Genomic DNA, 55,330 nt, shown 5'->3' on the forward strand with positions numbered 1-55,330 from the left:
GCAGGGCGTCAAACGCGGCATCATGGAAATGGCCGACCTGATTATCGTCAACAAGGCCGATGGCGATCTTAAGGCCACCGCAACCCGCACCTGCGCCGATTATGCCGGTGCGCTGCGCCTTCTGCGCAAACGTCCACAAGATCCCGAAGGCTTCCCCAAGGCGTTGACCGTGTCGGCCATTCAGGAAAACGGGCTGGATCAGGCTTGGGCCGAGATGACCGCGCTGGCCGACTGGCGCCGCGACAGTGGCAACTGGGCCGGGCGGCGTGCTGCACAGGCGCGATACTGGTTCGAGGCCGAAGTGCGCGAAGGTCTGCTGGCCCGTCTGCGCCGCGAACCCGTGCGCGGGGCCATGTCGGCACTGGCCGTTCAGGTTGAGAACGGAGAGGTCGCGCCCACCGCCGCCGCCGAGCAGCTTCTGAGCATGTATTTGCAGACAACCGTGGCCGAGGCCAGCTGATCGCCGCTTCGGCACTTGACGCTTTGATGACAAGGCAATATGGAAGCCCGACGAGATTCCGGGCGCCCCTTTGGCGCCCTTTGATATTGGAGCGAGTCGCCGCTCGCCCGGACAAGATGAGGATAGATCCATGTCGCGAGTTTGCGAACTGACCGGTAAAGGCCCGATGACTGGCAACAACGTCAGCCATGCTAACAACAAGACCCGTCGCCGTTTTCTGCCGAACCTGAATGACGTGACGCTGCAGTCCGAAACGCTGGGCCGTGGCATCAAAATGCGCATTTCGGCATCCGCGCTGCGCAGCGTTGACCACCGTGGTGGTCTGGACAAGTTCCTGGCCAAAGCCAAGGATACCGAGCTGTCGTCGAACGCTCTCAAAGTCAAAAAAGAAATCGCGAAAGCTCAGGCCGCTAAGGCCTAATTAGATTTCGCTTTGTCTGGGTTAAATCAGCCGTCTCAGCTTGGGGCGGCTGATTTCCGTTTAAGGGCAGGGGTTTATGCCAATGGTGCGGCGGTTATGTCGCGTTGTTTGCTAGCCCAGACTGCCTAGATTTCCCCTATGACCTATCGTCTGAGCTTCCTTGGCAAATGGCTTTTGGCCGCTGTCGTGCTGATGACCAGCATGCAGATGGCCATTGCACGCGGCACGCCCGCGCCTGCCGGGGCGATGGTGATCTGTGCAGGGCAGGGCGTTGTTACGGTTTACGTCGATGAAAACGGCGAACCGGTCGCGACCCCGTATATCTGCCCCGATTGTGCGCTGACGCTGTTTCAGGCGATTGCGCCGGATGTGCCTGCCGCCGATCGCAGCGCCACTTGGGTTCGTATTGCCTTTGGCATTTCCGATATCGACGGCGTGTCATCCCCTGTGGCTGAGCCCCACGCGCGTGGCCCCCCTTGTGTTGTCTGAGCTTTGACCTGATTCTCTGACACATAAGGACCATACAAAATGATGACCAAATTCCTGGCCGGTATCGCCGCCGTGACCCTTGCTGCGCCCGCTTTTGCGGATATCGAAGTTCATGATGCCTATGCCCGCAGCGCATCGCCTAGCGCCAAAACCGGCGCGGCCTTTATGGCGATCATGAACACCTCTGATGCCGATGACCGCTTGATCGATGTCCGGTCGGATGCGGCGAAAAAGGTGGAACTGCACACCCATATCGCCAATGGCGAAGGCGTGATGCGCATGGTGCATGTCGCCGAAGGCTTTGCCATCCCAGCGGGGGAAACCCACATGCTGGCCCGTGGCGGCGATCACGTGATGTTCATGGGATTGACGGTGCCGTTTGAACAGGGCGCGATGGTACCCGTGACGCTGATCTTTGAACAGGCGGGCGAAATCACCATCGACGTGCCCGTTGATCTGGAGCGTAAGCCGGACGCGGCCATGCACAAGATGTCGCACTAACGGTGCGGCCTAGGCCAGCAGGCTGTCCACCCAGCGTGGCACAACCTGACTGGCCGGGCCGACCAGATGGTCGCGGAAGGCATGGGATGTATCACTGTCCCGCAGATTGATTTCCAGCGTATGCGCCCCGGCATAGTTGGCCTCTTGCACGAAGCCCGCCGCCGGATAGACCTGCCCCGAGGTGCCGATGGCCACGAACAGGTCGCACTCGGCGATGTGATCGGCGATTGTGTCCATGTGATAAGGCATTTCGCCAAACCACACGATGTCCGGGCGGCCTGTCGGTGCTTTGCAGGCTGGGCAAGGCTCGCCCACCGACATTTCCAGCGGCGCGGGCCAGCGGTGGTCACAGGCGGCGCAGAGCGCGCCTGACAGCTCTCCATGCATGTGGATCGCGGTGCTGCCCGCCATTTCGTGCAGCCCGTCCACGTTCTGCGTCACGATCGTCACGTCAAACCCATCGGCCTGTTGCAGCCGTGCCAGCGCGTGATGCGCAGCATTGGGCGTGGCGGCGGCGGCCTGCGCACGGCGGGCGTTGTAGAACCCGTGCACCAGCGCGGGGTTGCGGGCAAAGCCTTCGGGGGTGGCCACGTCCTCAATCCGGTGCTGCGCCCATAGCCCGCCTTCATCGCGGAAGGTGCCTAGCCCGCTTTCGGCGGAAATTCCTGCACCTGTCAGAAGGACGATCTTGGGCATTGGCCTAACGCTCCGTTCATGGGACAACCAGACGCAAGGAGCGCCGCATGACCCATCGTATTCTCTTCGTCTGTCTTGGCAATATCTGCCGGTCCCCAAGCGCCGAAGGCGTGGTGCACTATCTGGCGCAGGCGCGGGGCATGGATGTGGCGTTGGACAGCGCAGGCACAGGCGCGTGGCACGTCGGAGAGCCGCCCTACGGCCCTATGCAGACGGCAGCGCAGCGGCGGGGGTATGACCTGTCGGGCCTGCGGGCGCGGCAGGTCAAGCCTAAGGATTTCCACGACTTCGACCTGATTTTGGCGATGGACAGCGACAACTTGACCGATCTGCGTGCGATCCAGCCCAAAGATTGCCGGGCCGAGCTGCGCTTGTTCCTGGACTATGCGCCGGATTGCGGCCTGACCGATGTGCCGGACCCCTATTACACCCGCAGATTTGACGAAACGCTGGATTTGGCCGAACAGGCCGGGCGGGGCCTGTTGGATCAGCTTTCGCGGTAAAGCCTGCGGGCCAGAAGGTAGGACACCGGAATCGCCAGACCTGCGCCCGCTGCGGCGGCGGTCAATAAGGCTGCCAGCGATGTCGCGCCACTGACCAGCGCCACGACCACGGCCGTTCCTGCCAAGGTGGTTGAGAGCAGCGAAAAGATCAGGCTGGCCAGACGGAACATTCGGATTGCCTTTCGGTGGGGATAGGCCCCCTAGAAATGGGAGGGGCGGTGGAGTGAAGCACCCCTCTCGCTCCGCTCAACACCGCCCGGATTCCGGTTATGAACCGGAAACTTGATCTGCCAGTCGTGGTAGATCGGTTTCCGGCCCAGCACTTTGACCTGAGTCAAATTCTTGGCTTATGGGCGCACGTAGGCGTATCCGTTTTCCTGAAGTTCGATCAGGCGCACCACGCCGGATGGGGTGACCACTGCCTCGCTCATCAAGGCGACGTCGTGACCGGCCTTTTTCGACATGCCGCGCAGAGTGTTGCCACATGCGGCAAAGGTCAGGCTGTCGCCCATTTCAAGGCTCATGGCGCTGATACGGTCGGCAACCGGGCTTTTGCCCTCGACGAACATATTCAGGCCGGGGCCATAGGCGACCAATTCGATCACCACGGTATCGCCTTGGCTGTCGTAGTAGTTGCGGACGTTCTGAACATTGTTCAGCGCCATATTCATCACCTGCGGGTCGTTTTCATCGACATGCACAGCGACGCGATGGGTTTGCCCCTCTGCGAAGGCCGAGGTGGCCGCGACAAAGGCCGCGACCGTCAGTAGGTGTTTCATGGTATCCTCCCTGTTTTATAGAGAGATCGTACCATCACATATGAATATGACCAGAGATTTTAGCTGGCTCGTTTCATCCGGGCCATCAGATTGGTCTTCAGCACGAATTGATGAAACAGCGCCGCCGCGACGTGCAGGATAATAAGCAGCATCAGCAGTGACTTCAGCACGTCGTGCACGTCGCCTGCCGGGATGATCTGCCCGCCCCACGCGGCCATGCCTGAAACCGGCACCGCCAGCATCAAGGCATAGAGCAGGAAATGCGTCACATGCGCGGCTTTCTGCATCAAAGGCGGTTCTTCTGCAGGGAGGGGTGGCACGCCACGAGTGAAGCGCAGCACCAGCCGCCACACTACCAACGCGATGATCAGCAGACCGCTGATGACATGCTGCGCGGCCAGTGGCGTCATGGTTTTTTCGCCGCCGCGCACAAAGATGTTCCAAGCAGCGCTGATGCCATCGGGAAGAATGAATTGCAGGGCAATCAAAAGGACAACGGCCCAGTGCAGGATGATCTGGGTTCGGGAATAGTGGGTGGGCATGGGATTGGCTCCGGTTGAACACGCGCGCAGAAGTCACATGGGATGCCGGACAAACAGTTACAATGTTTGGAATATGTCTGAGTCCATAAAAGAAAAGGGCCGCTTGCGCGGCCCCGTTCCTTAATCGTCCATTTTGAGGGCCGAGATAAACGCCTCTTGCGGGATCTCGACCTTGCCGAACTGGCGCATCTTCTTCTTACCGGCCTTCTGCTTTTCCAGCAGTTTTTTCTTACGCGTGGCGTCGCCGCCGTAACACTTGGCCGTCACGTCTTTGCGCAGGGCCGACAGGGTTTCGCGCGCAATCACCTTGCCGCCGATCGCCGCCTGAATGGGGATCTTGAACATGTGACGCGGGATCAGATCCTTCAGCTTTTCGCACATGGCCCGGCCACGCATTTCTGCGCGGTCGCGGTGAACCATGGTGGACAACGCATCGACCGGTTCGTCGTTCACGAGGATCTGCATCTTGACCAGATGGTCTTCGCGGTAGCCGGTCATCTGATAGTCAAAGCTGGCGTAGCCTTTGGTTACTGACTTCAGGCGGTCGTAGAAGTCAAACACCACTTCGTTCAGCGGCAGGTCATAGACGACCATCGCGCGGCTGCCCGCATAGGTCAGGTCTTCTTGGATGCCGCGGCGGTCCTGACACAGCTTCAGCACGTCGCCAAGATATTCGTCGGGCACAAGGATGGTTGCCTTGATGCGCGGCTCTTCGAGGTGGTCCACCTTCGACAGGTCGGGCATGTCGGCGGGGTTGTGCAGCTCGACCTTGGTGCCGTCTTTCATGAAGATGTGATAGATCACGCTGGGCGCGGTGGTGATCAGATCAATATCGTATTCGCGTTCGATCCGGTCACGGATCACCTCAAGGTGCAGCAGACCAAGGAACCCGCAGCGGAAGCCAAAGCCAAGCGCGGCCGAGGTTTCCATCTCAAAGCTGAAGGACGCATCGTTCAGCGCCAGTTTTTCAATTGCGTCGCGCAGATCTTCGAATTCGGCGCTGTCCACAGGGAACAGGCCACAGAACACCACCGGAACCGAAGGCTTAAAGCCCGGAAGCGGCTTTTCGCAGCCCTTCTTTTCGTGGGTGATCGTGTCGCCGACCTTGGTGTCACGCACCTGTTTGATCGACCCGGTCAGAAAGCCAATCTCGCCGGGGCCGAGTTCATCGACCGGCTGCATGGCCGGGCGGAACACGCCGATGCGGTCGACGCCGTATTTCGCGCCGGTCTGCATCATCTTGATGTTGTCGCCCTTTTTCAGAACGCCATCCATGATGCGCACCAGAACCACGACGCCCAGATAGCTGTCGTACCAGCTGTCGACCAGCATCGCCTTGAGCGGCGCGTTGCGGTCGCCCGAATGCGGCGGGGGCAGACGTTTGACGATGGCTTCCAGCACATCGGGGATGCCGACGCCGGTCTTGGCGGAAATCAGGCAGGCATCCGACGCATCGATGCCGATCACGTCTTCGATTTGTTCGGCCACGCGCTCAGGCTCGGCGGCGGGCAGGTCTACCTTGTTCAGCACCGGCACGATTTCGTGGTCGGCCTCAATCGCGGTGTAGACGTTTGCCAGCGTCTGCGCCTCAACCCCTTGCGAGGCGTCGACCACCAGCAGCGAGCCTTCGACCGCGCGCATGGAGCGGCTGACCTCATAGGCAAAGTCTACGTGTCCGGGCGTGTCGATCAGGTTGAGCACGTAATGCTCGCCGTCCTTGGCGACATAGTCGATACGGACGGTGTTGGCCTTGATGGTAATGCCCCGCTCGCGCTCGATGTCCATCGAGTCGAGAAGTTGTGCCTTCATGTCGCGTTCAGACACCGTGTTGGTGGACTGAATCAGCCGGTCGGCCAGGGTCGATTTCCCGTGGTCGATATGGGCGACGATAGCGAAGTTCCGGATGTGCGCGAGATCTGTCATGGACGGGGATATGATGCGGAATCCTGCGCCGGTCAAGGTGGGATATACGCACGGCCCTCCCTTGCCCGCAGGGTTTTGAGTGGCTGCGGTTGTGCGCGGCGGCGCGGCGGCGCGGTGGGTTGAAACCCCACCCTACGGCGGCGGCGCGTAGGGTGATGCGGGCGGGCGTCAGGCGCTGGTATTTTCGGGGGAGCCAGTGGTAGGATTGCGCGGATTGGTTGAGGGCTTTGCCGAGGAGAGGGAATGGCACTTGAACAAGGAGCAATGAACGCGCACGCACTGGTCGAAACAATTGAAAAATCATCCGAGCCAGTCCGGCGAGTACTCCTATTGCGTGCTGCCTTAAGGGCCTTGGTCTATGTCATTCGTTACAACGATTGGCCGCCGATGGAGAGAGATTGGCTTCGTCAAACTCAGGCTGAGGCGGTGCTTGGGTGTTGTCGGCTGCTTTTGGGTATGCAATGCGAGCTTGTTTTTGAAATGGGCTCAAGGACGAGCAGCCATCTTGCTCTTCTAGATCTATCTCGACTGTATCGACGTTTTGTTGCTGAATCCCCTATCCACAGCGCCACCGGTTTCGGGCTCCAGAGCATAATCTCAGCTGCGCGAGAGGATGTGTCTGAAACAATCTCAGCAATTCAATACGCCTCAATGTCGGACAAGCGAATGCGTTCGATGGACTTGGATGGGGCTATTGAGACCGATCAATTCCTGAAACCTCGCTTTTGGCTGAGAGCACCTCTCTACAAAGGTGACGTTGAGGTAATCTCAGAAATGGTAGAGGTCAGTCTGAGTGGCTCAATTTTCCGGGACGATCCGCGTTTCGCGTTCTTCGCCAGTTGGTACCAAGGAATGCTAGCAGGCAAGCCGCTGGACTGGGAGCTTCAGCGCCGCATTGCGACTGAGATTCCTCCTGAAATTTGGGAAGCAGGAATCGACGCCGTTGCGCCGGAGATTGCTCGGATTGAGGCGGAGTGGGAAAGCGGTCGCGAGGCTCAGGAACCTCGTTCACCTGAGTATGAGCCCAACTCCGTTGCGCATTTGTTTGACTATCCGTTGAGCGTGTCGGGCAATCTGACGGTTGCGGCGAATTCGATATCTGTTGGTTTCGAACAATTTCGCGCCGAGACCGGCCTCAATGAAACGCCCGAATTTTTGCAGCCCCTAGAAGCGATGTCTGCCAATATGGAGCGGATCGCGGCAATCGTTGGCGAGCAAGTCCGATCATCAATGACGGAACAGGCCCTGCGCGAAGAGATCGGGCGGTTGATGGCCAAGGTTGCCCATCTTGAGGCTGAACTGGCCAAGGCGAAAACAGATTTGGACCTTAAGTCGAAGCCTTGGTTCGGCAAAGCGGCAATTTTGTGCTCAGCCGCGGCTGGGTTGGGAACGGCGGTTTGGACACTCTCTGGCGATGAGATTGGTGCAAAGAAGCGGATGGAAACGCTGGCGGAATACTGGGAGGTTGGTAAGGGGCTGTTCAACACAGCACCGGTCGAAGGTCCAGCCCCCAAGCCTCAGCTTCCGCCGGCGACTGACGTATAGGCCCCATCCCCCCAAAATCCCCCGATTGAAAAACCGGCCCCGCTCAGGCAAGTTGGGGGCGGGACAGAGTTTGGCCGGAAGATGCGGGAGAACCCGTGCGCAGGCCCAAAGCAGAGCAGGCAGAATGAGACTGATTACCATTTTCATCATGGTGGCCCTAGTGGCCAGTTGTGGCGGGGGCAAGCGGCGCGCGCCTCAGCCAACGGGGCAAGTGACGCGCTTTTCCTCGGGACCGATTTCGCAGGCGTGTATGGCCAGCGACCGCAAGGCGCGGAACCCGCAGCTGTGCGGCTGTATCCAGACGGTGGCGAATATGTCGCTCAGCCCGTCGGACCAGCGCCGCGCGACCAAGTTCTTTGCCGATCCGCATCAGGCGCAGGTGGTCCGGCAATCGGACAGTTCGATCAACGAAGCCTTCTGGCGTCGGTATGTCGAATTTGCCGACCGGGCCGAAAGCGGCTGTCAGGGGTACTGAGCGGGCGGGCTTCTTGCTTGAAGTCGCGCCGCGCACCGGGATAGACCCCTTAGCAGCGCTGCGGCGCGACTGAGGGGCTATCTGCCGGAGGACTGAGATGTCGGTTGACGCGGTTACCAAACTGTTTACCCGTTCCGACGGGGCCTATCACTTTGCCCGCTGGGGCCGCCCGATAGCGCCTATCGTGTTCGGCGTGCAGGATGAAACGCTGAGCGTGGTCAAAAGCGCGTTTGAGGCGGTGACGGGTATGGTGGGCCATCCGATGGCCGAAACCGACCCTGAGCTTGGCTCAAACCTGATGATGTTCTTTTTCCGCGACTGGTCAGAGTTGCTGGAGGTGCCGGACCTTGGTCAGATGATCGACGGGCTGGAGGGCATGGTGGCCCGGCTGTCTGCGGCGAAGGCCACGCAGTACCGCGTGTTCCGGTTTGACGATGACGGGGCGATCAAGGCCTGTTTCGTCTTTGTGCGGATGGACAAGTCGCTGGCCGATCTGCCCGCCGATGCGCTGGTGCTGTCGCAGGTGATTCAGGCCTTTGTACTGTGGTCCGACGCCGCTTTTGCAGACCGGTCGGTGCTGGGCGCGTTGCCCGATGGGCGGCTGGTGCTGCGCCCCGATATCGTCAATGTGGTCCGTGCGGCCTATGATCCGGTGATGCCCGCCGTGGCGCATGATGCCAGCCACGCGATGCGGCTTGCCGCGCGTCTGCCCGCCGGGGCCTGAGCCCGCAGATACAGGAGCCTGCCATGACACCGCACCGTTTTCCGATCCGGGTCTATTACGAAGACACCGATATGGCTGGGATCGTCTATCATGCCAATTACCTGAAATTCATCGAACGCGCCCGGTCTGACTGGGTTCGCGGGCTGGGCATTGACCAGCGCCAGATGAAGGAAGAAGACGGTCTGGTTTTTGTCGTGCGCCGGATTGAGGCCGACTACATCGCCTCGGCCCATTTTGATGACACGCTTGAGGTGGTGACCACGACGCGAACCGTTACCGCGGCGCGGCTGATCATGCACCAAGAGGTGATGCGCGGCAAAGATCTGGTGTTTCAGGCCGAAGTGACGGTGGTTTGCGTCAATGAAACCGGCCATCCCGCGCGGCTTCCGGCGAATATTCGCCTTTTGCTGCACTGATCGGCGCAAACATAGCAATTCTATAGCCTTTGCCTTTGGGATCGGATAGAGTCAGGCCCAACAGAGCCTGAAACAGGCCGATTAGCAAAGAGCAGGCTAATGGAAGCAGAAACACTAGCCCTGACGCAGCAGATTGATTTCTCGCTGTTCGGGCTGTTCGCACGTGCATCGCTGACCGTGAAACTGGTGATGATTCTTTTGATCCTCGCTTCGTTTTGGGCGTGGTCGATCATCGTGCAAAAGACGATCCTTTATAAACGTGCCCGTTGGGAAGCATCGCGGTTTGACCGGGCCTTTTGGTCGGGTGAGCCGCTGGATGAGCTGTATGACCAGATTGGCGCCGATCCCAGTGGCCGGGCGGAACAGGTCTTTGCCGCCGGCATGACAGAATGGCGCCGGTCGCATCGGGATGACGGCGGGCTGATCCCCAATGCCCATGCGCGGATAGATCGGTCGATGGATGTGGCCATTGCCAAGGCGGGCGAAGGTCTGAACAAGGGCCTGCCGGTGCTGGCAACGGTCGGATCGACCGCGCCGTTTATCGGCCTTTTTGGCACCGTCTGGGGCATCATGAGCGCCTTTATCGAAATCGCCGAAGCGCAGAACACCAACCTGGCCGTTGTGGCCCCCGGCATTGCCGAGGCGCTTTTGGCCACGGGTTTGGGTCTGCTTGCGGCCATTCCGGCGGTGATCTTCTATAACAAGCTAAGCGCCGATAGCGACCGGCTGGTTGCCGGCTACGAAGCCTTTGCCGATGAATTCTCGACCATCCTAAGCCGCCAGTTGGACAGCTGAACGATGGGTGCGCAGCTCGCCAAAAAACGCAGTGCCTCACGGCGGCGAAGCCGTCGTGGTGGCTTTCAGCCAATGGCCGAAATCAACGTCACGCCGTTTGTGGACGTGATGTTGGTGCTGCTGATCATCTTCATGGTGGCCGCCCCGTTGATGACGGTTGGCGTGCCGGTGGAATTGCCCAAAACCTCGGCGGCGTCCTTGCCGTCTGAGAATGAGGAACCATTGACCGTAACAGTGACTGCCGACGGTGTGGTGATGATCCAGACAACCGAAGTGACCCGCGAAGATCTGGTCAACCGGCTGCGGGCCATCGCGGCGGAACGGTCGGATGACCGGATTTTCCTGCGGGCCGATGGGTCGGTGCCGTATAATACGGTGGCTCAGATCATGGGCGCGCTGAATGCGGGCGGGTTTTCGTCAATCGGGCTGGTGACTGACACCGGCGGCCCGAAGCTTGACGGATCGGACGGCTGAGGCGGTCGCGTGCATATCGGGCACTATATCTCAGGCGCGGGGCACATCGGCCTGATTGGCTGGCTGTTGCTGGGCCCTTTGTTCACGGCAGAGCCTCTGCCGATGAATGTCACACCCGTGTCGATCGTCACGGCTGAAGAATTCGCGGCCATCGTGCAGCAGACCGAACCGCCGCAGGCCGAAACCGAAATCGCCGCGCCCACCGTGCCGGATGCGCCGGAAACCCCGGTCCAGCCAACGCCGGAACCTGAGCCTGCGCCAACACCTGTGCCCACGCCGCCAGAACCGGACCGGCCCGCCACGCCTGAACCCGAACCGCAGCCTGCGCCCGAGCCGGACCCAGAGCCTGTGCCGGAGGCTGAACCTGTTCCGGTTCCCGAACCGCAGCCCGAGCCGGAACCAGACCCTGTGCCAGAGCCGCCCGCGCCTGAACCGGTGCCGCAGGTGCTTGCGCCCAAAGATTCCCCACGTCCGCAGGCCCGCCCTGCGCCGCGTGTCGCGGCCCGCCCCGAAGAGGCCCCGGAACCCGACGCCGTGATCGCGCTTGAAAAGCAGGACGCGGCCCGCCCGGATGAAACCGCCGAGCAGGTGCAGGACAGCCCCGAGAAAACCGCCCCGCAAGAGGCCTCGACCCAGATCGCGACCGAACAAACCCCGGAAGGCCAGCAATTGGCCCCCGTGACCTCGGCCCGTCCCAAGGCGCGGCCCCCGTCGGCCCGCCCGACCGAAACGGCTGAGGCGTCCAAGGCTGATCCGGCAAAGGACGCGCTGAACGCTGCGTTGGAGAAAGCCATGAGCGGCAACGCCCCGCAGGCTGAAACCCGTACCGGCCCGCCGCTGACTGAAGGCGAACGCGATGTGCTGCGTCTGGCCGTTCAGGACTGCTGGACCGTCGATGTGGGCAGTCAGGCCGCCAGCGTGACCGTCACGCTGGGTATGAAAATGGACCGTGATGGCCGTGTGCAATCGGGGTCTTTGAAACTTCTGTCGTCGTCCGGTGGGTCTGGCGCGGCAGCCGAAACCGCCTTCCAGGCTGCCCGCCGTGCTGTGCTAAGATGTCAGCGCGACGGCTATGAATTGCCGATCGAGAAGTACGATCAGTGGAAGGACATTGAAATGACCTTCGATCCTGCGACAATGAGATTGAGATGAAACACATTGTTACTGCCTGCCTAATCGCACTGACTGCTGTGCTGGGGGCCGCTCAGGTCCAAGCGCAAGGCGGTCCGCTGCGGATCACCATCACCGAGGGCGTGGTTGAACCCATGCCCTTTGCGGTGCCGTCCTTTGTGCCGGAAAACGCCGCAGCCAACGGTGTTGCTGCGGATCTGTCGCGCGTCGTGGCCGAAGATCTGGTCGGAACGGGCCTGTTCAGGGAAATCCCGTCCAGCGCCCACATCAGCAAAGTCACCAGCTTTTCCAGCCCGATCCAGTTTCCTGATTGGAAAGCGATCAATTCCCAAGCGCTTATCACGGGTGCGGTGTCGGTGAACGGATCGCAACTGACGGTGAAATTCCGCGTCTATGACGTGTTCGCCGGGACAGAACTGGGCAAGGGCCTGCAATTTGCCGGAACGACCGATGGTTGGCGCCGGATGGCCCATAAAGTGGCCGATGCCGTCTATTCGCGCATCACCGGCGAGGGGGGCTATTTCGATAGCCGCGTCGTCTTCGTGTCGGAAACCGGCCCCAAGAACGACCGTAAGAAACGTCTGGCCATCATGGATTATGACGGCGCGAATCTTCAGTACCTGACGGACAGCAGTTCCATCGTGCTGGCCCCGCGCTTTTCGCCGACGGGCGACCGGGTGCTCTACACCAGCTATGCGACCGGTTTTCCCAAGATCTACGTCCTCAGCGTTGGCAATGTCCAAAGCCGCGCCTTGCAAGCGGGCGACGGCACCATGAGCTTTGCGCCGCGGTTTTCGCCCAATGGCAGCACCGTGGTCTATTCGCTGACCCAAGGGGCCAACACGGACATCTTCGCGATGGATCTGGGCAGCGGTCGCCAGTCGCGTCTGACCGATAGCCCTGCCATTGAAACAGCACCCAGCTTTTCGCCGGACGGCAGCCAGATCGTCTTTGAAAGCGACCGGTCTGGCACGCAGCAGCTTTATGTGATGTCCGCCAATGGCGGTGCAGCGCAGCGTATCAGCTTTGGGCAGGGGCGCTATGGCACGCCGGTTTGGTCGCCGCGCGGCGATATGATCGCCTTTACCAAACAGCACCAAGGCCGGTTCCACATCGGCGTGATGCGCACCGATGGCAGCGAGGAGCGTTTGCTCACAGCTTCTTTCCTTGACGAAGGCCCGACTTGGGCGCCCAATGGCCGTGTGCTAATGTTCACCCGCGAAAGTCAGGGCGCCGGTGGGCAGGCATCGCTTTATTCTGTGGACGTCTCGGGCCGGAACCTGAAGCGCGTTCGCACCCCCGGCGGGGCATCCGACCCGTCTTGGGGTCCGCTACAATAATATCGGTACATAACAACACGAGCAGGACAGAAACATCATGACCATGCTGAAAACACTAACACTATTGGGCGCTGCACTGGCCCTGACGGCTTGCGCGGATGCAGGCCGGTTCGGGCGCGGCAACGGCGACGACTTTGCCAACAATGGCGCAGGCGCTGGCTATAATGACACGCTGGGCGGCGGTCTTGGGGATCCGGCCTCGGCTGAATATTTCCAGCAGGCCATCGGCGACCGCGTGTTCTTTGTGGTCGATCAATCGTCCCTGACCCCTGAGGGCCGGGCAACGCTGGATGCGCAGGCATCGTGGCTCATGACCAACTCTGACTATCTGGCGGTGATCGAAGGCCACGCCGATGAACAGGGCACCCGCGAATACAACCTTGCACTTGGGGCGCGCCGCGCCAATGCTGTGATGGAATATCTGGTGTCGCGCGGTGTATCGTCGAACCGTCTGAAATTCGTCAGCTATGGCAAGGAACGCCCGGTTGAGGTCTGCTCGGACGAGTCGTGCTATTCCAAGAACCGCCGCGCCGTGACGATTATTTCGGCCAGCCTGAGCGGCTAAACTACAAAACGGGGGTGCCATGCGCATTCAAGCTGCCCTGATCGCCGGTCTTATCGGCATCTTGCCTATGTCGTCTGGGGCCGAAACCTTGGGCGACATCCGCCGTGATCTAGCAAGCCTGATGGATGAGGTTGCCAGCCTGAAGGCTGAACTGGATCCATCTGGCGCAGGCGGTGTTGCAGTTTCGGGGGCCGGGTATGACCGGGCCGTCGCGATTGAGGCAGAGCTTCAGCGCCTGACCGGCCTGACCGAAGAGATGGATTTCCGCATTCGTCAGGTCGTGAAGGATGGCACCAACCGTATCGGCGATCTTGAGTTCCGCATTTGTGAGCTTGAGCCGGGGTGCGACATCGGCAATCTGGGCAACCCGACGGCGCTTGGGGGCGGGTCTGTGCCCGCTGCCCCGTCAACGCCCGCAGCGACACGCCCGCCCCAAACAGACCGCCCGCAATTGGCCGTTGGTGAAGAAACAGACCTAAGGCGAGCCCAGGAGGCGCTCGCCAACGGTGACTTTCGCGGCGCCGCTGACCAGTTTACGGCCTTTCGCCAGACCTATCCGGGATCTCCGCTAGAACCCGAAGTCCTGATGGGGCTCGGGGCCGCGCTAGAGGGGCAGGGCGATGTGCGTGAAGCCGCCCGCGCCTATCTGGATGCGTTCTCGGGCTATCCCGACCATGAGGTCGCCCCGGCGGCCCTGACCAAGCTGGGTGCGTCGCTGGGTGCTTTGGGCAAAGTGGCCGAGGCTTGCGTCACTCTGGGCGAAGTCGGCGGGCGCTATCCCGACGCACCTGCCGTATCGGACGCTCAGGCGGAAATGGCACGCTTCGGCTGTTCATGACCTCGCTGGACGACCGCTTTGCAGCGGCGATGGGCCAGTTGCTTGGCCCGGATTTTCCCGATGATATCGCGCTGGCCGTGTCCGGCGGGGGCGACAGTATGGCGATGCTGTACCTTGCCCATAACTGGACGCGGGTCTGGGGCGTGCGCCTGCATGTCTGCACCGTCGATCATGGGTTTCGCCCTGAAGCGGCGGCAGAGGCGCAGTTGGTGGCCGATGAATGCGCGGTTCTGGGGTGGCCGCATGCCACGTTGCGCTGGCACTGGGATGGGCGCGGCAACAAAATGGATGCCGCGCGGCAAGGGCGGTTAGATGCAATCGGCCAATGGCGCGGGCAGGTCCGGCATGTTCTGGTCGCGCATACCAAGGACGATGTGGCCGAAACCTTTCTGATGCGCCTTGCGCGTGGGTCGGGGGTTGATGGGCTATCGGCGATGCAATCGCGCCGGACCGTGGCACAGGGGTTTGATGTGCTGCGCCCGTGCCTGGATATGCAGCGTGATGAACTGCGCCACTATTTGAAGGTTCTGCATGGCCGCTGGGTGGATGATCCGTCGAATGAAGATGACCATTACGACCGCGCCCGCATCCGGAAATTGCTGCCTGTATTGGCCGCCGAAGGACTGACGGTCGAGAACTTGGCGGCCACATCGGACCGCATGGGACGCGCGAAAGAAGCGCTGCGGCTGCGGGCGGCTGAGGCGTGGGACCAGATCGGAACCGCACCGCATCAGACCGGGGATTTGCTGTTTGCCCGCGACGGGTTCGAAGCGCTGGACCGCGACACGCAATTGCGCCTGTTGGCCGCCGCGCTGCAATTTGTCGCCAGCGCTGAATATCGCCCTCGGGCTGAACCGCTTGAGGCCTTGTTAGACCGGTTGCTTGGCGGTGGCGCGGGCACGTTGCACGGCTGCGAAGCCCGGTGCGAACGCGCCGCAATCCGGGTGTATCGCGAATTTGCGGCGCTTCAGGGCGCAACGCCCCACAAGTCGGGCGCATTGTGGGATAATCGCTGGCGTATTTGTTCCAGTTTGCAAGCTGACTTGCCGGACGTCACCGTCCGCGCCCTAGGCGAAGACGGTTGGCAACAAGTGGCGCAAAGGCCGCAAAACGCTCCGCCATTTCACGCCGCCCGCAGCCTGCCATCGCTTTGGCAGGGCGATAACCTGCTGGCCTGCGCTGCATTGGGGGTCGGCTCCGGCCATACCACCGATCTATGGCCCCTGGGCCGAGAGGCGTTTGGCTTCCGCCAATTCCTGCTTTCGCATTGAACATAGGCGGCGGATGTCTATGTTAACGGGCAACCCGACATGCGCGTGACATCACGCATCTATAGGAGCTTCCCCCTTGGGCAACGCAAGAAATATCGCTTTCTGGGTCGTTCTGTTCCTGCTGGTCATGGCCCTGTTCAATTTGTTCAGTGGCAGTGGAACCACGCTTCAGAGCCGAGAAATCAGCTATTCGGAGTTTATTCAGGCAGTTAACGACCGCACGGTCACATCTGTCACTCTGGACGGAGAGCAGATCCGCTATCGTGCGGCCGACGGCACCGATTACGTGACGGTTAAGCCGGAAGACGCTGAAATCACCCAACAGCTGATCGCCGATGGCATTCAGGTCCGCGCCGAACAGCAGGAACAGTCTGGTTTCCAGTCGTTCCTTGTGTCGCTTCTGCCGTTCCTGCTGCTGATTGGTGTGTGGATCTATTTCATGAACCGCATGCAGGGCGGCGGCAAAGGCGGGGCGATGGGCTTTGGCAAATCCAAGGCCAAACTGCTGACCGAAAAGCATGGCCGCGTGACCTTTGATGATGTCGCTGGCATCGATGAAGCCAAGGAAGAACTGCAAGAGATCGTCGAATTCCTGCGCAACCCGCAGAAATACAGCCGTCTTGGCGGCAAGATCCCTAAAGGCGCATTGCTTGTTGGCCCTCCGGGCACCGGTAAAACGTTGCTGGCACGCGCCATTGCGGGCGAAGCGGGCGTTCCGTTCTTCACCATCTCGGGTTCTGACTTTGTGGAAATGTTCGTGGGTGTCGGCGCAAGCCGTGTCCGTGACATGTTCGAACAGGCCAAGAAAAACGCGCCCTGTATTCTGTTCATCGACGAAATTGACGCCGTGGGCCGCGCCCGTGGGGCCGGTTATGGCGGTGGCAACGATGAGCGTGAGCAAACGCTGAACCAGTTGCTGGTTGAGATGGACGGCTTTGAAGCCAACGAAGGTATCATCATCGTTGCGGCCACCAACCGCCGCGACGTGCTTGACCCCGCCCTGCTGCGTCCGGGCCGTTTTGACCGTCAGGTCACGGTGCCGAACCCCGATATCAAAGGCCGCGAGAAGATCCTTGGCGTTCACGCCGCGAAAACGCCGCTTGGCCCGGATGTCGATCTGCGCATCATCGCGCGCGGCACGCCCGGTTTCTCGGGTGCCGATCTGGCGAACCTTGTGAACGAGGCCGCGCTGATGGCTGCCCGTGTGGGTCGCCGTTTCGTGACCATGATCGACTTTGAGAATGCGAAAGACAAAGTCATGATGGGCGCCGAGCGCCGCAGCATGGTTTTGACCGCCGATCAAAAGGAAAAGACCGCCTATCACGAAGCGGGCCACGCGATTGTGGGGCTGGAGTTGCCGCAGTGTGACCCGGTCTACAAAGCCACGATCATTCCGCGCGGTGGTGCGCTTGGTATGGTGGTTTCGCTGCCCGAGATTGACCGCCTGAACTGGCACAAGTCCGAGTGTGAGGAAAAGCTGGCCATGACCATGGCGGGCAAGGCGGCTGAGATCCTGAAATACGGGCCGGACAATGTGTCCAACGGTCCGGCAGGCGATATCCAACAGGCCTCGGCGCTGGCGCGTGCGATGGTGCTGCGTTGGGGCATGTCGGACAAGGTCGGCAACATCGACTATTCCGAAGCCCACGAAGGCTATCAAGGCAATACCGCGGGTCTGTCTGTGTCAGCCCATACGAAAGAGCTGATCGAGGAAGAGGTCAAACGCTTCATCGAAGATGCTTATCAGCGCGCCTACAAGATCCTGACGGACAAGAATGATGAGTGGGAGCGTCTGGCGCAGGGTCTGCTGGAATACGAAACGCTGACCGGCGAAGAGATCAAGCGCGTGGTCAAGGGCGAACCGCCCCATGCCAGCGACGACGACGGCGACAATGACGATACGCCGAGTGTCACGGCGATCCCCAAGACCAAGCCTAAGGCCAAGTCGAACGACGATGGCGGGCTGGAGCCAGAGCCGAGCGCCTGACACAAAACAAGCAATATTGACACAGGCCGGGCAAATGCCCGGCCTTTTCATTTTCGCACTTAATATTCTAAACTTCGCATGAGGTTTTTGGCATGAGGCATGAATGAGCGATTGGGATCCTGAGCTGTACAGCCGGTTCGCTGGCCCGCGCCTGCGCCCTGCGCTGGACTTGATCCGGGCGCTGCCTGCTTTGCCTGCGGGCGATGTGGTGGACCTTGGCTGCGGCAACGGCGCGGTCGGGCCAGCCCTAAGGCAACTGGGGCGGCGTCTGATCGGGGTCGATAACTCGGCCTCGATGCTTGGCGCGGCGCAGGATACGGGGGCTTATGATCGTTTGGAACTGGCCGATATCGCCACGTGGCAGCCCGAGGATAAGCCTGCGCTGATCTTCTCAAACGCGGCGCTGCATTGGCTGGGTGATCATGACGGCCTATTGCCGCGTTTGGCGGGTCTGCTGGCCCCCGGCGGGGTGTTGGCCGTGCAGGTGCCCAATCAGAACGACGCGCCATCCCATCAGCTGTGGTATGATCTGGCTACGGGCATGTTCCCCGGCCGCGTGTCGCAGGACGCCAGTCCCGGCATTCTGACGCCTGAGGCTTATCATACCTTGCTAACCCCGCTTGGGGCGCTGGATCTGTGGCAAACCCGGTATTTTCAGGTGCTTCCCGGCGGTGGCGATGGTCATCCTGTGCGCCGGTTCACGCAGTCGACCTTTGCCAAACCGGTGCTGGATCAACTGACGCCGACCGAAGAATCCGAGATCATCAGCGCCTATGAGGACCGGATCGAAGCCGAGTATAGCAAGGATGCCAAAGGGGCTGTGCTGTTTCCATTCAGGCGGCTTTTTTTCATCTTGAAATGTAGCGTGAAATGATCTTTTGAATGGCCAATGTTTGGGCAGGTGTCTGCCTCTTAGGATCGATTTTTTGAAAGGGACGGATTATGCCCGCACTGAAGCCAACAAACTTTCAGGCCCGGATCGTCTGGATGGGGACAGTGCCATTGGAAGGGCAGGGAATCCGCTCGTCCGCGTCTGGTGCTTTGGATCTGACCTTTGAAGGCATTCCCGGCGAACGCCATAGCGGGCTGACCCGTCCGTCCTGTAGCCGCGTGCTTTCGCAGCATCCGCGCCACACGCCGATCGCCAATGCGCGGCAGCTGTCCATTGTGTCGCGCGAAGAACTGGACCTGATCGCCCGCGATATGGGGTTGGATGACATCCGCCCCGAATGGGTCGGTGCGACGCTGGTGCTCGAAGGCATTCCAGATTTCACCTACATCCCGCCGTCGTCGCGATTGCAGGCCGAAAGCGGCGCGACTTTGGTGATTGATATGGAGAACCGGCCCTGCGTTTTGCCGGGCAAAGAGATTGAACAAGACGCGCCGGGCTTTGGTGCCAAATTCAAAGCCGCTGCCCGCAATCGGCGCGGCGTGACCGCCAGTGTTGAGCGGGAAGGGCGCATTCGTATGGGCGACACCCTGCGCCTGCACATCCCCGACCAACGCGCCTGGAGCCATGTGCTGCAAGCACGCTCTGAAAGCTAACTGATGTATACATTTGGCCGGCGGCTGAATTGGCCGCTCGCCCGTGCAATCCTGCGTTAGCGGGATCATCCCTTGGTTTTTGGGCGAAGGGCGCGAATTGCTGTTCGCAAAGGACGCGCCGGTTTCCGATCTTAGTCACGCGTATACAAGCGCGCCGCAACTACGTGCGGAAATGTCGGAAATGCTCTGCGTAAAGACTGGCCAGACCGATATGCATCTGGACATATCGCCACAGCTTTGCACAGGGATGAGGACCAATGGCATTTAAGACCGATATCGAGATCGCCCGCGAGGCATCGAAACAGCCGATCCAAGAGATCGGCGCGAAACTGGGCATCGCGACCGAACATCTTCTGCCCTACGGTCATGACAAGGCCAAGGTCAGCCAGGACTTCATCAACTCGGTTCAGGACCGCAAGAACGGCAAGCTGATCCTTGTGACGGCCATCAACCCGACACCGGCAGGCGAAGGCAAGACCACCACGACCGTTGGTCTGGGTGATGGTCTGAACGCCATTGGCAAGAAGGCCGCGATTTGTATCCGCGAAGCCTCGCTTGGGCCGAACTTCGGTATGAAAGGGGGCGCCGCGGGGGGCGGCTATGCCCAAGTCGTACCGATGGAGGATATGAACCTGCACTTCACCGGCGATTTCCACGCCATCACCAGTGCGCATAACCTGCTGTCGGCGATGATCGACAACCACATCTATTGGGGCAATGAGCTTGAGATCGACGAACGCCGCGTTGTGTGGCGCCGTGTGGTCGATATGAACGACCGGGCGCTGCGCGATATCGTGACCTCGCTTGGCGGTGTGGCAAACGGCTTCCCGCGCCAGACCGGGTTTGACATCACCGTGGCATCCGAAGTCATGGCGATCCTGTGCCTGTCCAAAGACCTTGCCGATCTGGAAAAGCGTCTGGGCGATATGATCGTGGCCTACCGCCGCGACAAAAGCCCGGTCTATTGCCGTGATATCAAGGCCGACGGGGCGATGACCGTCCTGCTGAAAGACGCGATGCAGCCGAACCTTGTGCAGACCTTGGAGAATAATCCGGCCTTTGTGCACGGCGGTCCGTTCGCCAATATCGCCCATGGCTGTAACTCGGTCATTGCGACCACGACGGCGCTGAAACTGGCTGATTACGTTGTGACCGAGGCAGGCTTTGGGGCCGATCTGGGCGCCGAGAAGTTCATGAACATCAAATGCCGCAAAGCAGGCCTTGCGCCTGATTGCGTGGTGCTGGTTGCCACTGTCCGCGCGATGAAGATGAACGGCGGTGTGGCCAAGGCCGATCTTGGGGCTGAGAATGTGGATGCGGTCAAGAAGGGCTGCGCCAACCTTGGGCGGCATATTTCCAACGTCAAAAGCTTTGGCGTGCCGGTGGTCGTGGCGATCAACCATTTTTCCGGCGATACCGAGGCCGAAGTTCAGGCGGTCAAGGACTACGTGGCCAGCCAAGGATCTGAGGCGATCCTGTCCAAGCATTGGGCCGATGGGTCGAAAGGATCTGAAGCGCTGGCGCGGCGCGTGGCTGAAATCGCCGATGCGGACCGGTCGCAATTCGCGCCGCTTTATCCCGATGACATGTCGTTGTTTGGTAAGATCGAGCGGATTGCCACCAAGATCTATCATGCGGGTGAGGTGATCGCTGATAAGAAGATCCGGGATCAATTGAAGGAATGGGAAGCGCAGGGCTATGGCAATCTGCCGGTCTGTATGGCCAAGACGCAGTATTCCTTCTCGACCGATCCGAACCTGCGCGGCGCACCCGAGGGGCATACCCTGCCCATTCGCGAAGTGCGCCTGAGCGCCGGTGCCGGGTTCGTGGTGGTGATCTGCGGTGAAATCATGACCATGCCCGGCCTGCCGCGTGTTCCGGCCTCGGAAACGATCCGCTTGAACGAAGGCGGCCAGATCGAAGGCCTGTTTTAAGACAAAAGCGCGGGCCTCGGCATCGAGCCAAGGCCCGCGCTGCATCCCAAAGGGGATGCGATGCCTCCGGCGGGGATATTTTTGGTCAGAAAGGGCATTGTCTGGATTGCTTGGGGCCAGGCTGCTTGGTAGGCGGCAGGCAAGGGAAAGATTGAGATGCGCTTAGAAGAGATGACAACCTTGGACGATGTGCGCGGCGCAATTGATGCGCTGGATCGCCAGATCATGCCGCTGTTGGCCCAAAGGCTGGCTTTGGCCGATCATATCGTCACGATCAAGGACCGTCTTGGCGTATCGGCGGCAGCCCCCAGCCGGGTCGAGGCCGTATTGGAGAATGTTCGCGAACTGGCTGAGGCGCATGGATTTGCGCCCGAGATCGCTGAAGAGATGTGGCGCGCAATGATTGCTGGAATCGTGGCGCGCGAAGAAAAGACGCTTGGCACGGAAGGACGGGACGAATGACAGCGACATTGATTGACGGGAAAGCCTTTGCGGCGACCGTGCGTGAAAAGGTGGCGGGCCATGTGGCGCGTCTGAAGGAAGAGCACGGGATCACCCCCGGTTTGGCGGTTGTTCTGGTGGGCGAAGACCCGGCCAGTCAGGTCTATGTGCGGTCCAAGGGCAAGCAGACCGTTGAGGTCGGCATGAATTCCTATGAGCACAAGTTGGATGCGGGCACTTCTGAGGCGGACCTGCTGGCGCTGATCGACACGCTGAACAACGATCCGGCGGTGCATGGCATTCTGGTGCAATTGCCGCTGCCCAAGCATCTGGACGAAGATCTGGTCATCAATGCGATTGATCCTGCCAAAGATGTGGACGGGTTCCATATTTCGAACGTTGGCCTTTTGGGCACTGGGCAGAAGTCCATGGTGCCTTGCACGCCGCTGGGCTGTCTGATGATGCTGCGCGACCATCATGGCAGCCTGTCGGGCATGGATGCGGTGGTGATTGGCCGGTCGAACATCGTGGGCAAGCCGATGGCGCAATTGCTGCTGGGCGATAGCTGCACTGTCACGATTGCCCATTCGCGAACCAAGGATCTGGCGGATGTGGTGCGCCGCGCCGATATCGTGGTGGCGGCGGTTGGCCGCCCCGAGATGGTGCCGGGCGATTGGATCAAGCCGGGGGCGACGGTGATTGACGTGGGCATCAACCGCATCGACGCGCCCGAAAAGGGCGAGGGCAAAACACGCCTTGTTGGCGATTGCCACTTTGACAGCTGCGCGGCGGTGGCCGGCGCGATTACGCCGGTTCCGGGTGGGGTCGGGCCGATGACGATTGCCTGTCTGCTGGCCAACACGGTGACGGCGTGCTGCCGGGCCAATGGGCTGACCGAGCCTGAGGGATTGACCGCTTAACGCATCCCAAAACATGAGAATTAAGGGCCGTGGCAAATTGCTGCGGCCTTTTGCATTTTATGTCGAATATGAGGACAGTCGCGGATATTTGAATTGAATAGTATTTGATTGAGCCATAAACCGGCCAGAGCAAATGGGAAAAAGACATAAAAATAGCATCTAAAAGCGTACTTTTATCAATAGTTTAATTTTTGCACGACGAAGACTGTATTTTAGGCAGGGCTAAGGCTGGCACGGTTTGAATTTTATCGCCTCATATTTGCGCTCTCGCAGAGTTCCATTGGTCTTGTTGGGAATTGCCTTGGTGATTTGCGCACTGGCAGGCCCATTTGGCACCTTTTCGAAGCTGAGCTTGGGAGAGCGGTTTTTCTACTTCGGCGCAATGATGTCGATGGTGTTTGTCCTGCGTGAGGTGCGGGACAACCTGTTGGCGATGGGCGGGGTGGCCGGGCGCTTGGCATGGCCTGCATTCATTCTGTGCCTGTCGGGCGGAATCACTGGAATGAACGAAACCGTGTTTGCGGATTGGTCGACTTGGGTCAGCGGCACGACGGTGCTGTTTTTGGTTCTGACGATTTCGGGGTTGGTTTGGGCGGCGCAGCAAATCGTTGCAGCCCCGTCTGACGGTGTTGAAGAGGCTTCAATCGATGCCGCGCCAGAACCTGAGGGTGCGGGTCTTGTCGAAAACTTGCTGATGCAGCGCCTGCCCGAAGATATGCGGGCCCCTGTTGTCCGGCTTGAGGCGCAGGACCACAGGTTGCGTGTCGTCACAGAGGCGGGAACGGCGACAATCCTGATGCGCATGTCCGATGCCGAGGCAATGATGCCTGGGCCAATGGGGCTGCGCATTCACCGGTCGCATTGGATTTCGGTTGATAAGGTCGTCGGCACGGTTCGGCGCGATGGGCGTGATTTGGTGCTGATGGCCGATGGGGTTGAGGTGCCGGTCAGCCGCAACACCAAGGATGCGGCCATCGCGGCAGGCATCCGGTTTGAAGCAGCCAATGAAGACCCGCCCGCAGCGCGGATCAGCTAGGGCCGTTCCCCCGGAACAACCGCCATCGTGCCAAGCAAGGTTGCGATGTGCTTTTCGCTGCCATCTTCGGCGATGCCAAACACATCTGACGCCACCACGGTCAGCCGCCGCCCCGGTTTCAATACGCGCCCGCGCGCCTGAAGGCGGGGGGCCGTGCCGGGGGACAGGTAGTTGATCTTTAGCTCAGCCGTCACAACCTCGGCCCCGTCGGGTTGCACCGAAAGCGCGGCGTACCCGGCCGCCACATCGCCCAGCGAAAACACCAACCCGCCATGGGCAAACCCCTGTTGCTGAAGTAGATGCGGGGCAAGCGCGGCGCCGATATGCACCTCGCCCTTTGAGACGAAATCAAGCGTTGCGCCGATGGTGGCCAGCATAGACTGATTGTCGAAACTGGTGCGGATGCGATGTGTCAGGTCCATGCGGCTACTCTGTGGCAGGTGGCTGTCGGTGTCTAGCGGGGCATCGGTATTTCGATCATGCGCGGGCCGGTCAGGATGGCGCGGGCGTTGGGCTCCATCAGGCCTGTAAACGCCGCCGCATTGCTGTGCAGCCCGCCGGTGTAGGTGCCATAGGCCGGAAGGATCAGCCGCCGACTGTCGTACAGAAAACAGGGCCGGGTGATCCGCCGCCCCCGTAGGGCCAGCGTTGCCTTGGGGTGATAATGGCCCGAGATTTCGGGCGCGTCGCAACCTTTGGCGATATGCCGGAACATCAGTGGCGGTAGGTGCAGATCCGCCAGATGCTGCCCGCCAAGCTCCACCGGCCCCGGATCGTGGTTGCCTTCCACCCAGATCCAGTCGCGCCCGGCCTGAAGCGCCAGAAACCGGGACCGATCCTCATCGGGCAGGGCGGTGTCCAACCCCGGCGCGTCAAAGCTATCACCAAGGCACAGCACTCGCCGCGCCCCGGTGCGGTCCAGATCGGTGGCCAGCCGGTCCAGCGTTTCGCGCCCCTCGTAGGGCGGCAGAACGGCCCCGCCGAACCGCGCCTGACGCACCGCTTTGCCCATATGCAGATCCGACACGACCAGCAGATCCTGCGCAGGCCAGAATAGCGCCCCGGTCGTCAAGGCGATCAGCGCCTCGCCGCCGAACTGGAATGGCAAACCAAGGCTCATTCCTGCGCCCCGCCCAGATCCAGTTGGGCCAATCCGCTGTCATCCATCAGGCGCGTGATCTCTTCCTCCAACAGGCGGTTATCCGCAGACCCGTGCACCGGCACCCGGCCATGTTCCAAGAACAGCGGCGCGGCAAGCGGCGTCACGCGGGACAGGCGCCGCAAGTCGATCCGGCCGCCGATCCGCGCGGCCAATTCGCGGACGCGGTCGAAATCGACCAAGCCGCGCATGGCCTCTTGCCGGGTGATGTCCAGCAGCAGATGTCCGGGGTCGTATTTCATCAACGTATCATACAGAATGTCCGAGGACATGGTCGCCTGCCGCCCACTTTTGCGCTGCCCGCCGATTTGCCGGTCAATCAGCCCGGCAATCGTGGCCGAGGCGCGGAAGGTGCGCTTCATCATCGCATTGCCCGCAAGCCACCCGTCTAACCCGGCCTCCAACGCGGCCAAATCGAACAGCGGCTCGGGGTCTGTCACGGCATCCAGCCCCCAGATCAATGTGGCGTAATCCGTGGCAACAAAGCCCATCGGGGCAAGGCCCGTCTCCTCCATCCGCTTGGTCAGCAATAGGCCCAAGGTCTGCTGCGCATTGCGCCCGGCAAACCCATACACAACCAGTTGTTCGCGCCCCTCATGCGGAAAACTCTCAATCAACAGCCGCCCGGGTTCGGGCAATTGGCTGACCTCGCGCTGCAACTGAAGCCAGTTGCGCGTGTGCTCCGGCAATTCGGGCCAGTCATCTTGTTGCAGCAGGCGCAGGATACGATGGCTCAGCTGGGTGGACGTGGCAAACTTGGTGCCGTTGAAGGTGGCAATCTTCGGCTTGCGCCCCGGATCGCGGGTCACTTCGACGGTCAGTTCCCGCAGCCCTTCGTAGCGGACGATCTGACCGCCGATCAAAAACGTGTCCCCCTGTGTCAGACTGGCGGCAAAGCCTTCCTCGATCTCGCCCAAAGGGGCGCCGCCGCGCCCGCGCCACCGGACTTTGAGCGTATCGGTGTCCTGAATGGTGCCGATGTTTTGCCGAATGCGCAGGGTCGAGCGCGGGTCGCGCAATTGCCATTGCCCGTCTGGCCGCTGCATCAGCCGCTGCCACTGGTCATAGGCCCGGAGCGCATAGCCCCCCGTTGCGCAAAATTGCAGACAGGCGTCAAATTCCTCGCGCGTCAGATCGCCATACGGCCCGGCACTGGCCAGTTCCGTAAACAGATCATCGGCATGGAATGGTCCCGAACAGGCGGCAATCAGAATGTGCTGGCACAGCACGTCGCGGGGGCCGGGACCGCGCGGATCGCCGTCCAGATCGTTGTCGCGCACAGCCTCAAGCGCGGCAAGGCATTCCACCACCTCAAACCGATTGGCAGGCACCAACAGCGCCTTGGATGGCGCGTTGTACCGGTGGTTCGCCCGGCCAATCCGTTGTACCAGACGCTTGACGTTCTTCGGCGCGCCGATCTGGATCACCAGATCCACATCGCCCCAGTCGATCCCCAGATCAAGGCTACCCGTACAGACCACCGCCCGCAGGCTGCCATTGGCCATGGCCGCCTCAACCCGTTCACGCTGAACCCGATCAAGCGAGCCATGGTGAATCGCGATGGGCAACCCATCTTCATTGGCCAGCCATAGATTGTGAAAGAAAATCTCGGCCTGGGCGCGGGTGTTGTGAAAAATCAGCGTGGTTTTATGCTGTCGCACCTGATCCAGCACCGCTGGAATGGCATAGGCCGCGCCGCCCCCCGACCATGGCGGGGCCGTGTCGGTGCGCAGCATGGCAATGTCGGGCGCGGGGCCGGGATCGGCCATTAGAATGGGGCAGGGCGCGGGACCGGCCAGAAACCGGGCAATTGCCGCCGGATCATCCACCGTTGCCGACAGCCCCACGCGCCGCAGCCCCGGTGCCAAGCCCTGCAATTGCGCCAGCGCCAGCATCAACTGATCGCCGCGTTTGCTCTCGGCGAGTGCATGGATCTCATCGACGATCACCCGTTGCACCCCCGCAAACGTCCGCGCCGCATCCTCGTATGACACCATCAGCGCCAGCGATTCCGGCGTCGTCAGAAGGATATGCGGCGGATCGGCCCGCTGCCGCCGCTTGGCGTGGTTTGACGTGTCGCCCGTGCGATCCTCAACCCGGATGGCCAGACCCGCCCCCTCAATGGGGCGGCGCAGGTTGCGCTTGATATCGGCGGCTAGGGCCTTCAGCGGACTGACATAGAGCGTATGAAGCCCCCCGCCCGGCGCGGCCCCCAGCTCGGCCAGACTTGGCAGAAACCCGGCCAGCGTCTTGCCGCCCCCTGTCGGCGCAATCAATAAATGCGCAGGCAAATCCTTGGCCGTCAGCATCTGGGCCTGATGCGGATGCAGCGCCCAGCCTTGGGCGTCAAACCAATGTTGCAAAGACTCGGGCAAATCTGTCATGCGGCTAGAACTAAACCGGAACATCTCTGACGCAAACCCCTTTGCATTTTCTGACCAAAAATATTCCTCGGGGGTGAATTGCGCCGCAGGCGCAAGAGGGGGCAGACAGCCCCCTCACCCGCCCTTGACGCAACGCAACGTCCCCCTTTCCCTGAACCACATTCCACGCTTTTCTGCTTGGCGGGAGGACAGCATGTTAAACGGCATCCGCATCATCGAATTTGAGGCATTGGGCCCCGCGCCCTTTGCCGGAATGCTTTTGGCCGATCTTGGGGCCGAGGTGATCGTCGTCCATCGCAAGACCGGCGGGGCGAACCCTGCCAAGGCGGCGGAAAATCTGCTGGACCGGGGCAAGCGGTCAATCGCGCTGGATCTCAAAGACGCGGGCGATATCGCAACCGCCAAGGCGCTTGTCCGCTCGGCGGACGCGCTGACCGAAGGCATGCGCCCCGGCGTGATGGAACGGTTGGGCCTTGGCCCCGAAGACGCCCATGCCCTCAATCCCCGTCTAGTCTATGGCCGCATGACCGGCTGGGGCCAGACCGGGCCACGGGCGCTTCAAGCGGGTCATGATCTCAACTACCTCGGCCTGACGGGGGCTCTGTTCTACGGAGGCTTGCCGGACCACACCCCCGGCGTGCCGCCGACCATGCTGGGCGATATCGGCGGCGGGGCGATGTATCTGGCGGTCGGCCTGTTGGCTGGCATCCTGAACGCCCGCGCCACCGGACAAGGTACAGTGGTCGACGCAGCGATTGTCGACGGGGCCACGCATATGATGGGCCTTTTGCTGTCGATGCAGGCGCAATTTTCCCAAAACCAGCGCGGCCAATCCCTGCTGGACGGCCCACATTGGAGCCGCTGCTACACCTGCGCCGACGGGCTGGCGATTTCGGTCCAATGTCTGGAGCCGAAGTTTTACGCGCAGTTTCTGGACATCTTGGGCCTCTCTGAGGACGCAGGCCTTCAACCCCAGTTCGACAAGGCGCTTTGGCCGGTCCAGACCGCTCGGCTTGAGGTGCTATTCGCGGCGCAGCCCCGTGCGCATTGGCTGGTTCTGTTCGATGGCTCTGACGCCTGCGTCGGCCCGGTGCTAACGCCACAGGACGCGCAGGCCGACCCGCATATTGCGGCGCGGGGCATTTGGCAGGATGGTGCGCCAGCCCCCGCGCCACGCTTCGGCCCTGAGGCGCGCACGCCTGGACCGATCCCCACGCGCGGCGAACATTCTGCCGCCATTCTGCATGACCTGAAAACCAAAGGCCTGATATGAGCTTTGACACCCTCGCCACCCTGTTGACATCACGCCAATCCTGCCGTGGCTATTTGCCGGACCCAGTGCCGCAGTCCGAGACTGAGGCGGTGCTGACAACCGCGCAGAACGTGCCAAGCTGGTGCAATTCCCAGCCTTGGCATGTGACTGCCTGCGGGTCCGAGGAAACCAATCGCCTGCGTGAGGCGCTATATGCCCATGCGGCGCAGGCCAAGCACAATTCCGATGTGCCCTTTCCCAGTGCTTATGAGGGGCTGTACAAAGATCGCCGCCGGGAATGCGGCTGGCAGCTATATGATGCCGTAGGCGTGCAAAAGGGCGACCGCGAGGGATCGGGCCGCCAGATGATGGAGAACTTCCGTCTGTTCGGCGCGCCGCATTTTCTGTTGATCACCACGCCCAAAGCGCTGGGGCCTTACGGCATTCTAGATTGCGGGGCCTTTGCGACGGCGGTCCTATTGGGGTTTGAGGCACGGGGGATTGGTGCAATTGCCATGGCCTCGGTTGCGGGGTTTGCTGGCTTCATGCGCGGCTGGTTTGACGTGCCCGATGACCGCGATATTCTGTGCGGCATTTCCTTTGGCTATGCGGACCAAAATCATCCCGCCAACGCCTTCCGCACCACGCGCGCGCCGCTGGCCGAGGTGGTGGACTGGCGTTAACGGAACCGGTCGGGCGCCAGCGCGGCGACCGAGGCGGGGGCCAATTCCGGCGGAAACCCCGCCAAAAGCGCGGCCGTCAGCGATGAAGCGGCGCAGCAGGTCAGAAATCCGTAGCCGCCTTGCCCGCCCAGCCAAAAGAACGATGGCACAGCCGGATCGCGCCCGATCACCAAGGACCGGTCGGGCGATTGCGTGCGCAGCCCCGCCCAGTTTGAGATCATCCGGGCGACGGGTTCGGTCACCATTTCCTCATACCGGGCCAGGCCTTCGGCCAGAACCATATCGTCGGCCCATGCATCGTGCGGTTCCACCAGATCTTCCTCGGCAGGGGACACCAACAGTGCTCCTGCATCGGGCTTGGCGTACCACTGTTCGCCAACGGATTCGATGAACGGCCAGCGAGTAGCGTCATACCGGTCCGGCAGGGCAATCCGTGCCATGGACCGGCGCAGCGGGCGAAACCCGATGGGCGGAATGCCGGCCATCGCGGCCACACGGTCGACCCAAGCGCCTGCGGCATTGATCACCGTGTCGGCCTGCCACGTGCGGTCGCCCGCCGTGATGACCCAGCGCTTGCCGTAGTGCGATATGGTGTCGACCCGTGCGTTTCTTACGATGTCGGTGTCGTTCATGCGGGCCAGCCGGATGAAATGTTGCATCAACAGATCGGTGTCGATGTCATGCACGCCGTCACGCAGCGCGACATGGGCACATGTGTCCGGGTTCAGGATCGGCACGATGCTGCGGGCCTCATCAAGGCTGAGCGTTTCCAGATGCAGATCGGCGGCTTCGGATCGGAACTGATCTTCCTGCCCGGCTTTGCCGACCAGCATCAGGGACCGGGGCGACAGAACATCGGGGATCGCTGCAAGGGGCGCATAGCTGGCGTAGTTCATTTCGCGCACGGCGGGGCTGCCATAGTCGGGCAGAAAGGCCGCGGCTGATCGGCCAGAGGAATGATAACCGGTTTGAGATTCGGCCTCGAGCACGGTGACGCGGGCGAAGGGGGATACGGATGCTGCAGCCGAAAGCCCGGCAATGCCGCCGCCGATGATGACGATATCTTCCATGGCGCCCCTTTCAATTTGTCAAAACGGTGCCACAGGGGCGGGGCACAGAAAAGGGGGGCTATACGTAAGGGTTCTTTGGCAACCGATCCGAGGACAAGGATTGCTGCCGCATTTCAACCAGATGTTCGATGGCATCGGCCAGATGGACCTCTTGGATGTGGTGGTCGCCAGCAGCCACGCGGCGGCGGTGGGCCTCAATCATCACGTCGGCATGGGTGCAACCCATGGGCGGTTCGAACTTGTAGCAGGCCAGTTCGATCAACAGCCCCAGCGGGTCTTTAAAATAGATCGAGTCCATAAACCCACGATCCTTTGGGCCGGAATGGCCAATGCCGCGTGCCTCTAGCCTTGCTTCGACCTGCAAGAACGTCGCGCGCGACACGTTGAACGCCAAGTGATGCACGCAGCCGGGATCGGTGGGGGTGCGGCGGCGGTCGGCTTTGCGGGTTTCGTTGGTGAAGATGGTGATCAACCGGCCATCGCCGGGATCAAAGTAGAGATGCCCTTCGTCGGGGTTGTCCAGATTGGGCTGGTCAAAGACGAACGGCATGCCCAACACGCCTTCCCAGAAGTCGATCGAGGTTTGGCGGTCGGCCCCTGTCAGGGTGATGTGGTGAACGCCTTGAACTTGCAGTTTACGCATCTGTGCCCCTCTGTTTGGCTTGTCAGCTAGTCTAGAGCCGGCGGCTGGAAATGCGAGGGGGGGAACGGAAAGGCCCCGATCTATCCAGACCGGGGCCCGCGACGCATCCTTATCCGTGAGTGGTAGCGCGGCGCTCACACGACAAATCGTGATAGCTGCATGTATCTTGAGATTGTGCGTTCAAATAAGGTTAAAAGCGCTTTGGATTTCCCAGTATGGTTTTCCATACTGCGCCAATTCTCGCGTTGCGTGTGTTTTGTTAAGCTTTTGTGACAATTAGACTTTCTGTCACTGCTGGTTTTCAGGCTGGGCCTTGATCACACCAGACACACGGTATTCAGGGGAAATTCCCCCGAATTTCGCGCCCAATTCCCCCTAAGCTGCATGGCGTTGACGTAAAGAGACGTTACGTCATGAAAAAGCCCCGGCCGATATGGCCGGGGCTAAACGTTGTTTCAGACCCGAATCCGGGTCGGACAGACAGAAGATTACTCTTCGTCGTCTTTCTTTTTCTTCTCGAGAACGATCTCTTCGCCGGTTTCCTGATCGACGACTTTCATCGACAGGCGCACCTTGCCGCGATCGTCAAAGCCCAGCAGCTTGACCTTCACGTCCTGACCTTCTTTCAGAACGTCCGACGGATGGTTCAGGCGGCGGTTTTCGATCTGGCTGACGTGCACAAGGCCGTCACGCTTGCCGAAGAAGTTCACGAAGGCGCCGAAGTCCACGATCTTGACGACTTTGCCGTCGTAGACCTGACCTTCTTCCGGCTCTGCCACGATCGAATAGATCATGTCATATGCCTTCTTGATCGACTCGCCATTCGGCGATGCGATCTTGATGACGCCGTCGTCGTTGATATCAACCTTGGCACCCGAGGTTTCCACGATTTCGCGGATGACCTTACCGCCCGAGCCGATCACTTCACGGATCTTGTCGGTCGGGATCTGCATGGTTTCAATGCGCGGCGCGTGAACCGAGAAATCCGACGCTTCGGTCAGAGCCTTGGCCATTTCGCCCAGGATGTGCATGCGGCCGTCCTTGGCTTGTGCCAGGGCTTGCTTCATGATTTCCGGGGTGATGCCAGCAACCTTGATGTCCATCTGCAACGAGGTGATGCCGTTCTCGGTGCCTGCGACTTTGAAGTCCATGTCGCCGAGGTGGTCTTCGTCGCCCAGAATGTCGGTCAGAACCGCGAACGAGCCATCGTCTTCCAGAACCAGACCCATGGCCACACCGGCAACCGGTGCTTTCAGCGGAACGCCTGCGTCCATCATGGACAGCGAGCCACCGCAGACCGATGCCATCGAGGACGAGCCGTTCGACTCGGTGATCTCGGACACTACGCGGACGGTGTAGGGGAAGTCGGTTGCGGCGGGCAGAACGGCCTGAAGGGCGCGCCATGCCAGTTTGCCGTGGCCGATTTCGCGGCGACCGGGCGAACCAACGCGGCCCACTTCGCCAACCGAATACGGCGGGAAGTTATAGTGCAGCAGGAAGTTCGAACGGAAGTTGCCGTGCAGGGCGTCGATGATCTGCTCATCGTCGCCGGTGCCCAGCGTGGTCACAACCAGACCTTGCGTTTCACCACGGGTGAACAGAGCCGAACCGTGGGTGCGCGGCAGCAGGCCGGTTTCGCACACGATGGAGCGAACCTGATCCAGTGCGCGACCGTCGATGCGCTTGCCTTCTTTAACCACGGTGCCACGCAGAACGCTGGATTCCAGCTTCTTCAGGGCCGAACCAAGGTTGCCGTCTGCCAGTTGCTCTTCGTTCAGGCCGGCCTTGATGGCCTCCTTCGCGGCGGCAACAGCGGCGACGCGCTCTTGCTTGTCGGTGATCGCATAGGCGGCGCGCATCTGCTCTTCGCCAGCGGCTTTGACCACGGCGAACAGATCCGAGTAATCCGGCGGGGTGAAGTTGAACGGCTCTTTCGCTGACTCTTCGGCCAGCGAAATGATCAGGTCAAGCACCGGCTGGATCTGTTCGTGCGCAAAGGTCACGGCGCCCAGCATTTCGTCTTCGGTCAGCTCATAGGCTTCCGACTCCACCATCATCACGGCGTCTTTGGTGCCTGCAACAACCAGGTCCAGACGCTGTTCGGGCTTGTTGCGCAGATCCTGCATGTCATCGACTTCAGGGTTCAGCACATAGTCGCCATCGACAAAGCCAACGCGGGCAGCGGCGATCGGGCCCATGAACGGAACGCCCGAAATGGTCAGCGCAGCCGAGGCGGCGATCATCGCAACGATATCGGGATCGTTGACCAGGTCGTGGCTCAGAACAGTACACATGACCAGAACTTCATGCTTGAAGCCGGACACAAACAGCGGGCGGATCGGACGGTCGATCAGGCGCGCCGTCAGCGTTTCCTTTTCGGTCGGACGGGCTTCGCGCTTGAAGAAGCCGCCAGGCACTTTGCCCGCGGCATAGTATTTTTCCTGATAATGGACGGTCAGCGGAAAGAAGTCTTGGCCTTCTTTCGCTTCCTTGGCAAACGTCACGTTTGCCATGACCGACGTTTCGCCCAGCGTGGCGATCACGGTACCGTCGGCCTGACGGGCAACCTTACCCGTTTCCAGTGTGAGCGTTTCTTCGCCCCACTGCATGGATTTCTTAACTACATTGAACATCTAGCTATCCTGTAAGGAGCTCTCCCGGGCCCTCCCGGGTCTCCTGTTTGCATGGCGGCCCCATTGCCGCCGACCCTTCGTATCATTCTTCTCGGGTGCCGGGGTCTGGGCACACGTCTCATGATGGGGCTGCCCTATACGAAAATTGCTGTTTTGGAAACCCCACCTGAAGTATGGGGCTGCGGCCTAACGGCTTACGATACGGATATCGTCTAGAAACAGGGTCGAGACCGATTTGTTCAAACGACCAGGGCGATAGATGCCCAGTTTGACCGTCGGCGTTGCGCAATCTTCGAAGAAGACCGGCTTTTCATTGACGATGGTTTGCCCGTTCAGACGCATCGACACGGTGGCCGGATCGCGGCGGGTGTCGAAGTCGACCTCAAACCGGGTGTCCTTGCCTTGCAGCTGGTTCAGGCGGGGCTGTTTGCGGATCGCGGTTTCCAGTTTGCCCCAGTTGGCAATGGTGCCGTTCTTGTTGTTGGTGCGTTTGGTGGGCACCAGCGCCTGACCTTGCATCTTTTTGCCGTGCCATTTCAGCATGAACAGCGGGGCAGAGTCGCATTTCGAATTCCAACCGTGGATTTGGAAAAACGTCTCCTCGCGTCCGGTAAACCCACCGGCGAAATTGGCGGTAAAGCTGATCTGGTGCAGCTTGCCCTTGCCCATCACGCCGCGTTGCTTCAGCTCGGCCCGTTCCCAATAGGGCGCGCCATGGCGCCATTTGCCATCCGAGGTGCAGCGCCCTTTGTCACCGGGGGCCAGCGTAACGGCCAGCTTTCGATCTCCGTTTCCGGCCCATTGAATGGACCGGGGCCGGTTTGCGGTGGCTGTTTCGACCGGCAATTTGCAGCTTTCGTAAAAGCTGGTGGTCCAGTCGCCGTCTTTGAATTCCAGCGCCGGGGCTGCCACGGCGGACAGGGCGACAAACAGGACGGACAACAGAATGCGCATAATGGACCTCTTTTCTAAACCTCACGCTGTGAATGCCAGAACAATGCAGCAGGAAATCGACATCGAAAGGGCATTCTGGCGCAACGTCTAGTTGCTGAGGCTGTTCGGATCCTGAAGGCGGTCCACGACGATGTCGTCATAGGTGACGACCGACGTGGCGGGGTTGATCTTGCCGGGGCGATAAATACCGATCTTCAGATGCGGTTCGGCACAGGCGGGAAAATGAACAGGTGTTTGGGCCATGATCGGCACGCCATCCATGGCAACGGCAACGGTTGCGGGGTCGGTCAGATCCAAGGCAATGCGAAACTTATGCTCTGTTCCGCGAAGTTTGCTTATGGCTGGGCCGCTTGCGATCATCAGGGCCTGTCGACCGCGCGCATTGGGGCTGTCGTCGTTGGCACTGGGCTTTTGAACCTTGATCTTCATGTTACGCCAGCCGAACTGCATCATCATCATCGGCGCGGCATCGCAGGTCTTGCTCCAACCGTGGATCTGGAAAAAGGTTTCGCGTTGACCCGTGAATCCTTCATCGAAATTCGCCGTGAAATCAATCGAGTACTTTTCGCCTACGATCAGGTTCTCGGACTGGCGCAGTTCGGCCCGCTCCCAATAGGGCGCTCCGTCGCGACGTTTGCTATCTGACCGACAGCCGCCCATGTCGTTGGGGTTCAGGACAAACCGCAGCTTGTTGTCGCCAGCAATGCGGATCGTTTCGACGGAAGGTGAGCGATCCGTTTCTTGCAAGTCAGATGGCAACCGGCAGTTGGCAAAGAACGATGTGTTCCAATCGCGGTCCGAATAGTTATCGGCCGCCGGAGAACGTTCCGCGACGAGGGTCAGAATGCCGAAACCAGCCGCCATCAGCAGCGCAGAAACGATCGTAGGCTTATGAAATGATGACATCATGCACCGGCGTAAAAGAGGGACATCCCTCTCAACGTCTGGTCGGGCAAAACTTGCGCCAATCCAAAGCACCTTGCCGTGTTCAAACGTTTTGGGCTGGCGCAAAGGGATAGGTTGCCCTGAAACGCAAAAGGCCGCGCTGATGCGCGGCCTCCGTATTCATCTTGGGGCGGTCGTCTTAGCGACGGATGCCCAAACGCTGGATCAGGTCCAGGTAACGCTGCTCTTCTTTGCCCTTCAGGTAGTCCAGCAGCTTACGGCGCTGAGCAACCAGTTTCAGAAGGCCACGACGCGAGTGGTTGTCCTTCTTGTGGGTTTTGAAGTGCTCGGTCAGGGTGGTGATACGGCTGGTCAGGATGGCCACCTGGACTTCCGGCGAGCCGGTGTCACCTTCTTTGGTGGCGAATTCTTTCATCAGACGGTTTTTTTCTTCTACAGTAATCGACATCGGGGTCTCCTTTCGAAGTTAAGGGTAATGGCACAGGCCGGGATGTCGTCCAGCAAAGCCCATGGAGATATCCGCCGCTTTGGCGGATGGGGGCGTATAGGGCAGATTCGGCGAAATTGGAAGTGTTTTGTCAGGCCAACTCAGACCACGTTCAGCATGTTCGCCTCAGACTCGGCCATGACGATGATGTCATGCAGCATGGGCGCGTCTTTGGCAGGGACCGTGCCGACGACATCGCCATTCAGGCGAATCTCGACGGTGTCCGGGTCGTCCGTGCTGGGGCCAATGCTGACCTCAGGGGCGCTGGGCATGTCCAGATCGTCATAGACCACAACCATTCGGTCGTCCTGCGGGCTGAAATCCGTCAGGGCGGCGGCGTCGGTGCGCAGCCAATCGCCCAGCAAGAAGGTATCGGACCCGTCGCCGCCTGACAGGACATCGCCCAAGCCCGCGATCAGCAGGTCGTCGCCATCGGCACCGTTCAGATAGTCGGTTTCGTCATCATCAAACCCGATCAAGGCGTCGTTGCCAGCCCCGCCTTGCAGCGTGTCATGACCCGTTCCGCCAATCAGGGTGTCGTCGCCTTCGCGCCCCAAAAGCGCGTCAGCCCCGGCCCCGCCGTTCAGAATGTCGGCACCCAGCCCGCCGTATAGCGCGTCATCGCCATCATCGCCGGTCAGGGTGTCATCACCGTCATGGCCATAAAGGTCATCTTGGCCCGCACCGCCAGCAATCGCATCGCCGCCGGATTCACCATGCAGGGTGTCATTTTGGTCGCCGCCCATAACGATGTCATCGCCTGCGCCGCCCCAGATCTGATCGTCGCCGCCGTCGCCGGACAGAAAGTCATCGCCGCCCATGCCATTGATCAAATCGGTGCCTAGCTCGCCACCCAGCGTATCACTATCGCCGGTGCCAAGCAGTTTCATGCCCGTCGGCGCATTGGCGGATTGCGCCCGGAAAATCGACGGCAGTTCAAAGTCGTTCGGGTCGGATACGGGGTCGGGCAGGGGCATGGTGCCCAGATCTTCGTCCTGCGCGGGGTCATCGGGCAAATCGATATCGTCTTCGGGCAGTCCGGTGGTGACCACCGCAACCGACCCAAGCACCATGATACCCATCAGACCTGCAAGCCACAGCATTCTGGCCCCCGCAAAAAACACAGATCCGATTATCTGCGCGAGGGCCCTTGCCGCAAGGATTCGCTGAAGTCTTAGTAAACCGTGGGTAAATCCTAGTTTGCTTGCTGGATTTCTTCGATGATCTGCGTCGCCCAAGATCCGAGGATCGGCACGAATTCGACCTGACTAAGCAGCAGGACCACCACCGACACCAAGGCCGAAGCGCCAATCACCGTGCCCAGACCCAAGGCCAAGCCGCGCACGAATTGATACCACATCAGCAGCCAGATCGAGTTGTGGATGCGAACGAAACGGTGGTTGGACAGGGTTTCCAGCGCACGCGACAACCGGGCCAGATCCTCATGCGATTTGCCGGTCAGATCCAGTTTCTCAGTCATTCGTGTTGCTCCCATAGGGTTGGTTTCGTGTCATATGGTACATACAGCGGATGGCGCGGATGCCCTGCCTTTGTCAAACCAAGGTGAAAAATTTTGCCCGGCAGCAAGCCGCGAAACTGATCGGCGCGCCCGAGATGTGCGCCATGCACGCCCCAAGCCGCAATCGTCATCGTCGCGTGATCGTGCCAAAGCCGGGTGACATCATCATTCAGATCGCCCACTGGATGATTGGCCGCCTTCAAATCGGCGGGCCGGGTGGCGCGAAAGCTGAACAGATTGGCGATCATCACCCCGCCATGGCCCAATTGCCTTGCGCGCCGTTCACACCGTTCGATGGTGGGATCATTGCGCAATTCGGTGGCGGTGGAAGGGTTCAGCATCACGAACAGCACATCGCCCGCGTCGCTCCATCGACGGGCCAGCCCATAGCGATAGGTTTCACACGACGAATAAAGCGCGATAGAGGCGATCCCGTCCCGGTTATGGCGGCGGCACAGCACATCGCCAGTGTCGGGAAGGGGCCAATCCGTCATCCGTCTACGAACACGCGCGAGGGGTGCAATTCGCCCGCTTTGAAGCGGCCAACCGCAACGGCGCGCCCATCCAGCGCGGCCCAGCATTCTTCGCCATAGTCTATGCCCGAGGCCAGAACCATCGCCGGGTTGCCATTGCGCAGACGCGTTGCGCTTTCGGCGGGGCAGACGGCCATGGGCAGATCGGCCAGCCCGATTTCCAGCGGTTTGATATGCTCGTCCAGCGCCGGGGATTGCGCCATTTCGTCGATCTGGTCGAGCGTTAGCCCGTCTTCGGCCTCAAATGGGCCGGACCAGATTCGGCGCAGGTGCAGCACATGGCCATGGCACCCCAGCGCCTCGCCCAGATCCCGCGCGATGGACCGCACATAGCCGCCCTTGCCGCAGGTCATTTCCAGTTCAACATGGTCGGCATCCAGCCGGTCGGTCATCACCAGTTCCTCGACCCAAAGAGGGCGGGCGGCGATCTCGAACTCTTCATCGTCACGGGCCAGTTTATAGGCGCGTTCGCCGTCGATTTTGACGGCTGAAAACTTGGGCGGCACCTGCATGATGTCGCCGACGAACTGGCCAAGCGCATCCTTGATCTGATCGTCCGTCGGGCGGGTGTCAGAGGCGGCGATCACTTCGCCCTCGGCGTCATCGGTGTTGGTGGCCTGACCCAGCCGCACGACAAAGCGATAGGCTTTCAGCGCGTCGGTGATATAGGGCACGGTCTTGGTCGCTTCGCCCAAGGCGACGGCCAGCACGCCTGTCGCTTCGGGGTCCAGCGTGCCCGCGTGGCCTGCCTTTTTCGCCTGCAACGCCCAGCGGACCTTGTTCACCACCGAAGTGGAAGTGATGCCCGCGGGTTTGTCCACGATCAGCCAGCCTGAAATATCGCGTCCCTTGCGTTTACGTCCCATAAGCGCCCTGTCTCGTCAGTGTCGTGAAAGCGGCGGGGTAGCGCAGCGCCGCTGGCCTGTCAATTCAAGGAGCCTGCCGGAACCACAACGCCCACAATCGGCCCCATCGGACGCCCCAAATCGGACCGGCCAAGCTGCGGCGCGTGCAGGCGCGATACACGCCCGTCGATGAACAGCGCCTGCTTCAGGCGCAAGTGGTCGCGAAAAAAGCTCGCGAAATCATGGAAGGTGACCGAGTTGTCGGAGACGACAAAGATCGCGCGGTCGCCCGCTTCGGTCGTGCCGACGCCGTTGCGGATAAAACGCGATGTGCTGTCGGGCAGGAATGCCGGATGAAGCGCGCCGTCGATCACCAGCATCGGCCCCGACTGGGACGCGTAGGCGCAACTGGGCGATTCTTCGACAAAGCGCAGGGTTTCGATCACATGGGCCGACCCGTCGCCAAAGCATAAAACGCCATTTGGCAGAAGGCCAAAGTTGCCGGGACCGGCATTCGGCACCACGCGCATCACTTGCACCCCGTCCTCGACGTAATGGCCAACCGGGGCGCGGTCTTCGTGGTACATCCCGCCATTCATGGCAAAAGACAATTGCAGACCATCGCGCGCCAGATCGGCGTCGATGGCGGCAAAGTTGCCATAGATCATCCCGCTTTCATCGCGCAGAAACAGGCGCATGTCGTCCTGTGCGGGGTCCACCTCGCACAGGGTATAGCGATTGCCTTGATACTGGACTTTGCTGCACTCTACCGCGTGGGCCTGCCCGGCGAACACGCCAAGGATCGCGGCCAAAGCTGCGGCAATCGCGCGGGGCATCGTCTCAGTCCTCGTCCTGATAATCGTCGTCGTCATCGTCGCTATGGGCGACGTCGCGTTTGACGGTCTCATCCGCGAAGAGGCGGCGCGTCTCATCAAGCTGATCAAAGGTTTCATCCAGCCGGAACCGCAGATCGGGCGAGAATTTCAGCGTCAGGTTCTTGGACACCGCCCGGCGCAGCTCGGACTTGTTGCGCGCCAGCAATTTCAGCACGTCCTCTTGCCCCTGTCCGCCCAAGGGCAACACATAGGCCGTGGCGACCTTGAGGTCGGGCGAGGTGCGCACCTCGCCGACGGTGATGGACAAACGGTTCAGATCCGGGTCGTGAATATCACCCCGGTTCAGCACGTCGGACAAGGTGCGGCGAATAAGTTCGCCCACCCGCAATTGGCGCTGGCTCGGGCCTGCGCCGTCATGGAATCTGTTCTTAGCCATAGGCCCATCTAATCCATGCACCCGGTCAACTGCAACGCCATGCACGCATCGGGCAGCGGTCTTTCGTCTGCCCCTTTGCCAAGCGGGCGCGTGCAGGCTATTCAGTCGGGCAAACCAATCTAAGGAACATTTGCAGATGACCGATTTGCCGGGCGTGGTGGTAACAGGGGTATCGGGCCGTATGGGCCAGATGCTGGTGCGCGAAATCCAAGCGGATGGCCGCCTGAAACTGGTCGGTGCTGTCGAACGGTCGGGGCATGACTGGGTGGGCCGTGATCTGGGCGCCTGCATGGGTGGCGCCGATCTGGGCGTGACCGTAACGGATGACCCGCTTGAGGCATTCGCCAAGGCGCAGGCGGTGATCGACTTTACCGCCCCTGCCGCCACGCTGGCCTTTGCCGAACTGGCAGCGCAAGCGCGTGCCGTACACGTCATCGGTACCACTGGCTTCAGCGACGAAGATCTGGCGCAGCTCAAGCACGCAGGCCACCACGCGGTGATCGTGCGCGCCGGGAATATGAGCCTTGGCGTCAACCTGCTGACGGTCCTGACCCGGCAAGTGGCCAAGGCGCTGGACGCCGATTTCGACATCGAGATCATCGAATCGCACCACAACCGTAAGGTCGACGCACCCTCTGGGACCGCGCTGATGCTGGGTGAAGCCGCCGCCGAAGGGCGCGGCGTCAATCTGTCGGAGGTTTCGGACCGGGGCCGTGATGGCATCACCGGTGCCCGCAAGCGCGGCGATATCGGGTTCCACGCTATCCGTGGCGGTGGCATCGTGGGCGAACATGACGTGATCTTTGCATCGCCCTCAGAACGGATCGTGCTGCGCCACATCGCCGAAGACCGGTCGCTCTTTGCCAAAGGTGCGATCAAGGCGGCGCTTTGGGGGCAGGATAAGGCCCCCGGCGAATATGATATGCTGGATGTTCTGGGCTTGCCCAAGGATTAACCGCGCAGCGGTGGGTTAGAAACCCACCCTACGGCGTCGCGCAAAGGGGCGGGGAGACCCGCCCTTGGATCAAAAGTCGATCGCGATGCCTTTCTTTTCCCAATCGCCATAGCGCACGGGTTCCGGCCCGTTGCGCCCGCCCAATTCCTTGGGCATGGCCTTGGCCTCTTCTTCGGCCTTGCGGCGGCGCTCTGCCGCCTCGGCCAAAGCCCGCTGCGCCGCTGGGGGCAAATCTTTCGCGCTTTCCTCGGTCATGGGCATATTCCTTTCCTGACCTGCATGATATACCCCGCGCTTTGACCCAGACAACCCGGACCTGCCATGCCCAAAGCCGCTTTGACCGCCCGCGATGCCGCGATTTCCTTGCTGGACCAAGTTCTGGGGCAGGGGCGCCTTTTGTCTGACCTGATCTCGGGGCCGGATTGGCAGGCCATGGCCCCCGCCGACCGGGCCGCCGCGCAGCGACTTGCCGCCGACACCCTGCGCGGGCTGGAACGGGCCGACCGGGTGTTGAAACCCTTCTTGAAAAAGGAACCGCCCCTGCACGTTCTGAACACCCTGCGCCTTGCGACGGTGGAACTCTGCCTTGGCGGCGCGGCCCATGGCGTGGTGAACGATGCGGTGAACCACATCGCAGGCGGCAATAAAAAGACCCAAGGCTTCAAGGGGCTGACCAACGCCGTGCTGCGCAAAGTGGCCGACAAAGGCCCCGATCAATGGGCGCTGCTGCGCACCCCGCGCCTGCCCAGTTGGCTACGCGAACCGCTGGTTATGGCCTGGGGGCGCGAAGCCGTCATGGCGATGGAAGACGCACATTGCGCCGGGGCGCCGCTTGACCTGACCGCCAAAACCGATCCCGAAGCCTTGGCTGCCGCCACCGGCGGCACCCTGCTGCCAACCGGCTCGGTCCGCCTGCATGGCTCGCAGCAAGTCACCCAGCTGCCGGGCTATGACGGTGGCGCGTTCTGGGTTCAGGACGCCGCCGCTGCCCTTCCGGTCAAGCTGCTGGGCGATGTGACGGGCCTGCGCGTGCTCGATATGTGCGCAGCCCCCGGCGGCAAAACCATGCAACTTGCCGCCGCAGGCGCAACAGTCACAGCACTCGACCTCAGCCACCAACGCCTGAAGCGGGTCGAACAGAACCTTGCCCGCACCGGCCTGATGGCCGAGATCGTTGCCGCCGACGCGCTGGAATATAGCGCTGCACCCTTTGACGCCATCGTGCTAGACGCCCCCTGCAGCGCCACAGGCACCATCCGCCGCCACCCCGATTTGCCCTATGCCAAAGGCGGCGACGGCATCGCCGAACTGATCGAGCTTCAGTCCGAACTGATCGACCACGCGCTTGGCCTGCTGAAACCCAGCGGCCGCCTTGTCTTCTGCACCTGCTCGCTGATCCCGGACGAAGGCGAATGCCAAGTAGACGAGGCGCTGGACCGCCATCCGGGCCTGACCGCCACACCGCCAAACTTGCCCGGCGTCGATACCACCTGGATCACCCAAGAAGGCGGCCTGCGCCTGCGCCCGGATTATTGGGCCGACCAAGGCGGCATGGATGGGTTCTATATGGCCTGCCTGACCAAACCGGCCTGATCCTTTCATCTTTCCAATAAATCCTCCGGGGTCCGGGGCAGCGCCCCGGTCCGGCCTTTCGCCAAAAGAAAACCCCGCCCAAGCGATGCTCGGACGGGGCCAAATCGCGGTTGAAACCGATCAGTTCGGGATTTCGCCCGTCAGACCTTCAACGTAGAAGTTCATGCCCAGCAGGGTGCCGTCATCGGCGGTTTCACCCTCTGCCAGCCAGTCCGAGCCGTCTTGCTTTTTCAGCGGGCCGGTGAACGGGTGGTAGCTGCCAGCGGCAATCGCATCTTTCAGCGCCAGCGCTTCGGCCTTCACGTCAGCGGGAACCGCGTCCGAGATTTCGCCGATGCCGACCATGCCTTTGCCGATGCCGTCCCAAGTGTCATCCGATTCCCAGGTGCCATCGATCACGGCTTGCACGCGGTCGATGTAATAGGGGCCCCAGTTGTCGATGATCGAGGAGACGCGCGGCAGCGGGCCATATTCGCCCATATCCGACGCCTGACCAAAGGTGATCACGCCGCCCGCTTCCTTGGCCGCGGCCTGAGGCGCGGTCGAGTCGGTGTGCTGAAGGATCACGTCCGCACCGTTTTCGATCAGGGCGCGGGCCGCGTCGGCCTCTTTCGCCGGGTCGAACCACGTATAGGCCCAGATGATCGAGAATTCGACATCCGGGTTCACCTTCTTGGCGTGGATATAGGCCGAGTTGATGCCGCGAATGACTTCGGGGATCGGGAAGGACGCGATGTAACCAATCTTGTTGGTCTTGGTCATCTTGCCCGCAATGTGGCCCTGAATGGCGCGGCCTTCATAGAAACGGGCCGAATAGACGCCCACGTTATCTGCGCGCTTATAGCCGGTGGCGTGCTCGAACTTCACGTTCGGGAACTTGGCAGCGACGGCAATGGTCGGGTCCATGTAGCCAAACGAGGTGGTGAAGATGATGTCAGCGCCGGACAGGGCCATCTGAGTGATGGCGCGTTCTGCGTCAGCACCTTCCGGCACGCTTTCCTGGAACACGGTTTTGACCTTGTCGCCGAAATGCTCTTCGACGGCCAGACGGCCTTTGTTGTGCTCATAGGTCCAGCCGCCATCGCCGACTGGGCCGACATAGATGAAGCCAGCGGTCACTTCGTCTGCGGCGAAGGCGCTGGTGCCCAGCGACAGCGCGAGCGCGGCGCTGGCAAGAAGGGTACGTCTTTTCATGGTGATCTCCCTGTTGTTTTGTTTGATCTCAGGTTGAAGTGTTTCGGGGTGTTCCAGCAAGGCCCAAGTGGCAGGCCCGGCAGGATTTCGTCGGGGCACTGGCCCCATAGGCAAAGCCGCGCCGATGGGGCTGCGACCTTGGGTTGTGGTTTGGCCCTTTGCGGGCCATGTGATCAGCGCGTCGCATGGAAGGACCGCCCAAGCGAGGCGGGCGCTGCATGGGCGCCGCGGGCTGAAATGATGACCAAGACAATGATCGTCACAAGGTAGGGCGATGCCGACAGCAGCGCGACAGGCACCTTGGCCCCCGCGGCTTGCAGGTTCAGTTGCAGCACCGTGACCCCGCCGAACAGGTAGGCCCCGATCATCACGCGGCCCGCCCGCCATGAGGCAAAGACAACGATCGCCAAGGCGATCCAGCCTGCGCCCGCCGTCATGCCTTCGGTCCATTGCGGCACCCGGACAAGGCTGATGTAGGCCCCGCCAAGCCCGGCGCAGGCCCCGCCAAAGACAATCGCCGCCACCCGGATACGAACGACTTTGTAGCCAAGCGCATGGGCGCTTTCATGGCTTTCGCCGACGGCTTTCAGGATCAGCCCCGCGCGGGTGAATTTCAGAAAGGCCCAGACCGCAAGAACCAGCACCATGCTAAGATAGACCATCATATCATGGCTAAACAGCATTCGGCCCACCACCGGCAGGTCGGACAGAACGGGGATATCCAGCTTGGGCAGGGTCGGGGATTTCATCCCCTCATAGGGTTTGCCAAGCAGGCTCGACAGGCCCAGCCCGGCCAGCGTCAGGCCAAGGCCGGTGGCGACTTGGTTCGACAGAAAGACCTGCGTCAGCAAGGCAAAGACAAGGCTCAGGGCGGCCCCGGCAACGGCTGCTGCGACAAACCCCACTTCGGGCGAGGAAGTGCCAACGGCGGCGGCAAAGCCGACCACCGCGCCGGTGATCATCATGCCTTCGACGCCAAGGTTCAGAACCCCGGATTTTTCGACCACCATTTCGCCAATGGCGGCCAAAAGGATCGGCGTGGCCGAGATCATGATCGATGCAACCAGCAGAACCGGGTTGATTGAGGACAGATCCATCAGACGGTCTCCTTCCCGGTCAGGGCGAGGCGGTAATTGGTAAAGACGTCAACGGCCAGCAGGAAGAACAACAGCATCCCCTGGAACAGCTGGATCGACGCGCCGGGCAGGCCAAGCATCAGCTGTGCCAATTCGCCCCCGATGTAGGTCAGCGCCATCAGCAGGCCCGCCAACAGAATGCCCACCGGGTGCAACCGGCCAAGGAAGGCCACGATGATCGCGGTAAAGCCGTATCCTGCGTTGAAGGTGGTGGTGATCTGACCGGCGGGGCCGGTGGCCTCAAACAGGCCAGCCGCCCCGGCCAAGGCCCCTGCAAGGCCAAGGCAGAACACGATGATACGCGATGGGTTCACGCCCGCAAAGCGTGCGGCGCGGGGGGCTTCGCCGCTCAGGCGAATCTGAAAGCCAAGGATGTGCTGGCTCATGAGGACATAAGCGCCCAGAACCGCGATGAAGGCCGCGACAACACCCCAGTGCATCCCGGTGTTCATCAACAATTCGCTATTGTGGGCCGCGTCCCATTGTTTGAAATTCCGCGATCCGGGAAAGCCCATGCCCTCGGGGTTGCGCAGCAGGCCAGAGGCGACCGAGTTCAGCACGTTCTGCGCCACATAGACCAGCATGAGCGAGACAAGGATTTCATTGGTGCCGAATTTGACCTTGAGCAGCGCCGGGATCATCGCCCAAACCCAACCGCCCAGAATGCCGCAAAGCACCATCAGCGGGAAAATCCAGATGCTGTCGGACGGGTAAAACGCAAGGCCTGCCGCCGCGCCGCAGACCGCGCCGATGATATATTGCCCTTCGGCCCCGATGTTCCAGATGCCTGCGCGGAACCCGATGCTAAGGCCGATGGCAATCAGGATCAAAGGCCCGGCTTTGACCAGCAGTTGCGGCCGCGAATAGGCGGCGAACTGTGGGTGGAACATCGGATCCCAGAAAATCGTGCGGATCGCTTCGAACGGGTCGCTGCCCAGGGCCATGAACATCAGCCCGCCAACGATCATGGTCAGCAGAACAGCGACGATCGGCGCGGACCAGATCCATGCCTTGGACGGCTGCGGGCGTTTTTCCAGTCGGATCATTGCGCCCCTCCTGCGGATATGACGCCCTTGGCAGGCGGTGTTTGTGCGTATTTGGAAAGAGAAGAAGCGCGCGGGGTGGCGCGGTACTGGCGGCGTGGGTCACGCATGGGCATGGGCCACCTCCATGTCATGTGCACCGCCCATCATCAGGCCGATTTGGTCAAGCGTCAGGGTCTCAACAGGGTGGATGACCGATAGGCGGCCTTCGTTCAACGCGCCGAACCGGTCCGAGACCTCCATCAATTCGTCCAGATCCTGACTGATGACGACGATGGCCGCGCCGCTGGCGGCAAGGTCCAGCAGCGCCTGACGAATGGCGGCGGCGGCGGCGGCATCGACGCCCCATGTGGGTTGGTTGACTACCAGAACGCGGGGGCGTTGCAGGATTTCGCGGCCGATGACGAATTTTTGCAGGTTGCCACCAGACAGGGCGCGGGCGGCGGTGGCGGCGCTTGGGGTGCGCACGTCGAAGGCCTTGATGATCTTATCGGCGAAATTGCGGGCCTCGCCCCAACGGATCAACCCGCGTTTCGTCAGGTCTTGGCGCTTGGCAGCGGTCAGAAAGGCGTTTTCGGTCAGGCTCAGATCCGGGGCGGCGGCATGGCCCAGCCGTTCTTCGGGGGCGCAAAGCAGGCCCAAGGCGCGGCGTTTGACCGGCCCCATGGCCCCAACTGCGGTTTCGGCAAGCCAGACGCTTTGCGCCATGCTGCGCCGTTCGCCGGACAGGGCGGCCAGCAATTCATCCTGACCATTGCCCGCAACACCGCCAATCCCGAGGATTTCGCCCGCATGGACCTGAAAGCTGATGTCGCGCAGGGGTGTGCCGAAGTTGCCGGGCGCGGCCAGGCTAAGGCCTTCGACCTGAAGCAGGACCGCACCTTTGTCGCGCGGTTTGGGTTCAGGCGTGTTGAAGCTGGCACCGACCATCATTTCCGCCAATTCGCGGGCGGTGGTGTCGGCGGGTGTGCAGGTGGCGACCTTTTTGCCAAGCCGCAAAATGGTGGCCGTGTCACAAAGCGCGCGGATTTCTTCGAGCTTGTGGCTGATGTACAGGATCGAGGTGCCTTCGGCGCGAAGCTGGCGCAGGGTCTGGAACAGGATGTCCACCTCTTGAGGAGTCAGAACCGAGGTCGGTTCATCCATAATCAGCAAGCGCGGGTTCTGCAAAAGGCAGCGGATGATTTCCACCCGCTGGCGTTCGCCCGCGGACAATGTGCCGACCACGCGGCCCGGTTCCAGCGGCAGGCCGTAGGCTTCGGATACGTCGCGGATCTGGCGGGCCAGATCGCGGGGTTTGGGCGGGTTCTCCATGCCCAATGCCACGTTTTCGGCGACGGTCAGGGCATCGAACAGCGAAAAGTGCTGAAACACCATGGCCACGCCAGCGGCCCGTGCGGCGCGGGGTTCGGCGGGGGTATAGGGGGCGCCTTTCAGGGTCATCTGGCCTTGGTCGGGTTTGACCAGACCATAGATCATTTTGACCAGCGTGGATTTGCCCGCGCCGTTTTCACCAAGTAGCGCGTGGATCTCTCCGGGGCGGATGTCAAACGACACGTCGTCATTGGCGACAACGCCCGGATAGGCCTTTGTCAGGCCCTTGAGGCTGAGAAGGGTGTCTCCCACCGTGTACCGTCCCTATTTTGTTTTTGACTCAATAACTGGGCTGCCACCCCAATCGCAATGGAGGCAGGACTTTTGCCCAAGGATTTTTGACCAATCGGACAGCAAATGCCATCTATCCGGGCGTCTGGATGCCCCAATCTGCGCAGGCGTTTGCGAAAGCGCGCCCATTTCGTGGCTGATCCGATCAGCCCGGCAAAGGCGAATCCGCGTGCCAGCAGGGTATGGCACAGCGCCAGATCCAATTCATGGCTGTAGGTCAGCACCAGATGCATCGCCTCTTGGGGGGCGTGGGCGGCAAGGCGTGCGGGATCGGGCGTTGGCAGGGGCGTGACGCCATCGGGGACCGTTTGCGGGAAACGGTCCGGGGCGGTGTCGATCCAGGTAATCTCAAATTCGGGCAGGTCTTGCAGAATGGTGACCAGCGCCCGCCCCACATGGCCTGCGCCCCAGATCCACAGCGGCGTGCGGTCTTGGGCCAGCGGTTCGATCAGCCAGCCTTGTTGCAATTGCGTGTCGGGCAGGTGGCCTTGGGCGCGGGCCTTGTCCAAGACGCGATGCACGGACAAGGGGCAATCGCCGGGGCCGCGCGCGTAGACAGGGCCGGTGATCGCTGTGACGGCGGCGGCGTTGAACTGTTCGGTCCAGAGCGTGACCGACCCGCCGCAGCACTGTCCCAGCTCTGGCCCCAAGGCGTGGCGTGTTGCGCCGCTGCGGGCAAAGGCGTGGCGGGCGGCCTCATATTCCAATGTGCCGCCGCCGATGGTGCCCGATTGCCCGCCGTCCCAGACCAGCATGCTGGCCCCAACTTCGCGGGGGGCGGAACCTGCGACCTCGGCGATGACGACGCGGGCGACATGGCCATGCGCCTCAACTGCGGACCCTAGGGCGGCAAGGTCAAACATGGCGCACCTGATCCAGCGTTGTCAGAATGCGTTCGGGCGTGGCGGGGGCATTGAGCGCCGGGTAAAGGCCCCCGCAGGCGGCAATCGCGTCAGATAGGGCCATCAGCACAGATATTCCGTGCATGAACGGCGGCTCACCCACTGCTTTGGACCGATAGATCGTGTCTTCGCGGTTCGGGGCATCCCAAAGCGAGACATTGAACACCGGCGGGCGGTCGGAGCAGGCGGGGATCTTGTAGGTTGATGGCGCATGGGTGCGCAGACGGCCCGCTCGGTCCCAGACCAATTCTTCTGTGGTCAGCCAGCCAGCCCCTTGGACAAAGCCGCCCTCGACCTGACCGATGTCCAGTGCCGGGTTAAGCGAGGCCCCGGCGTCATGCAGGATATCCGTGCGCAGAATGCGATTTTCGCCGGTCAGCGTATCAATCACCACCTCGCTACAGGCGGCACCATAGGCAAAGTACAGGAACGGGCGGCCTTGGCCCGCGATCCGATCCCACGCCACATGCGGGGTCTTGTAAAACCCGGTGGAGGACAGGCTGACCCGGCCTTCATAGGCGCGTTTGGCTGCTTCCGCGAAGGGCATGGATTGGCCTGCGACACTTACCATTCCGTCCGCGAATTGTACCTCTGCAATGGCGCATTGCGCCTGATCCGCTAGAAACCCGGCGATCCGGTCGCGGATCGTGTCGCAGGCGGCCTTGACGGCCATTCCGTTCAGATCGGACCCGGACGAAGCCGCCGTGGCCGAGGTGTTGGGCACTTTGGCGGTGTCCGTTGCAGTGATCTGGATCGCCTCAAGCGGCAGGCCAAACCGTGCGGCGGCGACTTGGGCGACCTTTTGGAACAGGCCTTGGCCCATTTCCGTGCCGCCGTGGTTCACCCGGACCGATCCGTCTTGGTAGACATGCACCAAGGCTCCGGCCTGATTGAGATGGGTCAGAGTAAAGGATATGCCAAATTTCACCGGCGTCAGCGCAAGGCCGCGTTTGATCAGCGGGTTTGCGGCGTTCCATTCGGCCACCGCCTTGCGCCGTTCGGCGTAGTTGCATTGCGCGGCCAGCTTGGCCGTCAGGTCATGCAGGATGAAATCCTGCACCGGCTGGCCGTAGGGGGTGGTTTGAACCGCCGGTGCGGCGTCACTGGCGGGGGCATAGTAATTGGCGGTGCGCACCTGCAATGGGTCGCGCCCCACCGCATGGGCGACGTGATCAAGCACGCGTTCAATCCCCAGCATTCCCTGCGGGCCGCCAAAGCCACGATAAGCGGTGGCGCTTTGGGTATTTGTGCGCAGCCGGTGGCTTTCAATGCGGATATGCGGCAGCCAATAGGCGTTATCGGCGTGCAGCATCGCGCGGTCCGCGACGGGCAGCGACAAATCCTGCGCCCAGCCGCAGCGGGTGAAGTGCTGAAACTCCAGCCCCAGAATGCGCCCGTCATCATCATAGCCGACGGTATAGTCGATGCGGAAATCATGGCGCTTGCCGGTGATCATAAAGTCATCGTCACGGTCATAGCGCATCTTGACCGGCTTGCCCGTCATTCGGGCCACGACAGCGCAGGAAATGGCCAGCGCGTTGCCTTGGCTTTCCTTGCCGCCAAACCCGCCGCCCATTCGCCGCGTTTCAACGCGCACCGCGCTCATCGGCAGGTGCAGGGCGTGGGCCACCTTATGTTGCACCTCGGTCGGATGCTGGGTTGAGGAATGCACGACCATGTCGCCGCCGTCTTGCGGCAGCGCGATGGCGGCGTGGCCTTCCAGATAGAAATGCTCTTGCCCGCCCATCTCAATCCGGCCTTCCAGCCGGTGGGGCGCTGTGTCGATCGCCTCGCCCGCCTCGCCCCGTTCCCAGATGCGGGGGCCGTCTTCGAAACGAGAATCGGCGGCAAGGGCCTCCTCAATCGTCAGGATCGCGTCGCGGGGCTGATAGTCGACCTTGGCCAGACGCGCGGCCTTTCGGGCGGCCAAATGGCTGGTGGCCACCACCAGAAACACCGGCTGGCCCAGATATTGGACATGCGCGCCGGACAGCAAAGGTTCGTCATGGTTGGAAGGCGAACAATCGCAATCGCCGGGCAGGTCTTTGGCCTCTAGCACCATGACAACGCCGGGGGCGCTTCGAACGGCGCCCAGATCCAAGGCGCTGATACGCCCGTGCGCGATCTCGGCCAAGCCAAAGGCCAGATGCAACGTGTTGGCGGGCAAGGGGATGTCATCAATATAGCGGGCCGCGCCAGTCACGTGCAGCGGGGCAGAATCGTGCGGATGGGGTTTTGAGACGCTCATGCCTGCACCTTTCGGATGTCGGTGGAGGTGCCCGCCAGATCATGGGCGTAACGGACCAACATGTTCTGCGCCGCCTTCAGGCGGTAGGTTGCCCCTGCGCGCATGTCCGACATTGGGGTGAAATCCTCGGCCAGATGGGCCGCAGCGGCTTGCGCGGCCTCAACCGACCAAGGTTTGCCGATCAGCGCGGCCTCAGTCGCAGACGCACGGGCCGGAATGCCCGCCATCCCGCCAAAGGCGATGCGGGCGGATTGCACCACGCCATCGGTGACAGTCACATTGAACGCACCGCAGACCGCAGAAATATCCTGATCGAACCGTTTTGACAGCTTGTAGACCCGTAGCGCGGTTTGCCCCTTGGGCACGGTGACGGCTTCGACAAATTCGCCCGGCGCGCGGTCCTGTTTGCCGTAGTCTAGGAAAAACGCCTCAATCGGCAGGTCGCGGGTCTGGCCATCCCGGTGCAAATGCAGGGTCGCGCCCATCGCGATCAGCGCGGGCGGGTTGTCACCGATGGGCGAGCCATTGGCGATGTTGCCGCCGATGGTCGCCGCCGCCCGCACTTGGGTCGAGCCATAGCGGCGCAGCATTTCGGCATAGCTGGGGGCGTGGGTCTGCATCAGGGTTAGTACGCGGTCGATCGTGACGCCTGCACCAATGCGCAGGGTGTCGCCGGTGTCGTCGATTTGTTGCAACTCGGTGCAGCGGCCCAAGAAAATCAGCTTGTCCAAATCGCGCAATTGCTTGGTGACCCAAAGGCCCACATCGGTTGCGCCTGCGACCAGCGTTGCGTCTGGATGGGCGCCATACAGCGCCGACAGGTCGGCCAAGGTTTCGGGGGCTGCGGGTAGGGTTCCATCGCCGCGCGGGGCGATGGGCAGATCGGCGCCGGGGGTTAGCCAAGCTGGCACGGGGTCGGCGCTGGCGGCCTCGGCTGCGCGGATGATCGGGGCGTAGCCGGTGCAGCGGCACAGGTTCCCGGCCAGCACGTCGTCATGCCCGGCCTCGCCGTTCAGATGCGCCACGGCCAGCGACGCCACGATGCCGGGCGTGCAAAAGCCGCACTGGCTGCCGTGATGGTCGACCATCGCGCGTTGAACCGGATGAAGCCGCCCATCCGGCGCGGCCAGCCCTTCGACGGTGGTGACCGATTTGCCGTTCAGTTGCGGCAGGAACAGGATGCAGCCGTTGAGCGCCCGGCTGCCTGCGTCATCCGTCACCATGACCGTACAAGCGCCGCAGTCGCCTTCGTTGCAGCCTTCCTTGGTGCCGGTCAGGCCCCGGTTTTCGCGCAGCCAATCAAGCAGCGTGACCGTCGGGGCCACGTTGCCGATGTCCACTCTCTCTCCGTTGAGAAGAAAGGTGATGTCCATAGTGCAAACCCGCCGCCTTACCACAGTGGTCGTAAAGGCCCGCCTTCGATGCGGCGTAGAAGGCAGACCCGTTTGACAGGCTAGGCAGTGGGTTTCGCGCTTGGCAAGGGAAAATGTCGTGTCACTTGCCCGGAAATCGGGCAAGCGCCTAGATCACAGGCTTTTGGCCAGATCTTCCAGCTGGGTTGCTGCCGCGCCCCAACCGTCATGGAAGCCCATCTTTTCGTGCTGGTCCTTGGCCTCGACCGTGTTGTGCATGGCAATCGCCCGATACAGCGTGCCGCCATCCTGCGGGGTCAGCGTGATCGACGAGGTCAGGAACACCTTGTCATTGGGGCGATACCCTTCACTGAGCGCATCGGTCGAGACCAGCTTTTGGTTCGGGATCACCTCAAGGAAACAGGTGCGGTATGGCACCTCTTCGCCCTCGGGCCCGCGCATGATGAAGTTGAATCGGCCACCGGGGCGTGGGTCGATATCGGCATCGGTGACGCACCACGGTTTCGGGCAGAACCATTGTTCCAGCAGGCTCGGTTCGGTCCAGCAGCGATAAATGGTTTCGGGGCTGGCCTTGATGTGCCGGACAAGTTCGAGGTCCAGCACGGGGTTGAATTGGGTCATTGTATGGTCCTAGCGCGTGAAAGAATGCCCGTCGGCGACAAGGGTTTTGAGGCGGTTGAGAGAATGGTCCCAGCCGGACTGGTGTTCGTTGGGGCCATCGGGCCCCACAAAGGAATGGGTGGTCAGTTCAACCGTCAGGGTGGTTGCTGCACCTGATTGAACCAAGTGGTAGCTAACTAGGCTGGTCGTCAGGATATCGCCGCCGATGATCAGCGTTTCGGTAAAGCTGGCAACGGGCGCGGACAGTTTCAGCCAGTAGGTGTCGACGATGAAGTCGGGGGCATCCGCAGGCCCGCAGCGGTGGCGATCCCGGCCGCCTTCACGCACATCGGCTTGATCGACGATCAACACATGTTCGTCCGAAGGCGTGCCCCAAATTTCCCGCGCCTTGGCGTCGGTCAGCAGGTGCCACAGGCGGTCGGGGGCGCAGGCAATGTCGCGGGTGAAGGTGAATGAACCGGTGTCCAAAGTCATTTCGTCTCTCTTTCCAATTGTTCGGCCAAAAGCTGAAGCCGGTCCAACCGGCCTTCCCAGATGCGGCGCTGGCGGTTCAGCCAATGTTCGGCCTCGGCCAGAGGCGCGGCCTCGATATGAACGGTGCGCACGCGGCCCTTCTTTTCCGACCGTACGAGGCCCGCGGCCTCCAGCACTTTGAGGTGCTTCATGAAGGTCGGCAGGGCGATATCGTGCGGCGCGTGCAATTCGCTGACCGGGGCGGGGCCTTCGGCCAGCCGCTCGATCACCGCGCGGCGGGTCGGGTCTGATATGGCGCCAAAGAATGTGTCAAGATTGTTAGTCATGTGGCTAAGTTTTCACGTAGCGTTGATTCTGGCAAGAAAAACTTTACCATCTGGCTAACTAATTTCGTGAAAGCCCGAGTTGGCCCGCCTTAGAACAGCAGTTGCGCACCGCGTTGGATGCCGACGCCCAAGGCTAGGAACCCGACTGCCAGAGTCAAAGGACGGCGCGGCACCATGCGGGCCAGTGGTCCGCCCAAAAACGCGGCCGGAAGCCCGCCGCAGACCAGCCCCAGAACGGGCCACAGCATCGTGCCAACCCCGCCGCCGTCGCCCCATAGTCCCAGATGCGCGGTTAGCATCAGGGCGCAGAACACCGCGACCGAGACGCAGAGTTCGGCCAAGGCAGACGATCCAACGGCGCGGCGCGGCTCCATCCCGGCGCCAAGCAGGCCGGTGGTCACCACCGGGCCCCAGCTGCCGCCTATGCCTTCGATCAGGCCGCCACATGCGCCGATCAGGCTGGCTTTGCGGCCCGGAACGGCCAGAACGGCCCGCCCGCGCAGGGCGCGGAGGATAATCAACGTGCTGATAACAATCAGATAGAGGGCAACAAGCCCCATCAGCCACGGGCCCTTGAGCGAGGACAGCATCAGCGCCCCTGCCAGCCCGCCGATGATGCCAGCGATGGCGATGCGCTTGAACACGCTGCGGTCGATATTGCCTGCCAATAGGTGTGACAGACCCGCCGCCGCGCCGGTCGGGATCTTGGCGGCGTTCACAGCCGAAGACACCAAGGGAGGCGGCGCGCCGCTTAGCAAAAGAACGGAAGACGAGATCAGGCCAAAGCCCATCCCAAGCGCACCATCGGCCAGTTGCGCAACAAAACCGACAGCCATGAATTCGAAAAAGGCGGGATCCACAATAGTCCACTCATGAAGCGTAATTGCTTCTGACCCTATTTTACGCCGCGCCGCGTAACGCCGCAATGGAGATTACGCGCACGTCAAATATTCCCATCGCCGCGCGGCACGGCTAGAGTGCCGGGCATGAGTACACAGCGCTTTGTCCACCTCCGAGTCCATACCGAATATTCCCTTCTGGAAGGGGCCGTTCGGCTGAAAAAACTTGCTGGCATGTGCGAGGCGGCCGAAATGCCTGCCGTGGCCGTGACGGATACCAATAACCTGTTCTCGGCGCTGGAATTTTCGGTGTCCGCCAGCGGGGCGGGCATTCAGCCGATCATCGGCTGTCAGGTGGATCTACGCTATGCCGACCCTGCGCCGGGCGAACGCCCGCGTGATCCCGCGCCTGTGGTTCTATTGGCCCAGAGCGAAACCGGGTATGAGCATCTGATGAAGCTTAATTCGTGCCTGTATATGCGCACCGATGGCAGCGTGCCGCATGTGACATTGGCCGAGCTTGAGGCCCATAGCGAAGGGCTGATTTGTTTGACGGGCGGGCCGGATGGGCCGGTAGGGCAGTTGTTGCAACAGCACCAGCGCAGCCATGCCGAAACCTTGATGCGCGAATTGCACCGGGTCTTTGGCGACAGGCTCTATGTCGAGTTGCAGCGCCATCCCGGCGAGGATGGCCAGCCCGAGGCGGAACGCCTGACAGAACGCGGTTTCGTTGAGATGGCCTATGCGATGAACATCCCGCTGGTCGCGACCAATGACGTCTATTTCCCCAAGACAGACATGTATGAGGCGCATGACGCGCTGATCTGTATTGCCGAAGGGGCCTATGTCGATCAGCAGGAACCGCGCCGC

At 61.3% G+C, this 55,330-nt stretch carries 60 protein-coding genes (2 of these 60 cut by a window edge); 28 read left to right on the forward strand and 32 right to left on the reverse strand.

The features are described 5' to 3' along the window. From meaB to PRI8871_RS08755, 4 genes are all read left to right on the forward strand, one after another. Positions 1–460, forward strand: the end of a protein-coding gene (gene meaB, locus PRI8871_RS08740) for a methylmalonyl Co-A mutase-associated GTPase MeaB (RefSeq protein ID WP_108885790.1). Its footprint begins 536 nt before the window's first position; 460 of the gene's 996 nt are visible here — the last part of the coding sequence; the start codon falls outside the window, past its left edge; the stop codon is at positions 458–460. A gap of 130 nt (positions 461–590) precedes the next feature. Next, positions 591–881, forward strand: a complete 291-nt coding sequence (gene rpmB / locus PRI8871_RS08745) for a 50S ribosomal protein L28 (RefSeq protein ID WP_108885791.1) — start codon at positions 591–593, stop codon at positions 879–881. Between the two features lie 138 nt (positions 882–1,019). Beyond that, the gene (locus PRI8871_RS08750) at positions 1,020–1,370 is read left to right on the forward strand and encodes a hypothetical protein (protein ID WP_108885792.1); all 351 of its coding nucleotides are present in this window, start codon (positions 1,020–1,022) and stop codon (positions 1,368–1,370) included. Positions 1,371–1,409: 39 nt separating this feature from the next. Further along, on the forward strand, positions 1,410–1,871 hold the full coding sequence (locus PRI8871_RS08755; RefSeq protein WP_108885793.1) for a copper chaperone PCu(A)C: 462 nt from the start codon (positions 1,410–1,412) through the stop codon (positions 1,869–1,871). A gap of 9 nt (positions 1,872–1,880) precedes the next feature. Here PRI8871_RS08755 and PRI8871_RS08760 read toward each other — a convergent pair whose 3' ends face one another. Further along, complete coding sequence (locus PRI8871_RS08760) at positions 1,881–2,567, reverse strand: NAD-dependent deacylase (protein ID WP_108885794.1); 687 nt, start codon at positions 2,565–2,567, stop codon at positions 1,881–1,883. A 47-nt stretch (positions 2,568–2,614) separates the two neighbouring features. On the opposite strand from PRI8871_RS08760, the gene PRI8871_RS08765 reads away from it, so the two are divergent. Further along, a complete protein-coding gene (locus tag PRI8871_RS08765; protein WP_108885795.1) occupies positions 2,615–3,070 on the forward strand; it encodes a low molecular weight protein-tyrosine-phosphatase in 456 nt (151 codons plus the stop codon). On the opposite strand, the gene PRI8871_RS08770 is transcribed toward PRI8871_RS08765, so the two are convergent. The 4 genes from PRI8871_RS08770 to lepA all read right to left on the reverse strand — a co-directional run bounded on the left by PRI8871_RS08770 (position 3,055) and on the right by lepA (position 6,314). After that, positions 3,055–3,240, reverse strand: coding sequence for a hypothetical protein (locus tag PRI8871_RS08770; RefSeq protein WP_108885796.1), 186 nt, complete (start codon positions 3,238–3,240; stop codon positions 3,055–3,057). The genes PRI8871_RS08765 and PRI8871_RS08770 overlap by 16 nt on opposite strands. 177 nt (positions 3,241–3,417) lie before the next feature. Further along, the gene (locus PRI8871_RS08775) at positions 3,418–3,849 is read right to left on the reverse strand and encodes a DsrE family protein (protein WP_108885797.1); all 432 of its coding nucleotides are present in this window, start codon (positions 3,847–3,849) and stop codon (positions 3,418–3,420) included. 59 nt (positions 3,850–3,908) lie between these two features. Continuing rightward, positions 3,909–4,391 (reverse strand): cytochrome b, encoded by a 483-nt coding sequence (locus tag PRI8871_RS08780; RefSeq protein ID WP_108885798.1) that lies wholly within the window; start codon positions 4,389–4,391, stop codon positions 3,909–3,911. Between the two features lie 120 nt (positions 4,392–4,511). Further along, the gene (gene lepA / locus PRI8871_RS08785; protein WP_108885799.1) at positions 4,512–6,314 is read right to left on the reverse strand and encodes a translation elongation factor 4; all 1,803 of its coding nucleotides are present in this window, start codon (positions 6,312–6,314) and stop codon (positions 4,512–4,514) included. 243 nt (positions 6,315–6,557) lie between these two features. On the opposite strand from lepA, the gene PRI8871_RS08790 reads away from it, so the two are divergent. From PRI8871_RS08790 to PRI8871_RS08880, 18 genes are all read left to right on the forward strand, one after another. Beyond that, positions 6,558–7,859, forward strand: a complete 1,302-nt coding sequence (locus PRI8871_RS08790; RefSeq protein ID WP_108885800.1) for a hypothetical protein — start codon at positions 6,558–6,560, stop codon at positions 7,857–7,859. Positions 7,860–7,983: 124 nt separating this feature from the next. Next, on the forward strand, positions 7,984–8,334 hold the full coding sequence (locus PRI8871_RS08795) for a hypothetical protein (protein WP_108885801.1): 351 nt from the start codon (positions 7,984–7,986) through the stop codon (positions 8,332–8,334). 97 nt (positions 8,335–8,431) lie between these two features. After that, positions 8,432–9,058 carry a hypothetical protein gene (locus PRI8871_RS08800; protein ID WP_108885802.1) on the forward strand — a complete coding sequence of 209 codons (627 nt, stop codon included), beginning with the start codon at positions 8,432–8,434 and terminating at the stop codon, positions 9,056–9,058. A gap of 23 nt (positions 9,059–9,081) precedes the next feature. Continuing rightward, on the forward strand, positions 9,082–9,474 hold the full coding sequence (gene ybgC / locus PRI8871_RS08805) for a tol-pal system-associated acyl-CoA thioesterase (protein ID WP_108885803.1): 393 nt from the start codon (positions 9,082–9,084) through the stop codon (positions 9,472–9,474). A 99-nt stretch (positions 9,475–9,573) separates the two neighbouring features. Further along, a complete protein-coding gene (tolQ, locus tag PRI8871_RS08810) occupies positions 9,574–10,269 on the forward strand; it encodes a protein TolQ (RefSeq protein ID WP_108885804.1) in 696 nt (231 codons plus the stop codon). A gap of 3 nt (positions 10,270–10,272) precedes the next feature. Beyond that, on the forward strand, positions 10,273–10,743 hold the full coding sequence (tolR, locus tag PRI8871_RS08815) for a protein TolR (protein ID WP_108885805.1): 471 nt from the start codon (positions 10,273–10,275) through the stop codon (positions 10,741–10,743). Between the two features lie 9 nt (positions 10,744–10,752). Next, complete coding sequence (tolA, locus tag PRI8871_RS19560) at positions 10,753–11,895, forward strand: cell envelope integrity protein TolA (RefSeq protein ID WP_181389413.1); 1,143 nt, start codon at positions 10,753–10,755, stop codon at positions 11,893–11,895. Next, a complete protein-coding gene (gene tolB / locus PRI8871_RS08830; RefSeq protein ID WP_108885807.1) occupies positions 11,892–13,214 on the forward strand; it encodes a Tol-Pal system beta propeller repeat protein TolB in 1,323 nt (440 codons plus the stop codon). The genes tolA and tolB overlap by 4 nt, the downstream gene beginning before the upstream one ends. Before the next feature lie 37 nt (positions 13,215–13,251). Next, positions 13,252–13,779 (forward strand): peptidoglycan-associated lipoprotein Pal, encoded by a 528-nt coding sequence (pal, locus tag PRI8871_RS08835; RefSeq protein WP_108885808.1) that lies wholly within the window; start codon positions 13,252–13,254, stop codon positions 13,777–13,779. Between the two features lie 19 nt (positions 13,780–13,798). Beyond that, positions 13,799–14,617, forward strand: coding sequence for a tol-pal system protein YbgF (gene ybgF, locus PRI8871_RS08840; RefSeq protein WP_108885809.1), 819 nt, complete (start codon positions 13,799–13,801; stop codon positions 14,615–14,617). Beyond that, positions 14,614–15,888 carry a tRNA lysidine(34) synthetase TilS gene (gene tilS, locus PRI8871_RS08845; RefSeq protein ID WP_108885810.1) on the forward strand — a complete coding sequence of 425 codons (1,275 nt, stop codon included), beginning with the start codon at positions 14,614–14,616 and terminating at the stop codon, positions 15,886–15,888. The genes ybgF and tilS overlap by 4 nt, the downstream gene beginning before the upstream one ends. Before the next feature lie 76 nt (positions 15,889–15,964). After that, the gene (gene ftsH / locus PRI8871_RS08850; RefSeq protein WP_108885811.1) at positions 15,965–17,875 is read left to right on the forward strand and encodes an ATP-dependent zinc metalloprotease FtsH; all 1,911 of its coding nucleotides are present in this window, start codon (positions 15,965–15,967) and stop codon (positions 17,873–17,875) included. A 103-nt stretch (positions 17,876–17,978) separates the two neighbouring features. Continuing rightward, entirely contained in the window at positions 17,979–18,749 is a 771-nt protein-coding gene (locus PRI8871_RS08855) for a methyltransferase domain-containing protein (RefSeq protein WP_108885812.1), read from the forward strand. A gap of 68 nt (positions 18,750–18,817) precedes the next feature. Next, a complete protein-coding gene (locus PRI8871_RS08860; RefSeq protein WP_108885813.1) occupies positions 18,818–19,420 on the forward strand; it encodes an MOSC domain-containing protein in 603 nt (200 codons plus the stop codon). 257 nt (positions 19,421–19,677) lie between these two features. Then, on the forward strand, positions 19,678–21,354 hold the full coding sequence (locus PRI8871_RS08865; RefSeq protein WP_108885814.1) for a formate--tetrahydrofolate ligase: 1,677 nt from the start codon (positions 19,678–19,680) through the stop codon (positions 21,352–21,354). A gap of 171 nt (positions 21,355–21,525) precedes the next feature. Continuing rightward, entirely contained in the window at positions 21,526–21,816 is a 291-nt protein-coding gene (locus PRI8871_RS08870) for a chorismate mutase (RefSeq protein ID WP_181389414.1), read from the forward strand. Next, complete coding sequence (folD, locus tag PRI8871_RS08875; protein ID WP_108885816.1) at positions 21,813–22,715, forward strand: bifunctional methylenetetrahydrofolate dehydrogenase/methenyltetrahydrofolate cyclohydrolase FolD; 903 nt, start codon at positions 21,813–21,815, stop codon at positions 22,713–22,715. The genes PRI8871_RS08870 and folD overlap by 4 nt, the downstream gene beginning before the upstream one ends. A gap of 352 nt (positions 22,716–23,067) precedes the next feature. Then, positions 23,068–23,751, forward strand: coding sequence for a LytTR family DNA-binding domain-containing protein (locus PRI8871_RS08880; protein WP_219929012.1), 684 nt, complete (start codon positions 23,068–23,070; stop codon positions 23,749–23,751). Here the strand turns inward: PRI8871_RS08880 and PRI8871_RS08885 are convergent. From PRI8871_RS08885 to PRI8871_RS08895, 3 genes are read right to left on the reverse strand one after another with little or no spacing between them, the layout of a single operon-like run. Next, entirely contained in the window at positions 23,748–24,173 is a 426-nt protein-coding gene (locus PRI8871_RS08885; RefSeq protein ID WP_108885818.1) for a PaaI family thioesterase, read from the reverse strand. The genes PRI8871_RS08880 and PRI8871_RS08885 overlap by 4 nt on opposite strands. Before the next feature lie 32 nt (positions 24,174–24,205). Beyond that, entirely contained in the window at positions 24,206–24,871 is a 666-nt protein-coding gene (pdeM, locus tag PRI8871_RS08890) for a ligase-associated DNA damage response endonuclease PdeM (protein WP_108885819.1), read from the reverse strand. After that, positions 24,868–27,294, reverse strand: a complete 2,427-nt coding sequence (locus PRI8871_RS08895) for a ligase-associated DNA damage response DEXH box helicase (protein WP_108885917.1) — start codon at positions 27,292–27,294, stop codon at positions 24,868–24,870. Before PRI8871_RS08895 ends, pdeM begins: the two co-directional genes overlap by 4 nt. A 193-nt stretch (positions 27,295–27,487) precedes the next feature. Between PRI8871_RS08895 and PRI8871_RS08900 the strand changes: the two genes are divergently transcribed. Then, positions 27,488–28,567: a CaiB/BaiF CoA transferase family protein gene (locus PRI8871_RS08900; protein WP_108885820.1), complete on the forward strand. Its 1,080-nt coding sequence runs from the start codon at positions 27,488–27,490 to the stop codon at positions 28,565–28,567. Beyond that, positions 28,564–29,229, forward strand: coding sequence for a nitroreductase (locus tag PRI8871_RS08905; RefSeq protein ID WP_108885821.1), 666 nt, complete (start codon positions 28,564–28,566; stop codon positions 29,227–29,229). The genes PRI8871_RS08900 and PRI8871_RS08905 overlap by 4 nt, the downstream gene beginning before the upstream one ends. On the opposite strand, the gene PRI8871_RS08910 is transcribed toward PRI8871_RS08905, so the two are convergent. From PRI8871_RS08910 to rbfA, 12 genes are all read right to left on the reverse strand, one after another. Further along, the gene (locus tag PRI8871_RS08910) at positions 29,226–30,299 is read right to left on the reverse strand and encodes an NAD(P)/FAD-dependent oxidoreductase (RefSeq protein WP_108885822.1); all 1,074 of its coding nucleotides are present in this window, start codon (positions 30,297–30,299) and stop codon (positions 29,226–29,228) included. The two genes, PRI8871_RS08905 and PRI8871_RS08910, sit on opposite strands and share 4 nt — an antisense overlap. A 58-nt stretch (positions 30,300–30,357) precedes the next feature. Further along, positions 30,358–30,942: a VOC family protein gene (locus tag PRI8871_RS08915; RefSeq protein WP_108885823.1), complete on the reverse strand. Its 585-nt coding sequence runs from the start codon at positions 30,940–30,942 to the stop codon at positions 30,358–30,360. Positions 30,943–31,430: 488 nt separating this feature from the next. Then, positions 31,431–33,575, reverse strand: a complete 2,145-nt coding sequence (pnp, locus tag PRI8871_RS08920) for a polyribonucleotide nucleotidyltransferase (protein WP_108885824.1) — start codon at positions 33,573–33,575, stop codon at positions 31,431–31,433. Between the two features lie 186 nt (positions 33,576–33,761). Beyond that, the gene (locus PRI8871_RS08925; protein WP_108885825.1) at positions 33,762–34,529 is read right to left on the reverse strand and encodes a heparin lyase I family protein; all 768 of its coding nucleotides are present in this window, start codon (positions 34,527–34,529) and stop codon (positions 33,762–33,764) included. An 87-nt stretch (positions 34,530–34,616) separates the two neighbouring features. After that, on the reverse strand, positions 34,617–35,438 hold the full coding sequence (locus PRI8871_RS08930; RefSeq protein ID WP_108885826.1) for a heparin lyase I family protein: 822 nt from the start codon (positions 35,436–35,438) through the stop codon (positions 34,617–34,619). Between the two features lie 175 nt (positions 35,439–35,613). Then, the gene (gene rpsO, locus PRI8871_RS08935; RefSeq protein WP_108885827.1) at positions 35,614–35,883 is read right to left on the reverse strand and encodes a 30S ribosomal protein S15; all 270 of its coding nucleotides are present in this window, start codon (positions 35,881–35,883) and stop codon (positions 35,614–35,616) included. Between the two features lie 140 nt (positions 35,884–36,023). Beyond that, complete coding sequence (locus PRI8871_RS08940; protein WP_108885828.1) at positions 36,024–37,025, reverse strand: calcium-binding protein; 1,002 nt, start codon at positions 37,023–37,025, stop codon at positions 36,024–36,026. Between the two features lie 92 nt (positions 37,026–37,117). Next, positions 37,118–37,402 (reverse strand): DUF5665 domain-containing protein, encoded by a 285-nt coding sequence (locus tag PRI8871_RS08945; protein ID WP_108885829.1) that lies wholly within the window; start codon positions 37,400–37,402, stop codon positions 37,118–37,120. Beyond that, positions 37,399–37,935 carry a DUF1643 domain-containing protein gene (locus PRI8871_RS08950; protein ID WP_108885830.1) on the reverse strand — a complete coding sequence of 179 codons (537 nt, stop codon included), beginning with the start codon at positions 37,933–37,935 and terminating at the stop codon, positions 37,399–37,401. The genes PRI8871_RS08945 and PRI8871_RS08950 overlap by 4 nt, the downstream gene beginning before the upstream one ends. Beyond that, a complete protein-coding gene (gene truB / locus PRI8871_RS08955) occupies positions 37,932–38,840 on the reverse strand; it encodes a tRNA pseudouridine(55) synthase TruB (RefSeq protein WP_108885831.1) in 909 nt (302 codons plus the stop codon). The genes PRI8871_RS08950 and truB overlap by 4 nt, the downstream gene beginning before the upstream one ends. A 59-nt stretch (positions 38,841–38,899) precedes the next feature. Next, entirely contained in the window at positions 38,900–39,655 is a 756-nt protein-coding gene (locus PRI8871_RS08960; RefSeq protein WP_108885832.1) for a phosphodiester glycosidase family protein, read from the reverse strand. Positions 39,656–39,659: 4 nt separating this feature from the next. Beyond that, the gene (gene rbfA / locus PRI8871_RS08965) at positions 39,660–40,091 is read right to left on the reverse strand and encodes a 30S ribosome-binding factor RbfA (RefSeq protein ID WP_108885833.1); all 432 of its coding nucleotides are present in this window, start codon (positions 40,089–40,091) and stop codon (positions 39,660–39,662) included. A gap of 136 nt (positions 40,092–40,227) precedes the next feature. Here rbfA and dapB point away from each other — a divergent pair, with 136 nt between their 5' ends. Further along, positions 40,228–41,046 carry a 4-hydroxy-tetrahydrodipicolinate reductase gene (gene dapB, locus PRI8871_RS08970; RefSeq protein ID WP_108885834.1) on the forward strand — a complete coding sequence of 273 codons (819 nt, stop codon included), beginning with the start codon at positions 40,228–40,230 and terminating at the stop codon, positions 41,044–41,046. Between the two features lie 69 nt (positions 41,047–41,115). On the opposite strand, the gene PRI8871_RS08975 is transcribed toward dapB, so the two are convergent. Further along, positions 41,116–41,307, reverse strand: a complete 192-nt coding sequence (locus PRI8871_RS08975) for a DUF1674 domain-containing protein (protein ID WP_108885835.1) — start codon at positions 41,305–41,307, stop codon at positions 41,116–41,118. Positions 41,308–41,367: 60 nt separating this feature from the next. Here PRI8871_RS08975 and PRI8871_RS08980 point away from each other — a divergent pair, with 60 nt between their 5' ends. Beyond that, positions 41,368–42,639, forward strand: a complete 1,272-nt coding sequence (locus tag PRI8871_RS08980; protein ID WP_108885836.1) for an RsmB/NOP family class I SAM-dependent RNA methyltransferase — start codon at positions 41,368–41,370, stop codon at positions 42,637–42,639. A 120-nt stretch (positions 42,640–42,759) separates the two neighbouring features. Here the strand turns inward: PRI8871_RS08980 and PRI8871_RS08985 are convergent, their stop codons facing one another. From PRI8871_RS08985 to PRI8871_RS09035, 11 genes are all read right to left on the reverse strand, one after another. After that, entirely contained in the window at positions 42,760–43,833 is a 1,074-nt protein-coding gene (locus PRI8871_RS08985; protein ID WP_108885837.1) for a BMP family ABC transporter substrate-binding protein, read from the reverse strand. 173 nt (positions 43,834–44,006) lie between these two features. Further along, the gene (locus PRI8871_RS08990) at positions 44,007–44,930 is read right to left on the reverse strand and encodes an ABC transporter permease (RefSeq protein ID WP_181389417.1); all 924 of its coding nucleotides are present in this window, start codon (positions 44,928–44,930) and stop codon (positions 44,007–44,009) included. Next, positions 44,930–46,015 carry an ABC transporter permease gene (locus tag PRI8871_RS08995; RefSeq protein ID WP_108885838.1) on the reverse strand — a complete coding sequence of 362 codons (1,086 nt, stop codon included), beginning with the start codon at positions 46,013–46,015 and terminating at the stop codon, positions 44,930–44,932. Before PRI8871_RS08995 ends, PRI8871_RS08990 begins: the two co-directional genes overlap by 1 nt. 99 nt (positions 46,016–46,114) lie before the next feature. Then, the gene (locus PRI8871_RS09000; protein ID WP_108885839.1) at positions 46,115–47,638 is read right to left on the reverse strand and encodes an ABC transporter ATP-binding protein; all 1,524 of its coding nucleotides are present in this window, start codon (positions 47,636–47,638) and stop codon (positions 46,115–46,117) included. Then, positions 47,605–48,540 carry a xanthine dehydrogenase accessory protein XdhC gene (gene xdhC / locus PRI8871_RS09005; protein ID WP_108885840.1) on the reverse strand — a complete coding sequence of 312 codons (936 nt, stop codon included), beginning with the start codon at positions 48,538–48,540 and terminating at the stop codon, positions 47,605–47,607. Before xdhC ends, PRI8871_RS09000 begins: the two co-directional genes overlap by 34 nt. Continuing rightward, a complete protein-coding gene (xdhB, locus tag PRI8871_RS09010; RefSeq protein ID WP_108885841.1) occupies positions 48,533–50,827 on the reverse strand; it encodes a xanthine dehydrogenase molybdopterin binding subunit in 2,295 nt (764 codons plus the stop codon). The genes xdhC and xdhB overlap by 8 nt, the downstream gene beginning before the upstream one ends. Beyond that, positions 50,824–52,200, reverse strand: a complete 1,377-nt coding sequence (xdhA, locus tag PRI8871_RS09015; RefSeq protein ID WP_108885842.1) for a xanthine dehydrogenase small subunit — start codon at positions 52,198–52,200, stop codon at positions 50,824–50,826. The genes xdhB and xdhA overlap by 4 nt, the downstream gene beginning before the upstream one ends. 153 nt (positions 52,201–52,353) lie before the next feature. Continuing rightward, entirely contained in the window at positions 52,354–52,821 is a 468-nt protein-coding gene (locus tag PRI8871_RS09020; protein ID WP_181389418.1) for an SRPBCC family protein, read from the reverse strand. Positions 52,822–52,830: 9 nt separating this feature from the next. Continuing rightward, positions 52,831–53,295 carry an SRPBCC family protein gene (locus PRI8871_RS09025; protein ID WP_108885843.1) on the reverse strand — a complete coding sequence of 155 codons (465 nt, stop codon included), beginning with the start codon at positions 53,293–53,295 and terminating at the stop codon, positions 52,831–52,833. Continuing rightward, positions 53,292–53,621, reverse strand: coding sequence for an ArsR/SmtB family transcription factor (locus PRI8871_RS09030; protein ID WP_108885844.1), 330 nt, complete (start codon positions 53,619–53,621; stop codon positions 53,292–53,294). Before PRI8871_RS09030 ends, PRI8871_RS09025 begins: the two co-directional genes overlap by 4 nt. Before the next feature lie 89 nt (positions 53,622–53,710). Beyond that, entirely contained in the window at positions 53,711–54,457 is a 747-nt protein-coding gene (locus PRI8871_RS09035) for a sulfite exporter TauE/SafE family protein (protein ID WP_181389419.1), read from the reverse strand. 150 nt (positions 54,458–54,607) lie between these two features. Between PRI8871_RS09035 and dnaE the strand changes: the two genes are divergently transcribed. Beyond that, a protein-coding gene (dnaE, locus tag PRI8871_RS09040) for a DNA polymerase III subunit alpha (RefSeq protein WP_108885846.1) crosses the window boundary here: on the forward strand, positions 54,608–55,330 show its 5' portion. Its footprint extends 2,790 nt past the window's final position; 723 of the gene's 3,513 nt are visible here — the first part of the coding sequence; its start codon is at positions 54,608–54,610; the stop codon falls past the right edge of the window.

It is taken from the genome of Pseudoprimorskyibacter insulae, from assembly GCF_900302505.1.
GTDB classification, from domain to species: Bacteria; Pseudomonadota; Alphaproteobacteria; order Rhodobacterales; family Rhodobacteraceae; genus Pseudoprimorskyibacter; species Pseudoprimorskyibacter insulae.

Excerpts from the sequence above, each read along its gene's own strand:
- lepA (WP_108885799.1), bottom strand. The coding sequence starts at position 6,314 with ATGACAGATCTCGCGCACATCCGGAACTTCGCTATCGTCGCCCATATC.
- PRI8871_RS08800 (WP_108885802.1), top strand. The coding sequence starts at position 8,432 with ATGTCGGTTGACGCGGTTACCAAACTGTTTACCCGTTCCGACGGGGCC.
- PRI8871_RS08790 (WP_108885800.1), top strand. The coding sequence starts at position 6,558 with ATGGCACTTGAACAAGGAGCAATGAACGCGCACGCACTGGTCGAAACA.
- tilS (WP_108885810.1), top strand. The coding sequence starts at position 14,614 with ATGACCTCGCTGGACGACCGCTTTGCAGCGGCGATGGGCCAGTTGCTT.
- PRI8871_RS08990 (WP_181389417.1), bottom strand. The coding sequence starts at position 44,930 with ATGGATCTGTCCTCAATCAACCCGGTTCTGCTGGTTGCATCGATCATG.
- PRI8871_RS08795 (WP_108885801.1), top strand. The coding sequence starts at position 7,984 with ATGAGACTGATTACCATTTTCATCATGGTGGCCCTAGTGGCCAGTTGT.
- PRI8871_RS08995 (WP_108885838.1), bottom strand. The coding sequence starts at position 46,015 with ATGATCCGACTGGAAAAACGCCCGCAGCCGTCCAAGGCATGGATCTGG.
- ybgF (WP_108885809.1), top strand. The coding sequence starts at position 13,799 with ATGCGCATTCAAGCTGCCCTGATCGCCGGTCTTATCGGCATCTTGCCT.
- tolQ (WP_108885804.1), top strand. The coding sequence starts at position 9,574 with ATGGAAGCAGAAACACTAGCCCTGACGCAGCAGATTGATTTCTCGCTG.
- PRI8871_RS08950 (WP_108885830.1), bottom strand. The coding sequence starts at position 37,935 with ATGACGGATTGGCCCCTTCCCGACACTGGCGATGTGCTGTGCCGCCGC.
- PRI8871_RS09020 (WP_181389418.1), bottom strand. The coding sequence starts at position 52,821 with ATGACCCAATTCAACCCCGTGCTGGACCTCGAACTTGTCCGGCACATC.
- pdeM (WP_108885819.1), bottom strand. The coding sequence starts at position 24,871 with ATGAGCCTTGGTTTGCCATTCCAGTTCGGCGGCGAGGCGCTGATCGCC.
- PRI8871_RS08755 (WP_108885793.1), top strand. The coding sequence starts at position 1,410 with ATGATGACCAAATTCCTGGCCGGTATCGCCGCCGTGACCCTTGCTGCG.
- PRI8871_RS08780 (WP_108885798.1), bottom strand. The coding sequence starts at position 4,391 with ATGCCCACCCACTATTCCCGAACCCAGATCATCCTGCACTGGGCCGTT.
- PRI8871_RS08915 (WP_108885823.1), bottom strand. The coding sequence starts at position 30,942 with ATGCGTAAACTGCAAGTTCAAGGCGTTCACCACATCACCCTGACAGGG.
- PRI8871_RS08870 (WP_181389414.1), top strand. The coding sequence starts at position 21,526 with ATGACAACCTTGGACGATGTGCGCGGCGCAATTGATGCGCTGGATCGC.
- xdhA (WP_108885842.1), bottom strand. The coding sequence starts at position 52,200 with ATGGACATCACCTTTCTTCTCAACGGAGAGAGAGTGGACATCGGCAAC.
- PRI8871_RS08900 (WP_108885820.1), top strand. The coding sequence starts at position 27,488 with ATGTTAAACGGCATCCGCATCATCGAATTTGAGGCATTGGGCCCCGCG.
- rbfA (WP_108885833.1), bottom strand. The coding sequence starts at position 40,091 with ATGGCTAAGAACAGATTCCATGACGGCGCAGGCCCGAGCCAGCGCCAA.
- PRI8871_RS08750 (WP_108885792.1), top strand. The coding sequence starts at position 1,020 with ATGACCTATCGTCTGAGCTTCCTTGGCAAATGGCTTTTGGCCGCTGTC.
- truB (WP_108885831.1), bottom strand. The coding sequence starts at position 38,840 with ATGGGACGTAAACGCAAGGGACGCGATATTTCAGGCTGGCTGATCGTG.
- PRI8871_RS09035 (WP_181389419.1), bottom strand. The coding sequence starts at position 54,457 with ATGGCTGTCGGTTTTGTTGCGCAACTGGCCGATGGTGCGCTTGGGATG.
- pal (WP_108885808.1), top strand. The coding sequence starts at position 13,252 with ATGACCATGCTGAAAACACTAACACTATTGGGCGCTGCACTGGCCCTG.
- PRI8871_RS08855 (WP_108885812.1), top strand. The coding sequence starts at position 17,979 with ATGAGCGATTGGGATCCTGAGCTGTACAGCCGGTTCGCTGGCCCGCGC.
- PRI8871_RS08775 (WP_108885797.1), bottom strand. The coding sequence starts at position 3,849 with ATGAAACACCTACTGACGGTCGCGGCCTTTGTCGCGGCCACCTCGGCC.
- rpmB (WP_108885791.1), top strand. The coding sequence starts at position 591 with ATGTCGCGAGTTTGCGAACTGACCGGTAAAGGCCCGATGACTGGCAAC.
- PRI8871_RS08905 (WP_108885821.1), top strand. The coding sequence starts at position 28,564 with ATGAGCTTTGACACCCTCGCCACCCTGTTGACATCACGCCAATCCTGC.
- PRI8871_RS09025 (WP_108885843.1), bottom strand. The coding sequence starts at position 53,295 with ATGACTTTGGACACCGGTTCATTCACCTTCACCCGCGACATTGCCTGC.
- pnp (WP_108885824.1), bottom strand. The coding sequence starts at position 33,575 with ATGTTCAATGTAGTTAAGAAATCCATGCAGTGGGGCGAAGAAACGCTC.
- PRI8871_RS08770 (WP_108885796.1), bottom strand. The coding sequence starts at position 3,240 with ATGTTCCGTCTGGCCAGCCTGATCTTTTCGCTGCTCTCAACCACCTTG.
- PRI8871_RS08925 (WP_108885825.1), bottom strand. The coding sequence starts at position 34,529 with ATGCGCATTCTGTTGTCCGTCCTGTTTGTCGCCCTGTCCGCCGTGGCA.
- folD (WP_108885816.1), top strand. The coding sequence starts at position 21,813 with ATGACAGCGACATTGATTGACGGGAAAGCCTTTGCGGCGACCGTGCGT.
- PRI8871_RS08940 (WP_108885828.1), bottom strand. The coding sequence starts at position 37,025 with ATGCTGTGGCTTGCAGGTCTGATGGGTATCATGGTGCTTGGGTCGGTT.
- PRI8871_RS08760 (WP_108885794.1), bottom strand. The coding sequence starts at position 2,567 with ATGCCCAAGATCGTCCTTCTGACAGGTGCAGGAATTTCCGCCGAAAGC.
- PRI8871_RS08885 (WP_108885818.1), bottom strand. The coding sequence starts at position 24,173 with ATGGACCTGACACATCGCATCCGCACCAGTTTCGACAATCAGTCTATG.
- tolR (WP_108885805.1), top strand. The coding sequence starts at position 10,273 with ATGGGTGCGCAGCTCGCCAAAAAACGCAGTGCCTCACGGCGGCGAAGC.
- PRI8871_RS08980 (WP_108885836.1), top strand. The coding sequence starts at position 41,368 with ATGCCCAAAGCCGCTTTGACCGCCCGCGATGCCGCGATTTCCTTGCTG.
- tolB (WP_108885807.1), top strand. The coding sequence starts at position 11,892 with ATGAAACACATTGTTACTGCCTGCCTAATCGCACTGACTGCTGTGCTG.
- PRI8871_RS08985 (WP_108885837.1), bottom strand. The coding sequence starts at position 43,833 with ATGAAAAGACGTACCCTTCTTGCCAGCGCCGCGCTCGCGCTGTCGCTG.
- PRI8871_RS08975 (WP_108885835.1), bottom strand. The coding sequence starts at position 41,307 with ATGCCCATGACCGAGGAAAGCGCGAAAGATTTGCCCCCAGCGGCGCAG.
- PRI8871_RS08895 (WP_108885917.1), bottom strand. The coding sequence starts at position 27,294 with ATGACAGATTTGCCCGAGTCTTTGCAACATTGGTTTGACGCCCAAGGC.
- xdhC (WP_108885840.1), bottom strand. The coding sequence starts at position 48,540 with ATGTTTGACCTTGCCGCCCTAGGGTCCGCAGTTGAGGCGCATGGCCAT.
- PRI8871_RS08910 (WP_108885822.1), bottom strand. The coding sequence starts at position 30,299 with ATGGAAGATATCGTCATCATCGGCGGCGGCATTGCCGGGCTTTCGGCT.
- PRI8871_RS09030 (WP_108885844.1), bottom strand. The coding sequence starts at position 53,621 with ATGACTAACAATCTTGACACATTCTTTGGCGCCATATCAGACCCGACC.
- xdhB (WP_108885841.1), bottom strand. The coding sequence starts at position 50,827 with ATGAGCGTCTCAAAACCCCATCCGCACGATTCTGCCCCGCTGCACGTG.
- PRI8871_RS08865 (WP_108885814.1), top strand. The coding sequence starts at position 19,678 with ATGGCATTTAAGACCGATATCGAGATCGCCCGCGAGGCATCGAAACAG.
- PRI8871_RS08765 (WP_108885795.1), top strand. The coding sequence starts at position 2,615 with ATGACCCATCGTATTCTCTTCGTCTGTCTTGGCAATATCTGCCGGTCC.
- ybgC (WP_108885803.1), top strand. The coding sequence starts at position 9,082 with ATGACACCGCACCGTTTTCCGATCCGGGTCTATTACGAAGACACCGAT.
- PRI8871_RS08860 (WP_108885813.1), top strand. The coding sequence starts at position 18,818 with ATGCCCGCACTGAAGCCAACAAACTTTCAGGCCCGGATCGTCTGGATG.
- rpsO (WP_108885827.1), bottom strand. The coding sequence starts at position 35,883 with ATGTCGATTACTGTAGAAGAAAAAAACCGTCTGATGAAAGAATTCGCC.
- PRI8871_RS08930 (WP_108885826.1), bottom strand. The coding sequence starts at position 35,438 with ATGATGTCATCATTTCATAAGCCTACGATCGTTTCTGCGCTGCTGATG.
- dapB (WP_108885834.1), top strand. The coding sequence starts at position 40,228 with ATGACCGATTTGCCGGGCGTGGTGGTAACAGGGGTATCGGGCCGTATG.
- PRI8871_RS08945 (WP_108885829.1), bottom strand. The coding sequence starts at position 37,402 with ATGACTGAGAAACTGGATCTGACCGGCAAATCGCATGAGGATCTGGCC.
- PRI8871_RS08960 (WP_108885832.1), bottom strand. The coding sequence starts at position 39,655 with ATGCCCCGCGCGATTGCCGCAGCTTTGGCCGCGATCCTTGGCGTGTTC.